55 protein-coding genes (2 of these 55 only partly in view) are annotated in these 56227 nt (G+C 59.1%); 26 read left to right on the top strand and 29 right to left on the bottom strand.

Annotated elements, in window-relative coordinates:
• Positions 1–297 carry the final stretch of an RES family NAD+ phosphorylase gene (locus tag FJU08_RS14645; protein WP_141149767.1) on the top strand. The gene continues 480 nt to the left of window position 1, outside the view, so only the last 297 of its 777 coding nucleotides appear in the window; its start codon lies off the left edge, out of view; it ends in the stop codon at positions 295–297.
• A 469-nt stretch (positions 298–766) separates the two neighbouring features.
• The gene (locus tag FJU08_RS14650) at positions 767–964 is read left to right on the top strand and encodes a hypothetical protein (RefSeq protein ID WP_141149768.1); all 198 of its coding nucleotides are present in this window, start codon (positions 767–769) and stop codon (positions 962–964) included.
• A 41-nt stretch (positions 965–1005) separates the two neighbouring features.
• Here the strand turns inward: FJU08_RS14650 and FJU08_RS14655 are convergent, their stop codons facing one another.
• Entirely contained in the window at positions 1006–2040 is a 1035-nt protein-coding gene (locus FJU08_RS14655) for a LacI family DNA-binding transcriptional regulator (protein WP_141149769.1), read from the bottom strand.
• A 254-nt stretch (positions 2041–2294) separates the two neighbouring features.
• Here FJU08_RS14655 and FJU08_RS14660 point away from each other — a divergent pair, with 254 nt between their 5' ends.
• The 6 genes from FJU08_RS14660 to FJU08_RS14685 all read left to right on the top strand — a co-directional run bounded on the left by FJU08_RS14660 (position 2295) and on the right by FJU08_RS14685 (position 9747).
• Complete coding sequence (locus FJU08_RS14660) at positions 2295–3575, top strand: extracellular solute-binding protein (RefSeq protein ID WP_141149770.1); 1281 nt, start codon at positions 2295–2297, stop codon at positions 3573–3575.
• Between the two features lie 132 nt (positions 3576–3707).
• Positions 3708–4640 carry a carbohydrate ABC transporter permease gene (locus tag FJU08_RS14665; RefSeq protein WP_181409858.1) on the top strand — a complete coding sequence of 311 codons (933 nt, stop codon included), beginning with the start codon at positions 3708–3710 and terminating at the stop codon, positions 4638–4640.
• 4 nt (positions 4641–4644) lie between these two features.
• Positions 4645–5490, top strand: a complete 846-nt coding sequence (locus FJU08_RS14670; protein ID WP_141149771.1) for a carbohydrate ABC transporter permease — start codon at positions 4645–4647, stop codon at positions 5488–5490.
• A gap of 13 nt (positions 5491–5503) precedes the next feature.
• Positions 5504–6646, top strand: coding sequence for an ABC transporter ATP-binding protein (locus FJU08_RS14675; RefSeq protein ID WP_141149772.1), 1143 nt, complete (start codon positions 5504–5506; stop codon positions 6644–6646).
• 39 nt (positions 6647–6685) lie between these two features.
• Positions 6686–9067 (top strand): glycoside hydrolase family 3 N-terminal domain-containing protein, encoded by a 2382-nt coding sequence (locus tag FJU08_RS14680; protein WP_210245237.1) that lies wholly within the window; start codon positions 6686–6688, stop codon positions 9065–9067.
• A gap of 143 nt (positions 9068–9210) precedes the next feature.
• A complete protein-coding gene (locus FJU08_RS14685) occupies positions 9211–9747 on the top strand; it encodes a hypothetical protein (RefSeq protein WP_141149774.1) in 537 nt (178 codons plus the stop codon).
• Between the two features lie 21 nt (positions 9748–9768).
• On the opposite strand, the gene FJU08_RS14690 is transcribed toward FJU08_RS14685, so the two are convergent.
• The 4 genes from FJU08_RS14690 to FJU08_RS14705 all read right to left on the bottom strand — a co-directional run bounded on the left by FJU08_RS14690 (position 9769) and on the right by FJU08_RS14705 (position 13320).
• Entirely contained in the window at positions 9769–10944 is a 1176-nt protein-coding gene (locus FJU08_RS14690; RefSeq protein WP_141149775.1) for an aminotransferase, read from the bottom strand.
• A gap of 68 nt (positions 10945–11012) precedes the next feature.
• Positions 11013–11636, bottom strand: a complete 624-nt coding sequence (locus FJU08_RS14695; RefSeq protein WP_210245238.1) for a nuclear transport factor 2 family protein — start codon at positions 11634–11636, stop codon at positions 11013–11015.
• Positions 11637–11704: 68 nt separating this feature from the next.
• The gene (locus tag FJU08_RS14700; protein WP_141149776.1) at positions 11705–12556 is read right to left on the bottom strand and encodes a bifunctional 5,10-methylenetetrahydrofolate dehydrogenase/5,10-methenyltetrahydrofolate cyclohydrolase; all 852 of its coding nucleotides are present in this window, start codon (positions 12554–12556) and stop codon (positions 11705–11707) included.
• On the bottom strand, positions 12556–13320 hold the full coding sequence (locus FJU08_RS14705) for an IclR family transcriptional regulator (protein WP_141149777.1): 765 nt from the start codon (positions 13318–13320) through the stop codon (positions 12556–12558). Before FJU08_RS14705 ends, FJU08_RS14700 begins: the two co-directional genes overlap by 1 nt.
• 122 nt (positions 13321–13442) lie before the next feature.
• Between FJU08_RS14705 and FJU08_RS14710 the strand changes: the two genes are divergently transcribed.
• From FJU08_RS14710 to FJU08_RS14745, 8 genes are read left to right on the top strand one after another with little or no spacing between them, the layout of a single operon-like run.
• Entirely contained in the window at positions 13443–14240 is a 798-nt protein-coding gene (locus tag FJU08_RS14710) for a creatininase family protein (RefSeq protein ID WP_141149778.1), read from the top strand.
• Entirely contained in the window at positions 14240–15529 is a 1290-nt protein-coding gene (locus FJU08_RS14715) for an amidohydrolase family protein (protein ID WP_141149779.1), read from the top strand. The genes FJU08_RS14710 and FJU08_RS14715 overlap by 1 nt, the downstream gene beginning before the upstream one ends.
• Complete coding sequence (locus tag FJU08_RS14720) at positions 15526–16917, top strand: FAD-binding oxidoreductase (protein WP_141149780.1); 1392 nt, start codon at positions 15526–15528, stop codon at positions 16915–16917. The genes FJU08_RS14715 and FJU08_RS14720 overlap by 4 nt, the downstream gene beginning before the upstream one ends.
• Before the next feature lie 47 nt (positions 16918–16964).
• Positions 16965–17546 (top strand): NAD(P)H-dependent oxidoreductase, encoded by a 582-nt coding sequence (locus FJU08_RS14725; protein WP_141149781.1) that lies wholly within the window; start codon positions 16965–16967, stop codon positions 17544–17546.
• Between the two features lie 28 nt (positions 17547–17574).
• Complete coding sequence (locus tag FJU08_RS14730) at positions 17575–18378, top strand: ABC transporter ATP-binding protein (protein ID WP_210245239.1); 804 nt, start codon at positions 17575–17577, stop codon at positions 18376–18378.
• Positions 18371–19228 carry an ABC transporter permease gene (locus FJU08_RS14735; protein WP_141149782.1) on the top strand — a complete coding sequence of 286 codons (858 nt, stop codon included), beginning with the start codon at positions 18371–18373 and terminating at the stop codon, positions 19226–19228. Before FJU08_RS14730 ends, FJU08_RS14735 begins: the two co-directional genes overlap by 8 nt.
• A 43-nt stretch (positions 19229–19271) precedes the next feature.
• Positions 19272–20429: a hypothetical protein gene (locus FJU08_RS14740; protein ID WP_210245240.1), complete on the top strand. Its 1158-nt coding sequence runs from the start codon at positions 19272–19274 to the stop codon at positions 20427–20429.
• Positions 20426–21304, top strand: a complete 879-nt coding sequence (locus FJU08_RS14745; protein ID WP_210245241.1) for a bifunctional 5,10-methylenetetrahydrofolate dehydrogenase/5,10-methenyltetrahydrofolate cyclohydrolase — start codon at positions 20426–20428, stop codon at positions 21302–21304. The genes FJU08_RS14740 and FJU08_RS14745 overlap by 4 nt, the downstream gene beginning before the upstream one ends.
• Here FJU08_RS14745 and FJU08_RS14750 read toward each other — a convergent pair.
• Together FJU08_RS14750 and FJU08_RS14755 are read right to left on the bottom strand one after the other, a co-directional pair.
• Positions 21280–21519, bottom strand: a complete 240-nt coding sequence (locus FJU08_RS14750) for a tautomerase family protein (protein WP_141149783.1) — start codon at positions 21517–21519, stop codon at positions 21280–21282. The two genes, FJU08_RS14745 and FJU08_RS14750, sit on opposite strands and share 25 nt — an antisense overlap.
• Before the next feature lie 91 nt (positions 21520–21610).
• Positions 21611–22354: a GntR family transcriptional regulator gene (locus FJU08_RS14755; RefSeq protein WP_141149784.1), complete on the bottom strand. Its 744-nt coding sequence runs from the start codon at positions 22352–22354 to the stop codon at positions 21611–21613.
• A gap of 790 nt (positions 22355–23144) precedes the next feature.
• Here FJU08_RS14755 and FJU08_RS14760 point away from each other — a divergent pair.
• On the top strand, positions 23145–23759 hold the full coding sequence (locus FJU08_RS14760) for a response regulator (protein ID WP_141149785.1): 615 nt from the start codon (positions 23145–23147) through the stop codon (positions 23757–23759).
• Positions 23760–23899: 140 nt separating this feature from the next.
• On the opposite strand, the gene FJU08_RS14765 is transcribed toward FJU08_RS14760, so the two are convergent.
• From FJU08_RS14765 to FJU08_RS14825, 13 genes are all read right to left on the bottom strand, one after another.
• Positions 23900–24883, bottom strand: coding sequence for a glycosyltransferase family 2 protein (locus FJU08_RS14765; protein ID WP_141149786.1), 984 nt, complete (start codon positions 24881–24883; stop codon positions 23900–23902).
• A 202-nt stretch (positions 24884–25085) separates the two neighbouring features.
• Positions 25086–27689 carry a hybrid sensor histidine kinase/response regulator gene (locus FJU08_RS14770; RefSeq protein ID WP_141149787.1) on the bottom strand — a complete coding sequence of 868 codons (2604 nt, stop codon included), beginning with the start codon at positions 27687–27689 and terminating at the stop codon, positions 25086–25088.
• A gap of 9 nt (positions 27690–27698) precedes the next feature.
• A complete protein-coding gene (locus FJU08_RS14775) occupies positions 27699–28208 on the bottom strand; it encodes a putative pterin-binding protein (protein ID WP_141149788.1) in 510 nt (169 codons plus the stop codon).
• Positions 28209–28346: 138 nt separating this feature from the next.
• The gene (locus FJU08_RS14780) at positions 28347–28763 is read right to left on the bottom strand and encodes a hypothetical protein (protein WP_141149789.1); all 417 of its coding nucleotides are present in this window, start codon (positions 28761–28763) and stop codon (positions 28347–28349) included.
• A gap of 174 nt (positions 28764–28937) precedes the next feature.
• The gene (locus FJU08_RS14785) at positions 28938–29531 is read right to left on the bottom strand and encodes a peroxidase-related enzyme (protein WP_141149790.1); all 594 of its coding nucleotides are present in this window, start codon (positions 29529–29531) and stop codon (positions 28938–28940) included.
• 1 nt (position 29532) lies between these two features.
• Complete coding sequence (locus FJU08_RS14790; RefSeq protein ID WP_141149791.1) at positions 29533–30015, bottom strand: CMD domain protein; 483 nt, start codon at positions 30013–30015, stop codon at positions 29533–29535.
• A 1-nt stretch (position 30016) separates the two neighbouring features.
• On the bottom strand, positions 30017–30607 hold the full coding sequence (locus tag FJU08_RS14795; protein WP_141149792.1) for a 2-hydroxychromene-2-carboxylate isomerase: 591 nt from the start codon (positions 30605–30607) through the stop codon (positions 30017–30019).
• A 10-nt stretch (positions 30608–30617) separates the two neighbouring features.
• Entirely contained in the window at positions 30618–32063 is a 1446-nt protein-coding gene (locus FJU08_RS14800) for an NAD(P)-binding domain-containing protein (protein ID WP_141149936.1), read from the bottom strand.
• A gap of 74 nt (positions 32064–32137) precedes the next feature.
• Positions 32138–33211 carry an ABC transporter ATP-binding protein gene (locus tag FJU08_RS14805; RefSeq protein WP_141149793.1) on the bottom strand — a complete coding sequence of 358 codons (1074 nt, stop codon included), beginning with the start codon at positions 33209–33211 and terminating at the stop codon, positions 32138–32140.
• Position 33212: 1 nt separating this feature from the next.
• On the bottom strand, positions 33213–33998 hold the full coding sequence (locus tag FJU08_RS14810; RefSeq protein WP_141149794.1) for an ABC transporter permease: 786 nt from the start codon (positions 33996–33998) through the stop codon (positions 33213–33215).
• Between the two features lie 11 nt (positions 33999–34009).
• A complete protein-coding gene (locus tag FJU08_RS14815) occupies positions 34010–34996 on the bottom strand; it encodes an ABC transporter permease (RefSeq protein WP_141149795.1) in 987 nt (328 codons plus the stop codon).
• 68 nt (positions 34997–35064) lie between these two features.
• Entirely contained in the window at positions 35065–36165 is a 1101-nt protein-coding gene (locus FJU08_RS14820) for an extracellular solute-binding protein (protein ID WP_141149796.1), read from the bottom strand.
• Positions 36166–36300: 135 nt separating this feature from the next.
• Positions 36301–37056 carry an aspartate/glutamate racemase family protein gene (locus FJU08_RS14825; protein WP_141149797.1) on the bottom strand — a complete coding sequence of 252 codons (756 nt, stop codon included), beginning with the start codon at positions 37054–37056 and terminating at the stop codon, positions 36301–36303.
• Positions 37057–37443: 387 nt separating this feature from the next.
• Between FJU08_RS14825 and FJU08_RS14830 the strand changes: the two genes are divergently transcribed.
• Entirely contained in the window at positions 37444–37905 is a 462-nt protein-coding gene (locus tag FJU08_RS14830; protein WP_141149798.1) for an Lrp/AsnC family transcriptional regulator, read from the top strand.
• A gap of 10 nt (positions 37906–37915) precedes the next feature.
• Positions 37916–38986: an NAD/NADP-dependent octopine/nopaline dehydrogenase family protein gene (locus FJU08_RS14835; protein WP_141149799.1), complete on the top strand. Its 1071-nt coding sequence runs from the start codon at positions 37916–37918 to the stop codon at positions 38984–38986.
• On the opposite strand, the gene FJU08_RS14840 is transcribed toward FJU08_RS14835, so the two are convergent.
• The 7 genes from FJU08_RS14840 to hutI form a co-directional block, all read right to left on the bottom strand.
• On the bottom strand, positions 38983–39399 hold the full coding sequence (locus FJU08_RS14840) for a type II toxin-antitoxin system VapC family toxin (RefSeq protein WP_141149800.1): 417 nt from the start codon (positions 39397–39399) through the stop codon (positions 38983–38985). The two genes, FJU08_RS14835 and FJU08_RS14840, sit on opposite strands and share 4 nt — an antisense overlap.
• The gene (locus FJU08_RS14845) at positions 39396–39644 is read right to left on the bottom strand and encodes a type II toxin-antitoxin system VapB family antitoxin (protein WP_141149801.1); all 249 of its coding nucleotides are present in this window, start codon (positions 39642–39644) and stop codon (positions 39396–39398) included. Before FJU08_RS14845 ends, FJU08_RS14840 begins: the two co-directional genes overlap by 4 nt.
• Positions 39645–39728: 84 nt before the next feature.
• Positions 39729–40286 carry a HutD/Ves family protein gene (locus tag FJU08_RS14850; protein WP_141149802.1) on the bottom strand — a complete coding sequence of 186 codons (558 nt, stop codon included), beginning with the start codon at positions 40284–40286 and terminating at the stop codon, positions 39729–39731.
• 3 nt (positions 40287–40289) lie between these two features.
• Positions 40290–41963 (bottom strand): urocanate hydratase, encoded by a 1674-nt coding sequence (gene hutU / locus FJU08_RS14855; protein ID WP_141149803.1) that lies wholly within the window; start codon positions 41961–41963, stop codon positions 40290–40292.
• 17 nt (positions 41964–41980) lie between these two features.
• On the bottom strand, positions 41981–42781 hold the full coding sequence (hutG, locus tag FJU08_RS14860; RefSeq protein WP_141149804.1) for an N-formylglutamate deformylase: 801 nt from the start codon (positions 42779–42781) through the stop codon (positions 41981–41983).
• A 10-nt stretch (positions 42782–42791) separates the two neighbouring features.
• Positions 42792–44318, bottom strand: coding sequence for a histidine ammonia-lyase (hutH, locus tag FJU08_RS14865; RefSeq protein ID WP_141149805.1), 1527 nt, complete (start codon positions 44316–44318; stop codon positions 42792–42794).
• Positions 44318–45565, bottom strand: coding sequence for an imidazolonepropionase (gene hutI / locus FJU08_RS14870; protein WP_141149806.1), 1248 nt, complete (start codon positions 45563–45565; stop codon positions 44318–44320). Before hutI ends, hutH begins: the two co-directional genes overlap by 1 nt.
• Positions 45566–46007: 442 nt before the next feature.
• On the opposite strand from hutI, the gene efeU reads away from it, so the two are divergent.
• The 4 genes from efeU (at position 46008) to FJU08_RS14890 (ending at position 52443) form a co-directional block, all read left to right on the top strand.
• Positions 46008–47618, top strand: coding sequence for an iron uptake transporter permease EfeU (gene efeU, locus FJU08_RS14875; RefSeq protein ID WP_141149807.1), 1611 nt, complete (start codon positions 46008–46010; stop codon positions 47616–47618).
• Entirely contained in the window at positions 47602–48807 is a 1206-nt protein-coding gene (efeO, locus tag FJU08_RS14880) for an iron uptake system protein EfeO (RefSeq protein WP_141149808.1), read from the top strand. The genes efeU and efeO overlap by 17 nt, the downstream gene beginning before the upstream one ends.
• A gap of 87 nt (positions 48808–48894) precedes the next feature.
• Complete coding sequence (locus tag FJU08_RS14885; protein WP_141149809.1) at positions 48895–50142, top strand: Dyp-type peroxidase; 1248 nt, start codon at positions 48895–48897, stop codon at positions 50140–50142.
• 525 nt (positions 50143–50667) lie between these two features.
• On the top strand, positions 50668–52443 hold the full coding sequence (locus FJU08_RS14890; RefSeq protein ID WP_141149810.1) for a purine-cytosine permease family protein: 1776 nt from the start codon (positions 50668–50670) through the stop codon (positions 52441–52443).
• A 27-nt stretch (positions 52444–52470) separates the two neighbouring features.
• Here FJU08_RS14890 and FJU08_RS14895 read toward each other — a convergent pair whose 3' ends face one another.
• Positions 52471–53448 carry an oxidoreductase gene (locus tag FJU08_RS14895; protein WP_141149811.1) on the bottom strand — a complete coding sequence of 326 codons (978 nt, stop codon included), beginning with the start codon at positions 53446–53448 and terminating at the stop codon, positions 52471–52473.
• Positions 53449–53522: 74 nt separating this feature from the next.
• Complete coding sequence (locus FJU08_RS14900) at positions 53523–54002, bottom strand: MarR family winged helix-turn-helix transcriptional regulator (RefSeq protein WP_141149812.1); 480 nt, start codon at positions 54000–54002, stop codon at positions 53523–53525.
• Between the two features lie 214 nt (positions 54003–54216).
• Between FJU08_RS14900 and FJU08_RS14905 the strand changes: the two genes are divergently transcribed.
• The 3 genes in view from FJU08_RS14905 to FJU08_RS14915 are tightly spaced (at most 32 nt apart) and all read left to right on the top strand, a layout consistent with a single transcriptional unit that may run on beyond the window.
• Positions 54217–55293, top strand: coding sequence for a cupin domain-containing protein (locus FJU08_RS14905; RefSeq protein ID WP_210245242.1), 1077 nt, complete (start codon positions 54217–54219; stop codon positions 55291–55293).
• Positions 55290–55874: a maleylpyruvate isomerase N-terminal domain-containing protein gene (locus FJU08_RS14910; protein ID WP_141149814.1), complete on the top strand. Its 585-nt coding sequence runs from the start codon at positions 55290–55292 to the stop codon at positions 55872–55874. Before FJU08_RS14905 ends, FJU08_RS14910 begins: the two co-directional genes overlap by 4 nt.
• A 32-nt stretch (positions 55875–55906) precedes the next feature.
• On the top strand, positions 55907–56227 hold the start of the coding sequence (locus FJU08_RS14915) for a fumarylacetoacetate hydrolase family protein (protein WP_141149815.1). It continues 381 nt past the right edge of the window; 321 of the gene's 702 nt are visible here — the first part of the coding sequence; the start codon lies at positions 55907–55909; the stop codon falls past the right edge of the window.

Raw genomic sequence — 56227 nt, forward strand, 5'->3', positions numbered from 1 at the left:
ACCGACTATGAGGCCTGTCAGCTGCTGAGCGAGACAGCGCGCGCCGCAGGGGTCGGGCTGATCCGATACTGCTCGGTGCGCGACCCTGACGGCGGCATGAATGTTGCTGTGTTGACCTGTGCGGCCTTTGCCAGCCCAGTGCCGCTCGACCGGCAGAGCTGGCGGATCCGTATTGCCGTTTCCGGTATTCAGGCCATGCGGGACTTCCCACGCCTGCGGCTGGAATTCTCACCCGCGACCTTCGCCTCTGATCCGCGTCTTGCCGCGATGGACTGGAACCGGTTCCGCGGGCACTGAAACCCTGCCATTTCACGTTGATTTTGAAAATGCTGCCCTTTTCGGAAGCGTGGACTTATGCGTAATTCCTATGGAATTATAGGCATTGAAGTATACATTGGTTCAATGATGAATAAAAGTTAATCATTGTTCGCTTTTGCTGAAGTTATTCATAAAATCGATTGTTGTATATCATTGCGATAATATAGTTATAAATCCCAAGGGCGATCCAGTTCAGCTTTGCCCGACTACAAGACCTCCAAAACTGCACACGCCTCGACTGATTTGGCACCAATAGAGGTTGTTCCAGGAATGGGTTGTGTCCTGCAGGTCTCGGTACCCGTGAACCATGCCTGCTGCGGTCGTGAACCCGAAGAATGCCGGCAATATCCTGCCGGAAATGCGGGTCCCGTCATGGGATCCGCAGAGCCCCCCCCCTGCCATCACCGTATCGGGATGGCAAATGCGAGAAACAAATAAGGAGAAGACTATGTTTGCTACCATGGCAACACTCAAGGGCGTTAAAATCGCGCATCACGCAATCGAGAGCAAACTCAACCCGGAAGGGCAGCAGCGGCGCGGCAACGTCGTTGGCACGGCTGCCAATCTGTTGGGTCAGGGATCCAAGGGCCATGGCGTTGGCGGCCTTGCGGGCAAAGTCCTCAAGGGTGCGGAACTCATACTCTAGGAATATGTCCGGCCATCCTGTCCCCCTGTGGATGGCCGGGGTCAGTCTGCTTTGCCGGAGGCACTGGCCGTGCGCGGCGGAGCAACTGACTGGCGGCTCACCAGTTCAGCAGGCAGTGTGATCTGCTTTGACGGCGCCTCAAGCCCCAGGATCAGCGCCAGCAGCATGTTAACGGCCGAGCGGCCCATCTGCTGCAATGGCTGGCGGATCGTTGTCAGCGGCGGATGCATCTGCGCCGCCAGCGGAATATCGTCAAAACCGACAATCGAAATATCACCGGGAATATCCAGCCCGGCCTCGCGCACGGCGGCATAGGCGCCAAGTGCGCTGATGTCATTGGCCGCAAAAATGGCGGTCGGTGGTGATTGCAGCTTTAGCAGCCGCTTGGCCGCGTCAAAGCCGCTCCGCTGAAGAAAATCACCCTCCGCAATCAGGCCGGGATCATCATCCAGACCAAACCGTCCCACCGCGTCGCGATAGGCGGAGAGCCGCTGGCGCGCCGACAGCAGCCGGTTGTCGCCGGTGATGAAGGCGACGCGGCGATGGCCGAACTCCGCCAGATGCTGCATGATAAGCCGCCCGCCCTGGTAGCTGTCGGCCATGACCGAGGGAAAGGGTGGCTCATCCTCCTGGGCATCGATCGTCACCACCGGCACAGCCGCACGGTCGAGCGTTTCGAGATAATGCGATTCATACGGCAGGATGGTGATCACGCCATCAGCGACCTGCTGCACCAGGCTGACAACGCTTGACGGCGGCTGGCTGTCGCTGTCGGGCAGCGAGTAGACCAGCATTTCATAGCCCGCCCCGCGCGCGGCGCGCCCAACCCCCATCACCAGATCGCTGGTGAACGGCGTGTGCAGCTGGGCGATGACGCCGATGATATGGGTTCGCCCGGAGGAGAGCTTCTGCGCCAGACGGTTTGCGACATAGCCCATCTCGTCGGCGATGCGCAGAATGTCCTCGCGCGTTTCTTCTGACACGCCGGGTTGATTGTTGAGCGCGCGCGAGGCAGTCATGCGGGAAACGCCCGCGACCTTGGCGATCTCGGCAAGTGTCGGTGTTCGCTGTTTCATCCTGTCCTCCCCGAGGCGTCTGGCCCCTGGCTTTTTCTGCAATCGCGCCCGGTCTGGCCGTGTCTGGAGCCTCTCGCCCTTCTGCATTTAAGGCGGCAGCTCTGGCCTGTCCATATTCGGGGCTGCGCTGCCTGACCTTTCGGTGCTCGCACTGCTGTTGAAATGGAACTGAAAGGCGATTGACACTTCATAACGTTACCGGTAACGTTACACCCATGGCGACATTTTCGCCACTGTTTCCATGGGAGGAAATCATGAATTCACGTCTTCTGCCGCGCGTTGCGGCCCTGTTGTGCACGGCTGCCGCCATTGCGGCCGGTCCTGTTGCTGCCCATGCTGATGATGTCATCACATCATGGGATCTGCGTTCCGATGCGGTGACGGCTGGCACCATCCGTGATGCTGCCGACCGCTTCGAAGCGGCCAATCCCGGCTATAAGGTTGAAGATTCCCATTTTGCCAATGATGCCTACAAGACCAAGCTGAAGATCGGCTTCGGTGCCAATCAGCCGCCTTGCGTCTTCGCCTCCTGGGGCGGCGGGCCGCTGAAGGAATATGTCGATGCCGGCCAGGTCATGGATATGACGCCCTATCTCGACAAGGACCCGGCCTTCAAGGACCGCTTCATTGATGCAAGCTTCGGACCTGTGACCTTTGACGGCAAGATCTATGGTATTCCGGCCGAAAATACCGGCCTTGCTGTGGTCTTCTACAACAAGGACATGTTTGCCGAATATGGTCTGACGCCGCCGAAAACCTGGGATGATCTGATGAACATCATCCAGGTGCTGAATGACCACAATGTCGCGCCCTTTGCCCTTGCCAACAAGAACAAATGGCCGGGCCTGATGTATTACGGGCTGCTGGTTGACCGTGTTGCGGGGCCTGGTGCCTATCAGGCGGCCTCCACCGGCTCGGGCTCGTTCACCGACCCTGCCTTTGTCGAGGCTGGCACGCTGTTGCAGGATCTGGTCAAGGCCAATGCCTTTGCCAAGGGCTATAACGGCCTCGATTATGACATTGGCGGTTCGCGGCGCCTGCTTTATGCCAACAAGGCGGCCATGGAAGTCATGGGCACCTGGGAGCTTTCCTCGATCATCAACGAGAACCCCTCCTTTGCTGACAAGGTCGACTTCTTCACCTTCCCGAGTGTGCCCGATGGCAAGGGGGATCCGAGTGATGTGCTCGGTACGCTGGGCGACAATTATATCTCGGTTTCCGAAGCCTGCCCCTATAAGGACAAGGCCTTCGAGCTTGCCACCTATATGACCGATGATACGGCCGCTGCCGACCGTCTTGCCAATCAGCGGATGATGCCGCTGAAGAACATTCAGACGGATGATCCTTTCCTGCAGAAGGTTGCCAATACGGTGGCGAATGCCCAGAGCGTTCAGCTCTGGTATGATCAGGATCTGCCGCCCGCCGTTGGTGAAGCCACCAAGGATGCGGTTCAGGAGCTTTTCGGTCTGTCGATCACGCCGGAACAGGCGGCTCAGCAGATCCAGGATGCGGCATCGGCCAAGGCCTCCAACTAAGGCCCTTCCCAAACTGTCTGCCGGTGCAGCGATGGTCTTTCAGATCTGTCCCGCACCGGCAATCTACCCGACGCACGCGCTTTCAAACGCGCGTGCGAATGGAAAAGGCTGGCTTCTTGAAAGGACATCATCATGTCACAGGTCGGCGACAGCACGCAGTCTGACCGGCTTCGGAAACAGCGAAAGCTGATTCTCGCCAACAAGACCGCTCCGGTGATCTTTCTCGCACCGGCAATCATTCTGCTTCTGATCTACCTACTCTACCCGCTGGTTTCCAGCTTCCACTATTCCTTCCTTGACTGGAACGGTCTTGGCGACAACGCCAAATTCGTCGGTTTCGCCAACTGGAAGCGACTGATCCATGACGGTGTCTTCTGGCATTCGGCCTGGAACAATATTCTGCTGGCACTGTTCTCGATCGTCATCCAGCTGCCGATTGCACTGGTTCTGGCTGTTGTGCTGGACGAGGCGTCCAAGGGTTCACGGATCCTGAAGATCCTCTATTTTATCCCGCTTTTGATGTCGTCGGTTGCACTCGGCGTCTTGTTCAAGAACATTTATGATCCGAATTTCGGGCCGGTAAATGCTATTCTCGATGCGATCGGCCTGCCCGGTCTCGCCCATGACTGGCTTGGTGATCCAAGCTACGCGCTTGGCTCCGTCATCGTCGTCGTGCTGTGGCAGAACATCCCCTTCTATATGGTGTTGTTCCTCGCCGGGCTTGCCTCCTTCCCGCGCGAGATCACCGAGGCCGCGCGCCTTGATGGCGCCAGCCAGACGACGATCTTCTGGCGGCTGAAACTGCCGCATCTGCAAGGCACGTTCCGCACCGCCGTGCTGCTCGCGGTGATCGGTTCGATGCGTTACTTCGACCTCATCTATGTCATGACCGAAGGTGGGCCGGAAAATGCTTCGCAGGTGATGGCGAGCTACATGTACAAGCAGGTCTTCGCCTCCTTCGAGCTCGGTTACGGCACCACGGTCGCCTCGGCCATGTTCATCATCATCACCGTGATTGCGGCCATTTCCTTCCGCCTGTCGCGGCGCTTCGAGACGGAGGTCTGAGATCATGGCAACACATGCAAGAAAATCCGGTTTTTCGGTCAAATCCGTTGTGATCCCGGTGCTCGGCCTGTTCTGGCTGGCGGTGACCACCCTGCCCTTCATCTTCGTCGTGATGATGAGCCTGAAGACCCAGAACGAAACCTATGTGAACCCGGTCTGGGCATTGCCGGAAAGCTTCAATCTTTCCAATTATATCGATGTGCTGAAGGGGTCTTTTCTGATCTATCTCAGAAACAGCCTGTTTGTCATCTCGGTCTCGGTCATCCTGATCGTGCTGATTTCGGCCATGGCTGCCTATGCGCTGGCACGGCTGAAGTTCCGGCTTTCCGGCGCTCTGTTCGGGCTGATTGTTGCCGGCATGATCGTGCCGCTTCATGTGACGCTGGTGCCGGTCTATCTGATGACCAAATCGATGGGGCTTTATGATACGCCAGCGGCCCTGATCGGCCCCTATGTGGCAATGAGCCTGCCGATCTCGATCTTCATCCTGACCGAATTCATGCGTCAGGTGCCGAAGGAACTGGAAGAGGCCGCCCTGCTGGATGGCTGCGGTCCGTTCAAGGTGTTCTGGAAGATCTTCTTCCCGCTGTCCGGGCCCGGCCTTTCCACCGTTGCGATCTATAACGGCATCATGCTGTGGAACGAGTTCGTCTTTGCCTATGTGCTGACATCCTCGCCCGACAAACGCACCCTGCCGCTCGCCGTCTGGGATTTCCAGGGCCAGTACGCATCCAACATTCCCGCCATTCTCGCCGTCGTCACCTTGAGTTCCCTGCCGCTGATCATCGTTTACGCGATCGGCCAGGAAAAGATCGTCAACGGCATGATGGCCGGCTCACTGAAGGGCTGATGGAGACAAGACCATGACCAGTATCACTCTCACAAAGGTCGAAAAGCGCTTTTCCGCCGTCACCGTTCTGCACGGTATCGACCTTCAGATCGCAGATGGCGAGTTCTGCGTCTTCCTCGGGCCGTCAGGCTGCGGCAAGTCAACGCTCTTACGCACCATTGCCGGTATCGAGACCTTGAGCGAAGGCACGCTTACCATTGGCGAGGAAGAAATGAACGACGTGCCGCCATCGGAACGCGGCGTCGCCATGGTGTTCCAGAATTATGCGCTCTATCCGCATATGAGCGTTTACGAAAATATGGCTTTCGGGCTGAAACAGGCGAAAACGCCGAAGGCCGAGATTGAGCGGCGCGTCGGCGATGCAGCCCGTATTTTGCAGATTGAAAACCTGCTGGAGCGCAAGCCGAAACAGCTTTCCGGCGGCCAGCGCCAGCGCGTTGCCATCGGTCGTGCCATCGTCCGCCAGCCAGCCGTCTTCCTGTTTGACGAGCCCTTGTCAAACCTCGACGCCGCACTCAGGGTGCACATGCGCACGGAGATTTCCAATCTTCACCGCGACTTTCCTGAAGCCAGCATGATCTATGTGACCCACGACCAGACCGAGGCCATGGCGCTGGCCGACAAGATCGTGCTTTTGCGGGCGGGACCGGATGTGCTGACCAAGGGGTCGATTGCCCAGGTCGGCGCGCCGCTGGAGCTCTACCACCGGCCGAAAAACCTGTTTGTCGCCGGTTTCCTCGGCTCACCGGCAATGAATTTCCTGCCGGCAACGCTGGCATCGGTCGGCCCGAACGGGGCATCCGTGACGCTTTCAACAGGGGAGACCATAACGGTTCCGGTGGATGCTTCAGCGCTTTCCATCGGCGCCAAACTGACGCTCGGCATCCGTCCGGAACATATGCAGCCGGCGGTACCCGGTGCCACCGAGCAGGTTTTGACCCGCAAGGTCGCCTCGGTCGAGAATTTCGGCGAATATAGCTATCTCTATCTCGATAGTGACGCGCCGATGATCGCCAAGGTCGCCGAGGACATCGTCAGCCCCGCCGAAGCCCCCACCACTTTTTCCATCAAGCCGACCTCCTGCCACCTCTTCGACGCCGCCGGCGATGCGCTCAGCTATCTGCCGAGTGTTCCCGGACCGCGCAAGCAGGCATGACGCCGTCGTATCGCTATTGGAATTCAGGACATGAACACAATGACCACGCCCCTTTACAAGGACCCTGCCCTCTCGGTCGAAACCCGCGCAGAAGATCTGATCTCGCGCATGTCGCTTGCCGAGAAGATCGGCCAGCTGCACGCTGTCTGGCTGTTTCTCGAGGAAAACGGACAGCACCGCACCCGCTCGGACCAGTTCACCGGCTCCTCGGACCCGGAAACGCTCAAAGCCATGCTGTCATCCGGCCTTGGGCAGGTGACCCGGCCGCTCGGGACGCGCAGTATCGACGCGCATGAAGGCGTTCGCGCCCTCAACTGCCTGCAGCGTTTCATGATCGAAGAAACCCGCCTTGGTATTCCCGTCATGTCGCATGAGGAATGCCTTTCCGGTCTGATGATCAAGGGGGGCACGCTGTTTCCCTCATCGCTCGCCTATGGTGCCACCTTCAACCCGGCACTGATTGAAAAGGTCGGTGAGGCGATCGGCCAGGAGGCACGCGCCATTGGCTGCCATCAGGGACTGGCGCCGGTGCTTGACGTTGCGCGTGACGCCCGCTGGGGCCGCACCGAGGAAAGCTTCGGTGAGGATCCCTACCTCGCCGGCATCATGGCGACCCATTATGTGCGCGGTCTGCAGGGCAAAAAGCGCGATCTTCTGGCGACGCTGAAACACTATGCCGGCCATTCCGCAAGCGAGGGCGGCCGCAACCATGCGCCCGTTCATATGGGCTGGCGTGAACTGAACGACATGTTCCTGCTGCCGTTTGAAATGGCGGTGAAGCTTGCCAATGCCGGTTCTGTCATGCCCGCCTATCACGATATCGACAACGAGCCGGTTCATGCCTCGCATCATCTCCTGACGCAGGTGCTGCGCGAGGACTGGGGTTTTGATGGGCTGATCGTTGCCGACTATGTCGGTGTCAGCCTGCTCTATCAACATCATGGTGTCGCCGCTGACCGGGCGGAGGCTGCAGCGCTTTCCTTTGGCGCCGGTCTCGATATCGAACTGCCGGGCGATGACTGTGCCAAGGATCTGAAGGATGCGGTCGCACGCGGCCTGATTTCGGAAGACAAGATCACCGAAATCGCCCGCCGTGTCCTGGTCGAAAAGTTCCGCATCGGTCTGTTCGAAAAGCCCTACGCCGATGACACCAGGATCGAACTGCAGTCTGAAACAAGCGTGGAGACCGCCCGCAAGGTCGCAGAACAGTCGGTAACGATCCTTGACAATACCGGGATCCTGCCGTTGAAACCCGGCGTCAAGGTCGCTCTCATCGGCCCCTGCGCCGATGATCCGCTGGCACTGCTCGGCGACTACTCATTCCCCGTCCATCTCATTCACAATGAGGCTCAGGAAGAGGTCGAAAGCGTTGTCACGCCGCTTGAAGCGTTCAAGAGGGCTCTGGGGGAGGACAATGTCGTCTATGCACGCGGCTGCAATATCCTTGATGAACGCCGGGCCGGTGCGCCGGTGTTCCCCGGTGATGTCGACGACAGTACGTCGCTGGAGCAGGCCTCGTCGCTTTCCACGCGGCTCGACATGATCCCGGACGCCATGGCGGCGGCCAAGTCGGCCGATGTTGCGGTGGTCTGTGTCGGCGATCTGTCCGGCATTTTCCAGACCGGAACCGTTGGTGAGGGCTCCGACACCGATACGCTGGAACTGCCCGGCGTGCAGCAGAAACTGATCGACAGCATCATCGCCACCGGCACGCCGGTGATCGTGGTGCTCTCCTCCGGGCGTCCCTATAATCTTGGCGGAAATGAGGACCGCATCGCAGCGCAGGTCATGACTTTCTTTGCCGGGCAGGAAGGCGGTACGGCGCTTGCCTCGGTGCTGACCGGTGCTGTCGAACCGTCCGGCCGTCTGACCCTTTCCGTGCCGAAAAGCGCTGGCGCCGGCCCCTATTTCTACAACCATAATTTCAAGTCTTCAGGCACGCCGATCGCCCGCCATTTCGGCAGCCGTTATCCCTTCGGTCATGGTCTGAGCTACACGCGTTTCGACTATTCCAACATCGTGCTGGAGCGCAATGCCGTGGATATCGAAACCGGTACGGTCGAGCTTTCCTTTACCGTCACCAATGTCGGTGGACGCAAGGGCGTGGCTGTGCCGCAGCTTTATGTGCGCGACGAACTGGCCTCGGTCGTCCGCCCGGTCAAGGAGCTGAAGGCTTTCGGCCGCGTGGAACTGGCAGCGGGAAGCTCCGCCCGAGCCCATATCCGGGTGCCAGTCGACATGCTGAATTTCACAGGTCAGGAAGGCAGGCGTGTGGTTGAGCCGGGCTTTTTCACCCTGATGATTGGCGCTTCAAGCGGTGATATCAAGCTAAAGGCGCGGGTTGAGGTCAAGGGCGCACGGCGTCTTCTGGCGAAGGACTGGCGCATGGAAAGCCGCTTTTCATACGACTATCAACTTTGAGGGTCGCGGGTGGCGCTGGGGCGAAATGCTGCCAGCGCCACAAGTTTGCCGTGTTATTGGCAAAATCGAATATAATATCTGTATATTCTAGAATATATTTGACGGAGATTTTTTCGTTAGCTGAGTGATATTGCGAGTTTGCCATGACCATCAGAACCGGCCCAGGACAATCTTCGCGCACGTCTGTCGTGCAGGAAGCATCTACACCACCCGCAAGAGACGCCGCAAGGCGTGGCCGTCCCCTCGGCAAGGCCGGTACAGCCAAGCCCTCGGCCAACGAGGGCAGCATGGCAAATGTCTATGCCCAGGCCGCCGACGGGGCGAATTTGCCCGCGAGAGCTGATCGTCAGGCAGACAAAACAGCTCACTATCTCACCGGTGGCCAGAAGGCCTTTATCGCGCGCAACGGCGATGCGATGAAAAAACTGGGCCTTGCTTCGGAAAATGGCGAAGTCTCGCGAACCATTGCCGCCTTTATCGACAAGCCGGGCGCCGAGCAGTCAATCCGTAACCTGACCGACCCGGCGAAGAAGGCAGCACTGACCACGCGCGGCTTTCTGGATGGAGATGGCAAGGTGACCAATTCTGCCCGTTCCATCATGAAGACGCCGACATTGTTCGCCGTCCTGTACGGTGACAGGGCTCTCAAGGACCTGAAGCTTCTCGGTCTCGCCGAATAGCAAAATTTTCGAGACCTGATGCTACAGTTTCACTGGCAGGCGGGTCGTAAGGGTTTTGATGACCTCGACATCCGCATTGGCGAAGGCTGCGCGAATATAACCTTCCTGCCTTGCGCCAAAGCAGCTGCCGGGCAAAACCAGAATTCCATGCTCACTGGCAAGATCGCGGGCGACCTCCATGGCATGCTTGCGATCGAAGGGGTGTCTGAGATAGGCAAAATAGGCACCGATCGAGATGATCTGCCAATGGCCCGCCGTTGCGATTGCCTGTTCGAAGGCCAGGCGTCGTCGATCGATTTCGTCACGATTCTCGTCCCGCCAGGTCTTCAGCCTTGTCATGGCGCCGACCAGGGCATGTTGGGCAGGGCGCGGGGCGCAGATCTGCAGATTGTCCATCACCTTGGCGATTTCGGTCATGATCCGGCCGCCTGCGGCGATCGCACCGACACGGTGGCCGGGGATGCAATAGGCCTTGGAAAAGCTGTAGATGTGGACAAAATGGTCGCGCCATTCCTGTCTGGTGAAAAGATCGTGCGGGGCATTGCTGCCGGCCGGGAGAAAATCGCGATAGGTCTCATCCACGACCAGCATGATGCCAGCCTTGATGCAATGATCAAGCAAGGCATCGACAAGTGCCGGCGGATAGATACCGCCGGTCGGATTATTGGGGGTGACGATGAAAATGGCCCGGGTTTTTGCATTCGTTGCAGCCTTGATCGCCGCCATGTCCGGAAGGAAACCGGCCGCGGGATCGCCATCGACGACGCGGACGGTGATGCCGAGCATGCGCAGCGTCATGTCATGGTTGAAATAATGCGGCCCGATCAGGATCACCTCATCGCCGGGCCGTGCAAGCGAAAGCGCCATGACGAAGAAGGCCTGATTGCCACCGGCCGTGATTTGCAACTCACTGGCAGCAAGATTGCCGCCATAAAGTGCGTTGATATCGGCCGCGAGCGCATTGCGCAGCACGCCTTCCCCCTGAATGTCACCATAGCCTGCAAGCGCCGCATCGCCGGCCGTTTCGGAAAGGGCCGTCAGAAGATCCGCATGCGGCGCGTAGCCGGGCACCGCCTGGCAGAGATCGAGAACCGGGCCGTGCCGGCCGTCATAGGCGGCCAGCGCCTGACGAACCGCCGGGATGGGCGGAGCGTCCATGGTTTCGACAAGCGGGTTCAGCAATGGTTTGGCAGACATGGATTTTTCCGCGAACAAGAAGGAAGGCCTTTCGGGCTTACCCCTTCTTATGCGTCAGGAAAAGGGGGTTAGCCATCGCATTCGTTGACCGGCGCTGCCTTGACGATGGGAAAGCATGAGGCCCACTTCTCGGTCCGGGCCGGCCAGGGCGAAAGCGTTTCCGGGCTCTCTTCCAGCTGCAGCACGCCAAGCGCCTGCAGATCCTTCACACGGCCGTCGAGATATTCCTTGATCACCGTGATCTTTCCATCGGTGACATGGGCCACCCAGACATCGTTGACCACCTGGCGATTGCCGCGCTGGAAGGTGCGGAACTGCAATTCGGCAGCGATCCGGCCCGTTTCGGTATCAACGAAGAAGGCATCGGCCGGCAGGTAGATCGATGTATCCTTGGCGGCGTCACAAAATGCCGCGAGATCGGCCAGCATCTTGTCCTTGCCGGTGTAGCTGGTGGTTGGATAGGAGAAAGCGACGTCCTCGGCGACCGCATTTTCCATCAGCGCCTTGTCGCAGGCCGCCCAGGATGAGGCGAGATCAAGGACAAGATTCTCCATCTCGGCGCGGGCCGGGTCGGTAGAGACCGTGCCGGCAAAGGTTACCCCTGGCCGGATTTCTTCGGCACTGGCATTGGCGGCAACAAGGCCCATGGCGAAGCTGACCGCAACAAGCGCGCGGCGAAAATTGGTGTTCATGCTGTTATCCCCTGTCCTGTTCGTTTACCGAACTTTTGATCGAATAAAGAAATTCAACCTGATTTTTATCAGATTGACAAGTCTTTCCCTTCTGTCGTTCCCGCAAGGGCGGCATCGGCGATATTGGTGAAGAGATACGCCGTCGTCAGCGGCCCGACGCCATCAGGCACATGGGTGATGATTGCCGCCTTTCCCATGACCGCCTCCAGATCCACATCACCGACAAGACCCGCAGCCGTGCGGTTAATCGCCACGTCGATCAGGATTGCGCCCTCGGCGATATCATCCGCGCCTATGAGACCGGGTTTCCCGGCGGCGGACACGATGATATCCGCTGCCCTCGTATGGGCGGCAAGATCACGGGTCGCGGCATGGGCGATGGTAACAGTTGCCTCGCGGTCAAGCAGCATCTGGGTCAATGGGCGTCCGACAATGCGTGAGGCGCCGATGAGCACGACATGCTGTCCGGCAAGCGGGCCGGCCAGATGTTCCGCGATTTCGGCAACAGCCATTGCGGTTGCCGGAAAACGCCCAGAATAGCCCAGCGCCAGCCGGCCGGCATTTTCCGGATGCAATCCATCAATGTCACGATCAGCGCCGATCAGCGTTGCCACCTTGGCCGCAGATACACCGGTGGGCAGCGGATAAAGCGGTGCGATTGCATCGATTTCGGGTTCATCCGCCAATGCCTGCAGGCGGCGGTAACAGTCGTCCGGCGTGGCTGGCCAGGGCTCAAACCGCAATCTGACCCCGGCCTCGCCCGCAAGGTCTGCGAGCCGCTGACCATAGGCTTTCATGCCCGCATCGCACGCATCAAGCAGGATGACGGCCAGAGGGGCAAGATTGTGCGCGGCAAGTCTGGTCCGGGTGGAGGCAATCCGCTCGGCGGCAAGGCGGTCGGCACGAAAAATCCCGGTCATCAGAAGGTCGATCCGATATTGTCGGCGCAGCGTTTCAGATGCCCGACGATTTCCATGCGCGCCCGCGGATCATATTGTCCCGGTTCGTGGATAATCGAAACGGAGCCAACCACACCGGCTGATCCGCTTAAAACCGGCACGGCAAGCGAACAGACCCGGTCGACATATTCTCCTTGTGTCCAGGAATATCCAAGCTCGCGGACGTCATCAAGAATCATCTTCAGGCGGCTATTGTCGGTTTCCGTGCGTTGCGTGAAGGTCGAATGATCGCTGGCCTGAAGAACGGCATCACGCTCGTCGTCTGGTAGAAAAGCTAGGATGGCGCGGCCAACGGCCGTTGGCAGAAGCGGTGCGCGGCTGCCGACGGTAATGCGGTTGAGGGTGAATTTCGAAGGAACCACTGAATGGGCGACATAAACCGCCTCAAGGCCATCGCGCATGGCGAAGGACACCGCTTCGCCGATCGCTTCGGTGGCATTGCGCAGGATTGGCTGGACGATCTGGGCAATGCCGCGCCCCTCAATAAAGCCCTGGCTCAGTGTCAGAATATGCGGGGTCAGTTCATAACGGCCACGATCGGCACTCAGATAGCCGAGCTGTTCCAGCGTGCGCACCAGGCGTCGGGCCACGGCCCGGTTCAGCTTCACCTTCTCGGCAATCTCGGAAATCGTGATGGCGCGGTCGCGGCCATCAAAGGCGCGTATAACGGCAAGTCCCTTGGCAAAAGTCAGCGAAACTTCCTTGTCGTTCTCATCGAGTTGCACGCCGTGTTCCCTCACTTTTTTTGACCTGGTCGGAGAAAATGCAGGCTCAATTGTGAAGCCACTTGACCGGTGTCAGATCTGGATTACTATTTTACGAACATTTGATCGATAAGCGAACACATATGTCATTTTCTATCTGGTCTCAACTCCGAACCACCGATTTTTCACAGATCGACCGGGAAAAGTCGATTGCGCTTCTGCCGGTTGGCGCGACCGAGCAGCATGGTCCGCATCTGCCGCTCAATACCGATAGCCTGCTGGCCGAGGCGATGGCGCTGGGTGCTGCGGCCAAGGCCGCTCAGGCCGATGTCTACGTTTTGCCGACGATCACCTATGCCAAGTCGGATGAGCATCTTTCCTTTCCAGGCACGCTGACGCTGGATGCGGCAACGCTGGAGGCCACAATCACCCAGATCGGACGCAGCGTCGCGCGCAGCGGATTTTCCAAGCTCGTTTTCCTCAATGCCCATGGCGGGAATGTCCCGGTGCTGCAGATTGTGGCGCGGCGCCTGCGCAATGAGGAAAAGCTCTTTTGCGTTACGGCGGGCTGGATGGGCATGGGCTTTCCGGAAGGCCTCGTCAGTGCAGAGGAGCGCGCAAGCGGTATCCATGGTGGATTTGTCGAGACCGCCGCCATGCTGCATTTCCGTCCCGATCTTGTGGATATGGATCAGGCGCGCAATTTCCGGCCCGCTTCCGCCGATGTTGCTGCCCGGAATGACGTTCTCCGTCTCGTTGGCCCCGTCGGGGCGGGCTGGATCGCCGAGGATCTGACGCCTGATGGGGTTGCCGGCAACGCAGCTGCGGCAACGGCTGAGGCGGGCCAGGCGCTCGCCGACCATGCAACGGCCCGTTTCGCCCGTCTTCTCGATGAGACTGCGGCCTACCATCCGCCGTTTTTGGCTCAGGGAGAGCGTTGATGCCGCTGCCGGTCCTGTTTCGCAATATTGCCGTCGTAAGCGCACTGACGCAGGGCTTTGCCCTGCGCGCGGCTGGTTCTGACGGGCTGTCCCACACCGATATCGCTTTCGTCGATGGTGTCTTTGCCGATGCCCGGGGCCTTGGTGAGGTCGAGGGCATTGATGCATCCGGCATGCTGCTGCTGCCGGGCTTTGTCGATTGCCATGTCCATCTCGACAAGGCCTATACCGCGCGGCGCACCGGTGTCTCACGTGCGGGTCTTGACGAGGCCGTCCGCCTTGCCATGGGTGATTTCAAAAACCGTAGCGAGGCCGATCTCGATCTGCGCATGGAGCGGGCGCTCGCGCGCGCCTTTGCCAATGGTACTGTGGCGCTCAGAACACATCTCGATACGCCTGACATGCCAGCCCAAAGCCCGGCCTGGCGCGTGCTTGGCGCGAAACGTCAGGCCTGGGCGGACCGGATTGTCATTCAGCCTGTTGCGCTGATGGCGCTTTCGCGCCTTGATGATGTTGATGATTTCGACCGCCGTGCCGGTGAAATTGCCGAGCGTGACGGTATTCTCGGTGCCTTTGTCAGCGCCGGCAGTGCAACGCCGGAACGGCTGGACCGGTTGTTTTCCATTGCCGAACGTCACCGTCTGGATATCGATCTCCATGTTGACGAGACGCTGGATGCCACTGCCAACGGGCTTTCGCTTCTGGCCGACGCGCGTCTGAGAAGCGATTTCTCCGGCCGGGTGGTTGCAGGGCATTGCTGCGCGCTGGCGCACAAGAGCCCGGAGGTTCTGGCTGATACGATCACCCGTGTTGAAAGTGCAGGGATCGATGTTGTCAGCCTGCCGATGACCAACGGCTATCTTCAGGATGCAGGTCCCGATCGCACACCGCGCCTGCGCGGGATCGCCCCGGTGAAGGAACTTGCCCAGGCAGGGATTTCCGTCGCCTTTGCCTCCGATAATGTTCAGGATGCTTTCTTCCCTTTCGGTGATTTTGACATGTTGCAGGTTCTGCGGCAGGCGGTCATGCTGGGCCAGCTTGAGTGTGACGCCGGTCAATGGCTTCCCGCCGTCTTTGACAAGCCTGCCGCAATGATGGGATTGAAGAAGACCGGCCGCATTGGGCCGGGCGCACGCGCCGATGCCGTGATTTTCGATGCCGGTGATCTCATTGATCTCTTCTCGAAGCCTTGTCTTTTCCGCCGCGTCTATCGCGCGGGCAGCGAAATTGCAGACCGGCATTTTCCAGATCGTGCTCAACACTCCCCAGAAAGGCTGAAACGCGCATGACAGCCGATATTGCCGCCGCCAAAGCGGCCCTTGCCCATCTCGATTGTGACGATCACCCGCAGACGGTGCGGCAGAAAAGCCGGGATTTCTACTGGTACAGCCCGATCCTGAAGCCGATGCTGGAAGACGTCGCCGCCGACTTTGTCGTTGCGCCACGCTCGGAGGCCGAGGTGATCGAGGTGCTTGCCACCTGCTATCGCTTTGACGTGCCGGTGACCGTGCGCGGGGGCGGAACCGGCAATTACGGTCAGGCCATGCCGCTTGCTGGCGGCTGCGTGCTGCATATGCGGCATATGGATCGCGTGATTGAAATCGCTGATGATCATCTCGTTTGTGAGGTGGGCGCCATCATCGCCGATATCGAACGGCAGGCGCGGCAAGAGGATCGCGAGATCCGGCTATTCCCCTCCACTACGGCAACAGCGACCATTGGCGGCTTCATCGCCGGCGGCTCCAGCGGCGTCGGTGCCATTCGCTGGGGCGGGCTCAGAACGCCAGGCAATATCCGCCGCGTCCGGCTTGTGACGATGGAGGAGCGTCCGCGCATTGTTGAATTGCAGGGCGAGGATATCTTCAAGGCGGCGCATGCCTACGGCGTGAACGGTGTGATGACCGAAATCGAAATCCCCGTAGATCCGGCCGGTGACTGGGTCGACGTTCTGATCGGCGCGGAAGATTTTGCCGCAGCAACGCGGCTGGCCTTTGCCATCGGCAAGGCGGAGACCATCAAGAAACGCATGGTCTCGACGTTTGAGCCTGAAATTCCGGCGCGCTATTTCACCCGCCATGCGCCTTTTCTCCATGAGGGCGAGGCCCTTGTCGCGGTTATGGCGGCGCGGGATGATCTTGATGCGCTGGCAATGCTTGCCGCTGACCATGGCGCAAGCCTGCGTTTTCGTGCGGATCGTGACGGCGCTGGTAAAAGACTGCCGCCAGCCTATGAGATCGCCTGGAACCACACGACGCTCAGGGCACTGAAGATCGATCCGGATACCACCACCTATCTCCAGATGATGCTGCCATCCGACGATCTTTATGCCGCGATGGAGCGGGTAAAGGCCATCTTCGGCGATGAATTGCTGCTGCATAGTGAATTTACCCGCTTTTCCGGCCGGGTCTCGGCGGTGTTTCTGCCGCTGGTGCGCTATAGCGACAATGCCCGTCTTGAGGAGATCATCCTCATCCTTGAGCGCGATCTCGGCGTCACCGTCTTCAATCCGCATCGCCTGACGCTGGAGGAAGGCGGCATGAAGCGCACCGATCTCGGCCAGCTCGCCTTCAAACGCGAAACCGATCCCAAGGGACTGATGAACCCGGGAAAAATGATCGCCTGGACGAATCCCGACTGGACAGCCGAACCGGGCAAGGCCTTTCTTTTCACTCATTGATTCTGACCTGGCCGAAAGCCGGTCAAATCCGATATTTCGAGACCATTATGAGAGTTCACGTCATCTACGCCCATCCCCTTAATGACAGCCTTGCGGCAAAGCTGCATGAGACCGTGGTCGAAAGTCTGATTGCCGCCGGTCATCAGGTCGACGATCTCGATCTTTACGCGGAGAAATTCGATCCGGTTCTGTCCGCTGACGACCGTCGTGAATACCATGATATCCCTGAAAACCGGGCCCGGATCGATCCCTATGTCGCACGGCTTCAGGCCGCCGATGCGCTGGTTCTGTGCCATCCGGTTTGGAATTTCGGCTGGCCGGCCATCCTGAAGGGCTATTTCGATCGCGTCTTTCTGCCGGATGTTTCTTTCAAGCTCACCGATGGCAAGCTTGGGCCGGGGCTGACCAATATCCGCAAGCTGGCAACGGTGACCACCTATGGATCGAAGCGCTGGCGGGCAGCCTTTCTCGGCGATGCCCCGCGCAAGAATGCGACCCGTTTCCTCCGTGTCGTCTGCGCGCCGGGGGTGAAGGTGGAATATCATGCGCTCTACGACATGAATAATGTCGGCGAACACAAAACCGCCGCTTATATCGAGAAGATCCGCCAGGCCATGCTTCGCTTCTGACCGGGGACAGCAATCAGAAAGGCGCGTCATGACGACCACGACTGCAAAAGATCCTGCGGCTGACGATGCCGCGCGGCAGGATGATCCGCCGGCAATTGCCTTCGAGCAGGTCTCGATGCGTTTTCCCGATGGCACGCTTGCGCTGCGCGATGTCAACCTGAAGGTCATGCCCGGCGAATTCATTTCGCTGATCGGCCCATCGGGCTGCGGCAAGTCCACCCTCTTGAAGATTGCCAGTGGCCTTGTCTCCCATACGCAGGGCGATGTCTGGGTCGACCGGGAAAATCTCGGCTATACGTTTCAGGATGCAACGCTGATGCCCTGGCGTAGCGTCAGGGACAATGTCGAACTGCTGATGGAACTACGCGGTTATCCGCCAGCCAGGCGCGCGCGCATAGCCCGCGAAAAGATCGAACTGGTTGGCCTTTCCGGTTTTGAGGATCACTATCCGGCACGGCTTTCCGGCGGCATGAAAATGCGTGTCTCGCTCGCTCGTTCGCTGGCGCTCAATCCCAATGTCTTCATGTTTGACGAACCCTTCGGCGCGCTCGACGAGATTACCCGCGAGCGGCTGAACGAAGAGGTTCTGACCCTTTACGGGCGCGAAAAGCTGACCGGCATTTTCGTCACCCACTCCATTGCCGAAGCCGTCTACATGTCCGGAAAAGTGGTGTTGATGTCGCCGCGGCCGGGTCGGATTGTCGAGGTGTTTGACGTGCCCTTTGGCTATCCGCGTCGGCCGGAACTCCGTTATGATCCAGCCTTCTCGGCGCTTTGCGGGACGCTTTCGGCGGCGTTGAGGCAGACGATCGAGGATAGCCAGGATGACTGAGACAGACGCGCCAAAGATCACCCGCTATCCGGCGACGCCATTGCCTGGCGCACCATCGCTTGGCAAACGCATGGCGCGCGAGCTTTTGCCGCCGGTGCTGATGGGCATTGTCATCGTCATTGCCTATCATGTGCTGCGCTCCACGCTTCCCGAACATCGCCTGTTCTTGATGCCGGATTCGCGCGGCATGTGGGAACAGGTGCTGACGAGACCCGACTTTCTCGCCGAGCTCCTTAACCGCTCGCTGAAGACGATCTCGATTGCTTTGGCCGGACTTTTGATCTCGATCCCGCTCGGCATTGTTCTCGCCATCGTCATGTTCCGCTTTTATGTGATGGAAAAGGCGGTCTTTCCCTATCTCGTGGCGCTGCAGTCCATTCCCGTTATGGCGATCATTCCGCTGATCCAGAGCGCCATAGGGTTCGGCTTTTTCCCAAAGGTTTTGATCGTCGCGCTCTTCACCTTTTTCGCCATTCCGACAACATTGCTGCTCGGTCTGAAAAGTGTCGACCGCAACATCATCAACCTCTTCAAGCTGCAAAATGCCAGCTGGTGGGTCATGTTGACAAAGGCCGGACTGCCCTCCTCCGCACCAACACTGTTTGCGGGGCTGCGCATTTCTGGCTCGCTGGCCGTGATCGCCGCCATTGTCTCGGAACTCTTCTTTCTGTCGGGGCGTGGCGGGCTGGGTCAGCTCTTGATGAATGCCAAGATCGACTTCAAATACGAACAGATGTATGCCGCACTGATCATGTCGTCATTGCTGTCGATCGCGGTCTATCTGATGTTCAATTGGCTCGGGAACCGGCTGTTTTCGAACTGGCACGAATCCGGCGGCAAACCGCAATAGCGGGCCGGCAACACAAGGCCCAAAAGGGACAAAGGGGAATTCGATGAAGATGTTTCACAAGGCCGCTCTGACCGGCGTTCTGACACTGGCAACGCTTTCCGCCGGCAACGCTGCCGCTGGTGAATTTGCCGAAAGCCACTACACGACGCCGCTCGGCGATGTCTGCCCCAATCCGCTGATCCTGCAGAAGGACTGGCTGGCCGAGGCCGAGCAGGGCATGATCTATCAGCTGATCGGATCCGGCGGCAAGATGGAGAGCGGTAAATATACCGGTCCGCTCGGCTCCACCGGCATCGACCTGGAAATCCTCGAAGGCGGCGGCGGCATTGGCCTGGGCGATGGCGAAACCGCCTATTCCGCGCTCTATATGGGTAATTCCCGCGCCGGTGTCGTGCCTGATATCGCCTATCAGGAACTCGACAATTCCTTCATCTTCTCCAAGCGCTTTCCGGTTGTCGGTGTCTTCGCACCGCTTGATGTCGCCCCGACGGCGCTCCTGTGGGACAAGGCCACTTATCCGGACGGTTTCAAGTCCATCGATGATCTCAAGGTCTTTGCTGCATCCGACAAGGGCAAGATCTATGTCTCGACCATCAAACGCACTTTCGGCCGCAATCTGGTTGACGAGGGCGTGCCGGAGGACGCCTTTATCGAAGGTTACCGCGGTGATCTGGAGAATTTCGTCACCCATAATGGCAGCTGGCTGAACCAGGGCTTCGTCACCAACGAAGTCTACAAGCTGGAAAACGGTCAGAACTGGTCCAAGCCGATCGATTATCTGCTGATCAACGATCTCGGCTATCGCAATTATACCGGCATGCTCTCGGTCGCCAAAAACCGGCTTGACGAGCTGACGCCCTGCCTCACCAAGCTGGTGCCGCTGTTCCAGCAGGCTGCCGTCGACTATGCCAATGATCCGGCCGAGGTCAACGCGGTGATCTATGAGTTCAATGAGGGAGGCAATGCCGTTGGCTGGTGGAAGACCGACAAGGATCTGCTTGCCTATGCGTCGAAGGCCATGGTCGACAACCATCTGATCGGCAACGGACCGGATGATACGATCGGTGATTTCGACATGGATCGTGTTGCCGAGATGCTCGAAATCGTCCGCCCGACGCTGGATGAGCGTTCCGATATGGATGTCAAGCCGGAGGATGTGGTCACCAACCAGTTCATCGATCCGGCGATCGGCCTGAAATGAGCGGACCGATGGCGTGTCTTCTAGACGGCGATGCCTTTGCCGCGTCTTTGCGTCAGGATATGGCGAAGCGCGTTCATGCGCTTTCGCTGGCTGGCCGGCCGCTGAAACTTGTAACCCTGCTTGTCGGTGATAATCCGGCAAGCAGTGCCTATATCGCCCGAAAACATGCCGATTGTGCCGAACTTGGCATTCTGTCGGAAGATCTGAGGCTTCCGGCGATCATTGATCAGCAGCGGCTGATGGCTGAAATCGCGCGGCTTAACGCCGATGACAGCGTCACCGGTTTTCTGGTGCAGCTGCCTTTGCCCACGCATCTGAATGAAGCGGAAGCCCTTGAAGCGGTCAGCCCGGCGAAAGATATTGACGGTCTGCACCCAATCAATCTGGGGCGGCTCCTTGCCGGCACACCCGGCCTGCTGCCCTGCACGCCCCATGCGATCTGGAAGCTTCTCACGCATCACGATATCCCGCTTGCCGGGCGCCATGTCACCATCATCGGCCGCGGTGCGCTCGTCGGCCGGCCGCTCGCCATGCTTTTGACCCTCAAGGGGATCGACGCAACGCTCACGCTGCTGAACAGTGCAACGCCGGATCTGGCCGACTTCACCCGGTCAGCCGATGTCGTCATTTCGGCGGCAGGCGTCGCCGGCCTTGTGACCGCGTCCATGATCCGGCCCGGTGCCACAGTGGTCGGCGTTGGCATCAGCTATGGTGCGGATGGTGAAATGATTTCTGACATCGCCGATGATGTTGCCGCGACAGCGCAAGCGGTGACTCCACGCCATGGCTCGGTCGGAGCCGTAACGCGGGCGATGCTGCTTGAAAATCTGATTGCGATTGCCGAGGCCGGTCAGGCCTTGTCGAAGGGGTTGTAGCCCGGTTTCTTGTAGAGCGTTTCCGCGCTTTCAAGGATATCCGGCCGGTAAACCTTTTCGGGCCATTCTTCAGGCGAGAACTCTTCAATCGCCACCGATACAGCCTTTTCAGAACAGCCTGCCCCTTCCATCACGGCTTTGGTCAGAAGATCGGCGATCTTCTGCTTCTGTTCATCGGTGCGGCCGGCAAAAAGCTTGAGCTGGACATGGGGCATGAAACGTTCCTCTTTCGGTTTTCCGCGAGACAAGCGCCGAACGCGTGCCAAGTCAACCGAAAGCAGCCTCGCTCAGGTAAAATCATCCCTGTCAGCTTGTGACCAGCCGTAAGCCTGGCACGCGCGGCACAAGCGAGCGGTCCTGTTTCATGACGAAATCGAGATTGCGGCGGGCGATCTGCGCATGTTCGCGGCCGAGTGCCTCGGCGCGCGCACCTTCGCGCCGCTCCAGCGCTTCCAGCATGTCGTGGTGCTGGCGCTGGGCAACAAAGAGCGAGCGGCGAAAGGCCATCACATCGTCCTGGGCTTCGAGAAAGGCGCTCGGCGCGGCAAAGGGCATGCGGCGCGTGCGCTCGAGTTCGCGGCGCATGGTCTGCGATCCCGGCAGCAATGCCAGCAGACTGTGAAAGGCAGCGTTGAGTGTGACATAGCGGTTGTAATCGAGATCCTCGATATGGTCGGCGAATGTCTCGTCCATGGCGAGAACCAGTTCACGCATCTGCTCAAGGAGTTCGGGATCAACGCCACGTTCGGCCGCAAGCCGCAGCGCCGTGCCTTCGAGTACGCCGCGCAACTCGATTGCATCGCAGACATCGGCCAGCGAGAAACGGCGTACGGCATAGCCGCCTGCCGGAAGGCGTTCCAGCAGGCCCTCTTCTTCCAAACGGAAAAGAGCGGCTCTCAAGGGGGTACGCGACACGCCGAGTTCAATCGACAGTGCGACCTCCGAAAGCCGCTCTCCGGGCGCGACTCCTCCTCCCAGAACAAGATTGCGCAGGCCGAGAAGCGCATTCAGCGCCTGTTGGTCCCGCACGCTCTTATGATCCGCGCCCATATTGCTTTCCTCCCGAGCAAATCATCCAGCCAGATGGTGGCCCCTTGCTCTTTTTCGATTTATCTTTCACGAAACCCGTATTGATAAATTCTTATCCCGTAACAATAGGTATTGTATACACAGGCCGTCAAGACCTTACGCCACTATCGTCTTATAATTGCATTGTCCGTGCGAATAGCTGCGAAATGCTAATTGTCGCTCGTTCAGACCAAGGGTTCACTTTCATTTTGCACCAATATTGAAAGGAACTGTATACAAACCAAAGCGCCTGCGAGAAGACGGAGCCGCCGGCCCTGAGGCTGACGACCCCTACCGGCGCACCCGGATCTTCAGAGGAGATTTGAAACGTCCAGAAGGGGCGAGGCGGAGAGCTAGCCTCTTAGGTGCTGTTCCCTCCGCCTCGGTTGCATCGCCACAGGGGGGGGCGCGGCGATGCAAGTGTGAGCAAGAAGCCTCAAATCTTTCGTCTTGGTGCTGCCTTGCGATGACTGGACAGTCGCATGAAACGGGACCTTTCATCTATCGTTCTGAAGCACATTCGCTTGCTTCCTTCGGATAGCTGCGGCCCGAATGGCGTGGTCTCCTACCTCTTACGCATCACCCGCTATCCTTTCGGATAGTCGCCAGTTACTCATGCGGTCCCATGCGCAGCAATTGAACCGATAAGTTGACCTTACCAAAGCAAAGACCGTCTGATACCTTGTCGAACACAATAGTCGCTTTGCCTTGATTGATACGCCGAATGGCGTTCGGCTCTGACAGAGCGGCGAACACGATAGGGAGGGCCCCGATGAAGCTGTTGATTGCAGACGACCATGAGCTGGTTCGCGACACGATCTGTGCCTTTCTTGCCCAGGAACCGGGTTTCGACATTTCCGTCGCCGCAGATTTCCCCGAGGCGGCCACCCGGATGGAGCGCGAGGCACCGTTTGATCTGGTTCTGCTGGACTATTCCATGCCAGGCATGAACGGGCTTGAGGGGCTGGCCAAGGCGAAGACGTTGAATTTTGGCAGTCCGGTTGCCATTATTTCCGGCACGGCATCACGTGCGGTTGCCGAAGAAGCGCTCGCCTCTGGAGCGGCCGGTTTTCTGCCAAAGACATTGCCGGCCAAGACGCTTGTTCATGCGATCCGCTTCATGGCCGCCGGGGAACAATATGCGCCCGTGCAATTTCTGACGGACAAGGAGGAAACGAAGGTCCATCCACTCGCCGAGAAGCTGACCAAGCGCGAGATGGACGTTCTGAAGGGATTGATTGAAGGACAGTCGAACAAGGAAATTGCCCGTGGTCTCGACCTGCAGGAAGTCACGGTCAAACTTCATGTAAAAACGCTTTGCCGCAAGCTGGAAGCGAAGAACCGCACCATGGCGGCGATGATCGCCAAGGAAGCGGGGCTGTTCTAGAGCGCCGTGCATCCATTCGGATGGACAAAGAACGATGCTGTGGGATAGCGGGCGTCTAGTCATTATCGCTCGATGCTCTGGCCCATAGCCGGATCATCCAGCCTGAACAGCACGGCCAAACGCCGATCGGCCGGTCGGGATTACGGCGCGTGGGTACCCTGTTGCGGCTGCCCTTGGCGTTCGCTCCGCGTGGCGAGCGCCGCAGCCTCCGTCCCGGCGATAAGAGCTTTTCTGTTCAGCATTGCCGCGCCGGTACGGCGCAGGCAAAGGCCTGGCCAGTAGAACAGCATTGTCGGTGTCAGAGTAAAGGCCTCCAGCGCCAGTTTCATGGCCGTTCCATAGCCGCCACCGCATCGAAAGGCACGGCAGGAAAGCCGGCTCAGATGGGTTGCCAGAAGCTTGTCGGCCCGTTGTCGGGGCGGAGACCATCCTCTTGCCCGCGCCTTTTCCGCGGCCATTTCCCAGCCCTTGCGCAGCGATTCCAGTTCACCGGGCTCATTACAGCGCGGGATATGCATATGGGTGAGAAACTGGTCGATCCCGCGTATCCGCGCGCCTTTCGCCTGCAGCCGCAGCAGCCAGTCGAGAAAGTTGCCGTAAAGCATGCCAGTGTCGAAGCCGCCTGCCTCCTCGTACCAGCTGCGCTTGACGACGAAATTCGATATCGTCAGAACCGGGTTCTCCCCGAGAAGATCAAGCATGTTCAGATCGTGCTCGCGAATACGGGTGACGATGAGAAGGGTCACGGGATCAAGCCTGAAGCAGCCGACCCGACCATAGACTGCAGCGGTTTCATCCGTTTCGATCATCCGCTTCAGCGACATGGCCAGCTTGTCGGGCGCCCATCTGTCGCCAGCATCAATGAAAGCAAGGTATCGGCCGGCGGCGCTGGAGACGGCAAAATTGCGGGCGTGACTGGCACTTTTTTGAACTTCGAAGAACGGTTTCACGCGCGGATCGCGAGCGCTGTATCCGGCGATGATTTCACGGCTTTCATCCACCGAACCGCCGTCAACGATCAGGATTTCAAAATCCCGGAAGGTCTGGGCCAGGACAGTTTCCAGCGTGGCTGCGATATGACGCGCCGCATTGAGACAGGGCATGATGATCGAGACGGTGGACATGGATGCCTTTCAGGAGAGCAAGCATTTATATCGCAGAGTAGCCATGTCTTAGCCGATCGGGATGAGCGCAGGAGAAACGAGGGCGGATAGTGGTGATCTCATGAGGTGTGCCAGCCTATCCATCGGTATAGAAAACGCCGGTACAATGTCAGCGAAAACAGGATGATATGCGCTGGATTGGAGAGCTGGCGCCCGAAGGGGATTAGCCTGTGCGGGGAGGCGCAGTCTTCAGTGCCTGAAGCGTTTCATTGGCCGCGCAAGACACGGCTTCACGAAGATTTTGAAGATCGGAGCGGTCGTCAGCCTTACATGCCATTTCCAGTGCCTGCAGAGCCCGGCGTAACTTGCGGGCGCCAAAAACGGCGGCTGAACCGGCGAGCTTGTGGGCAGCATCGGCCCATTGCGGCAATGTCCGCCCTTCCGCGAGTTGATCGTCAAGCACATTTGTCAGTTCCTGACGAAAGCGCTCCATCTGACGCGAAAAAAGCGCTGGCGGTAAAGCGGCGGCGAGTTCACGAAAGGTCTCGTGGTCGAAAAGCTCATGCGATTCTGCTGATATTGCGCTGCTTTCCGGCTGTGTCTTGCCGGATTTACCTGCATATTGCGCCAGAACCCCGGCCAGCCTTGCGGCGCGCAACGGCTTGAAAATGCAGTCCTGCATGCCAGCTTCCAGCATCCGCTGCCGCTCCTCCGGCAGGGCATGGGCGGTGAGGCCGATAATAACGCTTTGTTGCGATGCTCCATCGCCGGAACGGATGATCTCTGTCGCGCGGATCCCGTCCAGCCGCGGCATTGATACATCCATGAAAATAATATCGAAACGCCTGGCTGCGGCGGCTTCGACACCCTGCTGGCCATCAACAGCCTCGACGATCCGGCAGCCATGGCGGCGCAGCATTTCGCGGGCGATGAAGCGGTTGGTCTCATTGTCCTCGACCAGCAGGATATCAAGGGCGAACTGCGCCCGGTTCGGCGTCGTTTGTGCCACGATCTCATTTTCATGTTCGGCCTGAAGATCCGGCTCGGCAAGCGGCGGCAGGCTGAGGGTGAACACGCTGCCCTGCCCCAAATTGCTTTCAACGCTCAGCGTTCCCCCCATCAGCGTTGCGATCCGCCGGGCAATGCCGAGACCGAGGCCCGAACCGGCCACCTTGCGACCATAAGAGGAATCGAGCATGACGAAATCATCGAAGATACGTTGCTGATCAGCGCTGCTGATGCCAATTCCGGTATCGACAACCGAAAAATCGATCCCGTTTTCGTCTCCGCGTGCTCTGAGCGTGATCGTGCCGTTTTCGGTAAATTTCACAGCGTTTCCGATCAGATTGATCAGCACCTGGCGCAGATAGTGACGGTCCTGCACGAAATCTTCGATGCCGTCGGCGATGTCAACGACAATCTGGTTGCCCGATTTTGCCGCTTCCGGCGTACTGATCCGCTGCAATTCGTTGAGCAGGCGGGACACCGAAAAACCGGCAGGATTGAGCGTTGCCGCACCGGCTTCCAGTCGGGTGATATCCAGAACCTCGTTGATCCGCCGTTGCAGGATCTCGCCTGAGGTCAACGCCGTTTGCAGATAGGATTTCTGTTTTGCCGTCAACCGGGTTTCGCCGAGCATGTCGAGCACACCGATCACGCCATTCAACGGCGTGCGCATTTCATGGCTCATGACGGCGAGGAATTCCGACTTCGCCCGCGCCGTCGCAATGGCTTCGTCGCGGGCGGCCGTCAGCGTTTCCTGCATCTTTTTTCGATCGGAAATGTCGCGAATATAGACCGTGAAGATTGCTCCGTCGCTGCCGCGGGTGAAGCCGAAGGAGATTTCGGCGGGAAAGCGCGCGCCATCGATGCGCTGGGCTTCGATCTCAAGCCGTTCCGACACATGGGAGTGCTGTCCGTTTTCGGCGAGATATTGTGCCCGGCTGTCGAGGTGCATCCTGCGCCGTTCCGGCGGGATGATCAGGTCTTCGACCTTACGGCCGAGCACATTTTCACGGTGAAAGCCGAAGACGCGCTCGGCGGCGGCATTGCAATCGAGAATGCGTCCATCCTCCGCCGTTACCAGGATCGGATCGAGCGACACCCCGACTGCGCTGGAATACAGTTCATTGCTGACCCGCAGGGCCTCCGAACGGCGGCGTGAGATCCTTGCCTGAAACACAAGCAAAAGCAGGGCCACCACCATGGCGACAAGAACGATCGCTGTAACGATGCTTGTCTCGATCAGGAGGACGGAAAAGGACTGTCGCTGGGCGTCGGCGTTTGTGGCCAGAACACGAATCCCCTCCAGCATCAGGCGGCGCACATCAGTCTGGATAGCGCTGAACTGCCTGAACAGATCCGGTAGAGCAGCCTCCAATGTTGCATCGTCGGCATCAATCACCGGGAGTGCGGCCGCAAGCGTTGCCTGAATGTTTCCAAGCGCTTTCATAGCGCGGGGCTGATCGGTCAGGCGGACAAAAACCTCACCCTGCCGCAGCGTGGCAACACGACTGTAAAAGATATCGAAGCGCTGACGGACATCTGCCAGTGAACTGTCGGCATGGAGCACCTGTTCATGATTATAGGCATCGATGGCGCCATCGACGGTCTGGGTGAGAACGAGAAGCTCAACCTGAACCTGGGCAAGCGCCCATTGCATGCTGTCAGAAGGCGCAGCCTGCAGGCTTCTGACCTCGCGCACCAATTGCAGGCCCAGCGACAGCAACAGCAGACCGGTCGCCGTCGCCGTGATGGCGGCGGCGGCATAGCGCAGCCATCGATGCTTCCTGCCTGCTGCAGTTTCGCGCTGGTTCATATGGGCCATTGGTTAAGCTCAGTCTTCAACCTCGATTTTGGCCAATTGCCAGATGCTCTGCGAATAGGTCACTTCGCTGCGATATGCAGGGTTGTCGTCAAAGGGGAACACCAGCCATAGCGGGCCCTTGTCGCGCACCGACATCTCTTCACCATCGAGATGCGAGGCGATGATCGGGGCTTTCGGGTCTATATCGGCGACTGGAATTTCGACGGCATAGTCGTTGAGAGCCACGAGCTTCAGCATTTTGCCGTTTGCGCCGACAAGCCCAAGAAGGTCCGAAAGTGGCACGCCGGAGAAATGGTTTGTGCCTTCGGTCCAGACCGTGCCTGTGGTGAAATCTTCCTGCGGCAGGGCATCCAGCATGGCCCGGTCAAAAACGGCCTCGCCGTCCGGCGTGTTCGTGGCTGAAATCGCACCGGAAACGCGCAGGATCACCGGCCCCTCCGGCATGGCCAGATCAGCTGCGGAAACAGATGTTGCAAGTCCGCAAACAAGAACCGCGTAGCACAGCAGTCGAGGATACATGGTGATTGCCCTTGAATATTGTCTTCGATCGTTCGGGCAATTATCGACAGTTGCGGCGTGCCATGAAAGAGCGCGTCCGCATGGTTGCGCTATACCGAAGGATAGGATGGCAGCGCGAACCTATCCACTCTTTGGTGGTCAGCGTCTGGATGCAGCGCTGTCCTGCGGCTTCGCCATATCGCTTTGCGCCGGTGCTGCCGACCTCTCAGCCTGCGCTTTGGTTTCAGCGCTGAGCCGCCGGATCTCCGCAATTTTCCGGGCATTCGTTTGCTGCTGCTCGTCCCAGGCCCGAAGCTGCGCTGCCACATCGCCAAATGGGATCGTTTTTCTCTTTTCGTTCAAGGCCTTGATCCCTTCCGCATAGACCTTGTCCTCTTTTTCCTGAAGCCATTGGCCGAGCCGCGATTTCCGGGTTTCACCGGTGGTGAAGTTCGGCATGCTGGTGCCATCCTTCTGGCCTGCCGATGGTGATCGGTCGCGCGGTGGCGGGGTCATGGCGCCGCTGCGAGAAGAAGAGCTGCAGGCGGTGCGCACCTTGAGTATTCTGCCAGTCATCACTGTCTCCGGGAGTTGCAATTCGCACCGAGTATCCGAGACAGGCAACGCTATAAGTAAATCAGTTTTTCAGATAGTTTCTGAGCCGCCACGGGTAACCGGTGCGGCAACGCCCTTTTGAATTTGCAGAGCCCCGGACGAGATCGCCTGATCGTCCGGGGGCTCTGATCGGGATCACTGCTTCACATGCGGTTCACCCAGCGTATGCATCAGCCGGTTGGCCCAGCCGAAAATTGCAACGGCGTGGATGAGGTCAAGGATTTCGAGGTCATCAAGGCCGATCTCGCGCAGATGGTAGAATTGGTAGACGCCGACATGATCGGGATGCGCCGTCAGATCGACGCCGAAATTGAACAGGGCCTGCTCAAAATCGGGCAGATCGGCCTCCAGCCCTTTCTCATAAACCGCGTCGATCACGTCCGGCCGCTTTTCCAGCTGGATATAGCGATTGGCGTGAACCGCGGCACAATAGATGCATTTATTGACAAAGGAGGCAGCCAGCGCCCCGATTTCCCGCCCGCCGCGCGACAAACCGTCCGGCGCATACATGATGTCGTTGAAAAGCGGCGTGCGCTCGGCCAGCGTTTCCGGCTCCTGCGCCAGCACCAGTACATAATCGGAAACCTTGGTATTGGAGGGGGTCACCTTCAATGCGGACAACTGCTCCGGCGTTGCCTCGGAAAGCTTTACCGGCGTGACATAGGGGTGCCATTCGAGCGGCTCAAGCGTGAATTCATGGATTGGTTTGGACTGGACCGTTTCGGACATATCAGTGATCCCTCAGCATTTTCAGACCGGCAACCACCAGAACCTGGTAATTGATGAAGGCAATCAGGCTAGCCAGCGTGACGATATCCTTGTCGCTCAGCCCGACTGCATAAAGCTTTTCAATATTGGCACGGCTTGCCTGTTTCGGCTCAAGCGTGATCAGATCGACATGGGCGAGAATGGCTGCCAGGCGGGGATCGCTGCCGGGAATGAAGCCCGGCTCGCTCAGCGGCTCCAGCCCTTTTTCTCCGGTTTCAGCCAGAAGTGCGCGATAATGGACAACCAGTTCGTCTGCATGCCACAGCCCCGCCATGCGCTGGGCAAGGGCGGCGCGCAGGCCATAGGAAAAATTGCCCGGGTCCTTCGGCTTCAAAGCCGCATCATGGCTTGCCTGCGTCAGCGCCCTGATCTTTTCGCGCTTCGCACGCAGGGCCGTCAGATCGGCATCACTGCCCAGCACTTTATCGATGACGTCAACGCTCATTTCAATCCTCACTCAGAGCTTCATCCAGAAAATCGAGACGGTCCTGCCCCCAATAGAGCACGTCCTTGTATATCCATGTCGGTGTGCCGAAGACACCGCGTGCCTTCGCCTCGTCATGGCTTGCATGCCAGGCAGCAATGATATCGGCATCTTCCTCCATCGCCTGCAGCGCCGTACCATCAAGGCCGAGCCGGTTGGCAACGTCGATACGCACCTCTGGCAGGGTCACATCCAGTTCCTCGCTCCACAGCGCGTGCAAAAGTGCGTGCGACAGATCAAGTGCCGGCAGGCCTTCACGATCGGCGGCGATCACCATACGGGCGGAAAACTCATTATTGGTGGGATAGTGTTTCGGCTTCAGCACCAGCGGCATGTTGAGGCGTTTGCGCCAGCGATCAAGCTCGACCGCGTGATAAGCCTGACGCGGCTCGGGCCGGGTTCTGAGCGGCACGCCGCCATTATCCGGTACGATCCGGGTTGGGCGAACGACCACGTCAAGGTCGTGCTTTACGATCAGCGCCTTGAATTGCGGCCAGCCCAGATAGGCCCAGGGCGATGACAGGGCGTGGTAATAGTAAACTGTCTTTTTCATCTTGTCCTCATCAGGCCTCTTGAACCGCATCGGCATCACACCATTCGCTGCCGTCCAGTTCCGGCTTCTCATAGACGAGCAATTCCTGCCAATACTGGTCCAGGTCTTTGGCAAAGAAGCTTGCCGCAAGCCCCTTGGCAAGCCATGTCGCCCCTTCACTGATGGCAGGAATATCGCCCGACACCTTGCCGAGGCTGAGCGCGGAGCCATAGTTGAAGCAGTGAATATCGGAAAGGAAAGCCGCGTCGCCTTGGTTTTTCGGCGTGAAGGCGAAGTCTTCCGCCAGCCAGGGGAACCGGCCCAACCCATCGCTTTCCTCGTCTTTTGGCGGTGTGAAATGATCGTCCCAGCAGGCGATCCTGTCGGCGAAGCCGGCAAATTCCTCCCGAGCCAGCGGATCGACCAGAAAGCCGGTCGCCGTGATCAGAAAATCACAGCGGAAAACGCGGCCGGCTGTGGTCGTCACGACGATTTCATCGCCTGACTTCTCGACAGAAGCGATCGGGCAGTTGAAATGGAAGAAGGCATTGTCATGTCGGCTGACCCGAAGGGTCGACCCATGCGGGGCCGGCGTCTGCTGGCGCTCGCCATAGCTCATCAGCCGCCAGCGCCATTCGGCATCAAGCTTTGGAAATCCGGCCGTCACGCCGTAAGAGCCGATACCCATCAGCTTGTTGATCGTCGGCATGGTTTTACGTCGCGCCAGAAGACGAACCTCGCCTGCACCATGTTCCAGTGCTTCGGCTGCATTGTCCATGGCAGAGGCGCCAACGCCGATGACGACGATCCTCTTGCCTTTCAGTGCATCAAAATCGATCGCGTCTTCCGAATGCGCCCAGCATGTGCCGCGCGGCAGGCCGTCGACAAAATCCGGCACCCGTTCCTTGCCCAGCCCGTCGCGCCCGGTCGCCCAGACAAGCTTGCGGGTGATGATCGTGCTGCCATCGGCCATATCAAGGGCCAAAAGCCCGTCGGCGCGCGGTGTCACCGTCTTCACATCCATGTCGTTTTCGACCGGAATGCCCAAAACGTCGCGATACCAGATCAGATAATCCTGCCACATCGGCCGCGGAATGCGGTATAGCGCATTCCAGTCGGCTTCGGAGAACTGTGCCTTGTACCAGGCCTGAAAGGTGAGAGACGCCATGCCGAGCGCCGGGCCGGTAAGGTTGATCGGCGAACGCAGGGTCTCCATCCGGGCGAAGGTGAGCCATGGGCCCTCAAGTCCCTTTTTCGCCTTGTCGATAATGCGGATATTGCTGATGCCGGCCCTTGTCAGCGCCAGCCAGGCCACCAGACCGCACATGCCGCCGCCGACGATGACAACGTCGCTGACCGGTTTTCCATCGACATCAGCGACCGGTTTCACCCAGTTCTTCGGCGGATAGTTGAGGTAGTCGAGATCCTGCCTGACCCGCGCATTGAGCGCGTCCAGTCCCTGGCCTGTTATTGTCATGGTCATCTTCTTTTCATGTCGTTTAGCCGGGCGGCTACAGCACCGCCGTCGTTTTCGAAAGCGGGTGTGGCGCCTTAATCGGCAAGCACCACAGCATCATTCTCGCGCCAGCCGATCCAGACGGAGGAACTGTCAATCTGGCCAAGGGCGACCGGGTCGAGATCCACCGTCAGTTCACGGCCATCGGGAAGCCGAACGGTAAGCAACGAATGGCTGCCCTTGAAGATCTCGCCGACAATCTCGCCCGGCAGTACATTGCGCCGGTTGAGCTGCTGCTTGACCGCGAAGATCGCCTCGGGCCGGAGTGACACGGTCACAGTGCGGCCCGCCTCGGGAGCCGGGCCGGTCAGGCAGGCATGGATTTCGAGGCCGCCCCAGTTGAGTGTGGCGATGCCGTCTTCTGCCGAGACCATGGTGGCATCGAGGAAATTGGACTCGCCGATAAAGGTCGCGACGAAGCGGTTTTTCGGGCGCGCATAAAGCGTCTGCGGATCACCCATCTGCTCGATCCGGCCGCTATTCATCACGACGATCACATCTGACATGGTGACGGCTTCTTCCTGGTCATGGGTGACAAAGAGGAAGGTCTTGCCGGTCTGCTCCTGGATTGATTTGAGCTCGATCTGCATCTGGTGACGGAGTTTCGCATCCAGCGCCGAAAGCGGTTCGTCAAGCAGCAGGACATCCGGATCGGGCGCCAGCGCCCGGACCAGCGCCACGCGCTGGCGCTGGCCGCCGGACAGCGCGCTTGGCATGCGATCGGCATAGTCTTCCAGCCGGACAAGAGCGAGCAGTTCGTCAACCCGCTTCTTGATACCGGCCGATGACATGCCCTTCAGTTCCAGCCCGAAGGCAATATTGCGGGCGACGGTGAGATGCGGAAACAGGGCGTAATCCTGAAACACGATATTGACGTTGCGCTTGTGTGGCGGGAGATAGGTTACGTCATTGCCCGACAGCGTGATTGCGCCGGACGTCGGTGTTTCGAAACCGCCCAGCATTCTGAGCGTCGTCGATTTGCCGCAGCCAGACGGGCCGAGAAGCGTGACGAATTTGCCCTTTTCGATGGCAAGATCGAGCGCATCGACAGCCGGCGCACCACTGCCGTAAGATTTGGTGACGTTGGAAAAATGTACGATAGGCTGCATTTCAGTTCCTCGAGCGGCCGGAAAGGCGCTCCGCGTAAAGACCAACGACAGCGGTGACGATTAGCACCAGGGTCGCGATTGCGTTGATATCGGGCGACATGCCGCTGGAAAGCTTTGCAAAGATCAACATTGGAAGCGTCAGTTCGTAGCCGCCAAGGAAGAAGGTGCGGACAAAGTCATCAATGGAGGTCAGCACGCAGAAGATCATGCCGCCAACCAGCGCCGGGCCGAGATAGGGCAGCGTGACGCGGATGAAGGCGATGAAATTATCGGCGCCAAGATCACGCGCGGCGTCTGTCAGGCTCTTCGGCATTGATCGCAGCCGCGTCATCGCCATGATGACAACGAAGGGAACGGCATGGACCGTGTGGCCGAGAATGATGGCGGTCGTACCCGTCGGCATATCGATCAGACGGATGAAAATGCGCATCGAGATCGCCTGGATCATGCCCGGTACAACCACCGGAAGACAGGCCAGCGCGAAAATCGCCGCCCGGAACGGCACCTTTTCATTGGAGGCCAGAAGCGCGATCCAGACGCCGATCACGGTGGCAATCGCGGTTGTCACGAAGGCGATCATGATCGAATACATGACGGCATCCAGGAACTGCTTGCTCGCCAGCACCTCACCATACCATTTCAGCGTCCAGCTCTGGATCGGGAAGGAGATAAAATTGGCGTCCTTGAAGCTCATCGCCATCATCAGCAGCAATGGTACGAGAAGATAGGCGACAAAGGCCCAGTAAAAGCCGGTGAGCAGCCAGTTTTGCGGTTCTCTACGGGTCATGGCGTGCTCCCTCACATCAGCTTGACGTTTTTGCCGCCGCTGGCGACGCGCATGAACAGCCCGACCGTTGTCAGCGAGACAACCAGCATCAGGATAGAAAAGGCAGCACCCGCCGGCCATTTGTCATTCGATCCATGGAACAGCTGGGCGATGATTTCCGGGAAGATCACTGTGTTTGGCCCGCCAAGCAGAAGCGGTGCGGAGAACACGCCGATCGTCGTCAGAAAGACGAGGCTGCAGCCGGAAATGATGCCGTCACGCGAGAGCGGCAGGACCACCCGGCGGAAGCGGGTAAAGGGGCCGGCGCCGAGATCGGCAGCTGCGTCCACCAGCGAATTCGGGATCTTTTCGATCGACGAATAGAGCGGCAGCAACATGTAGAGAGAGATCAGATAGATGACGCCGAAACTAAGCGAGAAATAGGTGTAAAGCATCGGGATCGGCCGGTCGATGAAGCCGAATTCGCGCAGGAACATATTCACCGCACCGCGATTGGCGAGAAGCATGATCACCGAAAAGGTACGAATGATCTCGCCAGCCCAGAATGGGGTCAAAAGCAGAAGCAGCGCCCGATTGCGGAAGGAGGGTTTCACCACCTTGGCGACATAATAGGCAACCGGATAGACAACGACCAGCGTGATCGCCGTGACGCCGACCGAGAAGATGACGCTGCGGATAAAGGGTGTGAAATAGAGGCTGTCCTCGAAGAAGAGGCGATATTGCGCCAGTGAATAGCTGGCCGACTGCCCGTCCATCAGAGGATAGTTTTCCATCAGCGAGATGTTGACCATCTGCAGGATGGGGCCAATGTTGAAGAAAAGGATCCAGGCCAGCGGTACGATGACGAGAATGGTCATGCGCAGTCTGGCTGAGTCCGCCACGACCCCGATGGTCGCGCGGTAGAGAGAACTATGTATCAGGCGGCCGAACCAGCCCGCATAGCGGGGGGCACGTCCTGCCTCTTCGGAGGGTTTTCCGGCCATTGAAATCGAAGCCATGTGATTGATGCGCCTGTTGGAGAAGTGTTGCGGGCCGGAAGGGCCGCCCCGCAACCACAAATTGGCCGTCAGGCCGCTTTGACTTCGGCCGTTGCGCGGTCGATCATCTCGTTCTTCATTTCACGGTTGGTATCGCCAAAGAAGACGATCCGGGCGATCTGCTCTTCCGGCAAGGCGATTGCCGCGCGTTCCTTGTCGGTCAAAAGTGCGTCGACACCGGCAAAGGCGCTGGAAAAGCCCGACTGGCGCACCATCTGCGCGCCGACCTCCGGATTGGCCAGAAGCGCGTTGAAGAAGGTATAGGCCGCATCCGGGTTCGGAGCATTATTGACCAGATTGAAGGAGTAGAGGAAGCCGTAGGTACCTTCCTTCGGGATCGAAAGCTCGATCGGGTGACCATCCATGATCAGTTTCGAGGCCGGGCCGGACCAGGCCTGGGCGACATAGACATCCTCATTGATCAGCATCTGCTGAACCTCGGAGCCGGCATCGTAATATTTGCGCACCATGTCCTTGTGTTCGATCAGATAGTCGCGCGCCGCATCGGTTGCCTTCTGCGCTTCTTCCGGCTTGTCCATATAGGAGACGAAATCACCGTCATAGCCGAGATACTTCATCGTGATCGACAGGAAATCGGAGATGATATAGGTGGTGAAGCCCTTATATTCCGGGTCGAACATCAGTTCCCAGCTGTCGGACGGCTTGGTGTAGTCGGTGTTGCGCACCATGCCTTCAAAACCGGCAAGGAGCGGCACCCCGTAAACCTTGCCATCAAAGGTCAGCTGCTTGGCGCCTTCATAAGGCTTGGCAAGGTTCTTGAAATTCGGGATCTTGTCGACATCGAGCGGCTGCAGCAGGTTTGACGTCAGAAACTGGCTGATGCGGTGACCGGCAACAGTGACGATATCGGTCGAGGGCTGATCGCCTTCGGCGGCGACCAGATTATACTGCTTACCCTGGTCGTCGGTCAGGCGGATGCGGATCTCGATGCCGCTTTCCTTCTGGAAATCCTTGACGAAATCCTCCGGCAGGAACTTGTCATAGGTGGTGATGTTCAAAACACTGCCCTGGGCCATGGCCGGGCGGATGATCGAGGGCGCAGCCAGGATACCGGCGCCTGAAGCCATCATTTTCAGCGTCGATCGACGCGTCGGCTTGATAAGGGTCATGTCACTCTCCTTCTTTGATTATTGCTCTACCTGCACTGCCCGGCTCTCATTCCGGACAGAACAGGCACTTCCCCTTTTAATTGCCGGGCCCTTTTTCGGGCCCGGTTTGCTGACATGAGCCGCAGGCGGCGCATCTCAGCGAATTGAAGCGTTCAGCTCTGCCCTCTCAAAAACAGCGCCTGACGCGGCAAAATCTTCCGACAGCGAAAGCGCGACAGCGGCTTCGGCATGAATGAAGGTGGAATCGAAGGCCGGGATCGCAAAATCCTTCTGCTCAACCAGAAGGCCGATCTCGGTGCAGCCAAGGATGACGCTGTCGGCACCCTTTTCGGCCGCGCGGCCAACAATTTCGACATAGCGATCATGGGATGGCTTCGAGATTACACCGCAGCAGATCTCATCGAAGATCACGTCATGCACGATGGTGCGATCATCCGCTTCAGGCACGATCGGATCGAGCCCATAGGCAGAACGCAGCCGGTCGATGTAGAATTCCTTCTCCATCGTATAGCGGGTGGCCAGCAGAAGCGGCCGCTTCGCACCGGCAGAAGCGACAGCCGCACCGGTAACATCGGCGATGTGGATCAGCGGCACGGAAATGGCCGCCTGAACCTGATCGGCGAGGATGTGCATCGTATTGGTGCAGATCAGCACCATGTCGGCGCCAGCGGCTTCAAGCTCCCTTGCGACCGAAATCAGCAACTCGGCAGCCTTGTCCCAGAGCCCTGCCTTCTGCAGGGCGACGACATCAGCGAAATTGACCGAGCGCAGGGCGATATCGGCAGAGGCCAGCCCGTCGCCCTTCAGGCGCCGAACTTCCTCATTGATATGCCGATAATATACCGCCGTGCTTTCCCAGCTCATGCCGCCGATCAACCCAATCCGTTTCATGGTTATTCTCTTCATTTTGATTGCGGGAAACGATGAACTCATCCTATCAGCCCCACATGAAGAGAGTGTCCAAATATTTGCGCCCAACATCATTATTGAGCATATCCATCCTACGTAACGCGACCTAAATAGTCGAAATTTGCATCATTGACCTTCTGCTTGAAAACTGATCATAATTGCGTAACGTTTAGGCAAGCTGTCACAAAATCTAAAATTTATGCAAATCATGCGTTATTTTTGCTGTTTGACAAGTGTCTACCTTTGCATTTTTACCACGCCGAACCTTTGAGGCCCCGACCTGGAATTGGCGCAACTGCTTGAGAAAAGGAAATTATTTCCTGCCCGCATCACCTAAATTGAAATCTGCGATCACGGACAAATAAACTCATGTTTGATGAAATAGACCGCAAGATTGTCGATCTGCTGCAACGCGATTCTGACAAGACCGTCACCGAAATCGCCGACGCGGTTGGCCTATCCCATACGCCGTGCTGGCGGCGGATCAAGCGCATGGAGGAGATGGGCTTCATCCGCAATCGCGTTGCACTGATCGACCGAAAGATGGCCAATGTGCCGATGACGATCTTCATCGCCATCAAGGCGCCGCGCCACACCGCCGACTGGCTTGACGCCTTCCGCGAACAGCTGCGCGGCATTCCCGAAATCACCGAGGCCTATCGGCTGACGGGCGATACCGACTATCTCGTGCGCGTTGTCGTGCCGGATATCGAAGTCTACGACCAGGTCTACAAGACCATGATCTCGCGGCTGGAATTTTCCGACATTTCCTCCTCCATCGCCATGGAAGAGCTGAAATTCACCACCGCCCTGCCCACCAAGTACATGTAAGGACGAGCTGATGAAAATCGCCATTCTCGGCGCCGGATCAATCGCTTTCGGCATGGCCGCTTTTCTGGCTGCGGCGGGGCATGAAGCTCGGCTCTGGTCGCCTTCCGGAACCGGCTGCAAGACACTTGGTGAAAGGGCCGATCTGGTCGCCTCAGGCGCCGTGACATTCACCGGTACGGTCACCGTTGCCCAAAGCTGCGCCGAAGCGCTGGATGGCGCTGAGCTTGCCATCATTGCCATGCCCGTCAACGCGCACCGCATGGCGATTGAAGCCCTGAGTCCGGTGATCAATCCGGCCTGCCCGGTGATCATCTCATCGCATGCCTCCTTCGCCGCGCTCTATCTGTCGAAATGCCTGAAGGCTGAGGGCAAGGACAATCTGATCATCGCCTGGGGCACGACATTGCTGACCGGACGCCGGAAGGGCGAGACGGCCGTTACGGTCAACACGGTTCGCCAGAAGATCGACATGGCGACCCTGCCGCAAAGCCGGGCGGAAGAGGGGCAATTGCTTTGCACGGCGATTTTCGGCGACCGTTTCGTGCCGCGCGCCGGTCTGATGGCGATCGCGCTGTCAAACCTCAATCCGCAAAACCATCTCGGCATCGCGCTTTTGAACCTGACGCGAATGGAAAAGGGCGAGATCTGGGGCCAGGGCGAGCATGTGACGCCCGCCGTCGGCCGTTTCATCGAAGCGCTGGACCGGGAGCGCCTGTCGATTGCTGAGGCTTTCGGGCTGAAGACAAAGACCGTGCAGGAACATTTCTCGCTGTCCTTCCACGTCCCGCTTGGCTCGGTCTCGGCGATGAACCAGGAAATGCATGCCGCCGGGCGCGGCGGTCAGGGGCCATCAACAGCCGATAGCCGCTATGTCTTCGAGGACGTCCCATTTGGCCTGCATGCAACGGCTGTTCTCGGCCGCATCACCGGCAGGCCGGCTCTGCTGCACGAGGCGGGCATCGCGATTTTCTCCGCAGCTTTCGGACGGGATCTCACCGCCGATAATGATCTCCTGCCAGCCCTGTCGCTGGATCGTCTGGATCAGGCAGCACTCGAAGCCTTATGTCGGGAGGGTTATTAGCGATCGGTCCATGGCGAAAGCAGTTTGATGCCGATGGCCGAAAAATCCTTGAGATTGCGTGTGGCAAGGATCCCGCCATTCACCCGCGCAATGGCGGCAATCATGCCATCCGGCACGGACATGGGACGGCCGTTTCGGATGGACTGGCCCATGATCTCACCATAGGCAATTGCCGCATCTTCGGTAAAGGCAAAGAGCCTGTCATGGAACCGGCCACGCCATGCCGACAGCCCTTCGGCAAGCCGATGCGCGCGTTCATCCGGTCTGATCTTTTCAATACCAAAGGCAATCTCTGCGATAACAACGCTCGACAAGGCCAGTTCACCATCATGGCGGATCAGCCAGTCCTGAACGTTACGGTCAGGTTCACGGCGCAGCGATTCCGAAACAACATTGGTATCGACAAAAATCACAGGTCGGGACCCTGGTGTGGTGTGCGGCTCTCGCGGATGACAGCATCGAGATCGACGTCACTGCCATAGTCAGTGGCAAGCCTTGTGAAAAACTGACGGGCAGGCTCATGCCCGATTTCACGCTCAGCATAAGCTTCAAGCGCGCGCTCAACCACATCGGCGATGGAGCGGTTTTCACGCTGGGCAAGCCGATGTGCAAGATCACGCGCGCGCGCGCTGCGAACGGAAAGCTGTGGTTGAGGCATCGCCGAAGTCTCCATCTCAATAGCTCTCTATATGGGAGTATCGCAGTAGATGGCAAGATGGCAGCAGCCATCCAGATGGCTTGCTCAGTTCAGGTCAATGCGGATCTGCAGCACGGTGATCGCCACATCTGCCGTCAGGGCGCAGGCCTCGCTCCGGTTGAGCATCAGCGTAGCGAATGGCTGAAGCCTGATTTCGCCGGCACGGCACGGCATCAGCGGCACCAGCGCCATGGTATCGTTGTCGCAACGGATCTCCAGCCGGTTCTGAGATCGCACCGCCTTCACCTGATGGCGGATACGGCCGCGCCGGCTCATGACATTGAAGTCACGGATCGGTCCGGCCGTCAGACGGGCGAAAACCGGCTCATCGCCAGAGAATGCGAAGGGGACGCCAGGCTCAAGCATTGTTGCCGGTAATTTATCACCGCTCAGCTCCATCCCGGCGCCTTCAATGACAGTCAGCGTCCGATCAATGCCGGGAAAGGCCGAAAACGGCCCATCCCCGGCGACATCGGCCATGGAAAGCCGCCAGTCAAAATCCGCCATCGAGGCGCCGTCCGGAGAGACGGCAATCTCCGCCGTCTTTCCACCGCCATTCTTCCATGCCATCACGCGATAGGCACTGACCTTCAGAATCCGCATCAATCAGTTTCCGAGAATGCCCGGAAGCCGAAGACCATGCTCCCTCGCACATTCGACGGCGATCTCGTAGCCGGCATCGGCATGGCGCATGACGCCGGTTGCCGGGTCGTTCCACAACACGCGCGCCAGACGTTCATCGGCATCTGCCGTGCCATCACAGCAGATCACCATGCCGGCATGCTGCGAAAAGCCCATGCCGACGCCGCCGCCATGATGCAGCGACACCCATGTGGCACCCGATGCGGTATTGAGCAGCGCGTTCAGCAGCGGCCAGTCGGAAACAGCATCCGATCCGTCCTGCATTGCCTCGGTTTCGCGGTTGGGAGAGGCGACCGAACCCGAATCAAGATGATCGCGGCCGATGACGATCGGCGCTTTCAGCTCGCCATTGCGCACCATCTCGTTAAAGGCAAGGCCGAGGCGGTGGCGTTCGCCGAGGCCGACCCAGCAGATTCGCGCCGGCAGGCCCTGAAAGTGAATGCGCTCCTTGGCCATGTCGAGCCAGTTATGCAGATGCTTGTTGTCCGGCAGCAGTTCCTTGACCTTCTGGTCGGTCTTGTAAATGTCCTCCGGATCGCCGGAAAGGGCGGCCCAGCGGAAGGGGCCGATACCCCGGCAGAAGAGCGGGCGGATATAGGCCGGAACAAAGCCGGGGAAGGCGAAGGCGCGTGTCAGCCCCTCTTCCTTCGCCATCTGACGGATATTGTTGCCGTAATCGACGGTCGGAATGCCCTGATCGAAAAAGGCCAGCATGGCCTCGACATGGGTGCGCATCGAAGCGCGGGCGGCTTTTTCCACCGCTTTCGGGTCACGCTCCGCCTTCTCGCGCCATTCGCCAAGCGTCCAGCCAGCCGGCAGATAGCCATTGACCGGATCATGCGCCGAAGTCTGGTCCGTGACGATATCGGGCCGCACACCGCGCTTGACCAGTTCCGGCAACACTTCGGCGGTGTTGCCGACGAGACCGACCGATTTGGTCAGCCCCGCCTTCGTCCATTCATCGATCATCGCCAGCGCCTCATCGAGGCTGTCAGTCTTCTCGTCCACATAACCGGTCCGCAAACGAAAATCGATGCGGGAGGGATCGCACTCAACCGCAAGGCATGAGGCGCCCGCCATGACGGCTGCAAGCGGCTGGGCGCCGCCCATGCCGCCAAGCCCGCCGGTGAGGATCCACTTGCCCTTGAGATCGCCGCCGAAATGCTGGCGACCGGCCTCGACGAAGGTTTCATAGGTCCCCTGAACGATGCCCTGTGCGCCGATATAGATCCAGGAGCCGGCCGTCATCTGGCCATACATCATCAGGCCCTTCTTATCGAGCTCGTGGAAGTGATCCCAGTTGGCCCAGTGCGGCACGAGGTTCGAATTGGCAATCAGCACCCGCGGTGCATGCTTATGAGTACGGAACACGCCGACGGGCTTGCCGGACTGGACCAGCAACGTCTCGTCATCTTCCAGCGTCTTCAGCGTCTCGACAATCTTGTCAAAGTCGCCCCAGGTGCGGGCCGCGCGGCCGATACCGCCATAGACGACCAGCTCATGCGGCTTTTCGGCGACATCGGGATCGAGATTGTTCATCAGCATGCGCAGCGGCGCTTCGGTGAGCCAGCTCTTGGCGTTGAGCTCTGTGCCGGTCGGCGCGTGGATCACGCGTGAATTCAGACGCGGATTGGTCATTGTCTCGTTCCCTCTTCTTAAATGCGGGCGGAAAGCGCGATGCGCTCGATCCGCTCCAGAATATCTCTCAGATGCATCCGCAACCGCTCCGCCTTTTCCTCATCATAGGCAAAGGGCGGCTCTTCTGTTGCCAGATGGGTGGATTGCGCCAGTTCCATCTGTATGGCGTGAACGCCCGCCGCCGGATGGCCGTAATGCCGCGTCGTCCAGCCGCCTTTGAAACGTCCGTTCAGCGCATAATCATAGCCTCTTGTGCCTGAAACCAGACTGGCGACAGCGGCTTCGAATTCCGGCGCGCAGGTGATGCCGAGATTGGTGCCAATGTTGAAATCCGGCAGCTTGCCTTCAAAGAGAAAGGGGATGTGCGAACGGATCGAGTGGCAGTCATAGAGCACGGCAATGCCGTGAATGGCCTTCACCCGGGCAATCTCGGCGGCAAGGGCTGCATGATAGGGCCGGTGAAAGGCTTCAAGGCGGGCGGCAATATCGTCTGCATCCGGCGTCTCGCCATCCTTCCAGATCGGCGCGCCATCGAAATCGGTTTCCGGCACCAGCCCGGTCGTGTTCTGGCCGGGATAGAGGCTCACGCCTTCAGGATCGCGATTGGCGTCAATCACATAGCGGTGGAACGTCGCCTGAACCATGGTGGCATCATCGAGAAGACCGTCATAGAGCCGCTCCACATGCCAGTCGGTATCGGCGAGGATTTTGCCATTGTCGTTCAGCCGCGCGGCGATCGCTTCCGGCACGTTCGTCCCGACATGGGGAAAGCCCAGAATGACGGGCGATGTGCCCTGACGAATGATGACGGGTTCCATCTTTCTCTCCTCAAAGGACCGGCAGAACGGCGGCGTCGACCGCGCCGACCAGCATACCATCCCCGATCAGCCGGGTGGCTTTCTCAAGATCATCGGCCATGTAGCGATCCTCTTCCAGCGCGGGCACGGCGGCGCGGATGGCGGCGAGCGCCTTCAGCAAAGCTGGCGAGGTGACGAGCGGTCCGCGCAGTTCCACGCCCTGCCCGCCGCACAGCGCCTCGATGCCGATGATCGCAAAAAGGTTCTCGGTCATGGCAAGCAGGCGGCGCGCTCCATGACAGGCCATCGAAACATGGTCTTCCTGATTGGCCGAGGTGGGGGTGGAATCCACCGATGCCGGATGCGACATCTGCTTGTTCTCGCTCATCAGCGCCGCAGAGGTCACTTCCGCAATCATCAGACCGGAATTCAAACCCGGCTTTTTCGACAGAAAGGCCGGTAGGCCATAGGACAGCGCTGGATCGACCAGCAGTGCCACGCGGCGCTGGGCAATCGCACCAAGCTCGCAAACTGCGATCGCAATCTGATCTGCGGCAAAGGCGACCGGCTCGGCGTGGAAATTGCCACCGGATACGACGCTGTCATCGCCAAGCACCAGCGGGTTGTCAGTCGCCGCATTGGCTTCGACTGCCAGCGTCCGGCCAGCCTGGCGCAGTAGATCGAGACAGGCGCCATCGACCTGTGGCTGGCAGCGGATGCAATAGGGATCCTGCACGCGTTCATCGCCTTCGATATGGGAATGGCGGATTTCCGATCCGTCCAGCAGGCCACGCAATGCCGCCGCGGCATCAATCTGCCCTTGATGGCCCCGAAGGGTGTGAATATCGGGGTGAAATGGCGCGGACGAGCCCATGGCCGCATCGGTGGAAAGCGCGCCAGTGATGAGAGCGGCTTTTGCGGCGCGGAAGGCCCTGAACAGACCCGCAAGGGCAAGCGCGGTTGACACCTGCGTCCCGTTGATCAGCGCCAACCCTTCCTTGGCGGCGAGCGCGATGGGCTGGAGCCCGGCAGCCGTGAGAGCATCCGCACCGGCAAGGCGCCTGCCATTATAAAAGGCTTCGCCCTCCCCCATGATCACGGCAGCCATATGGGCAAGCGGCGCCAGATCACCGGAGGCGCCAACCGAGCCCTTTTCCGGGATCATCGGGATCACGCCCTTTTCAAGCATCGCCTCGATCAGCAGGACGATGGTGCGCCTTACACCGGATGCACCCCGGCCGAGCGAGATCAGCTTCAGCGTCATGATCAGCCGTACGATGGCCTCGTCCAGCGGCTGGCCGACACCGCAGCAATGCGACAGGATCAGATTGCGCTGCAGCGTCGCGGTATCGGCGGCGTCGATCTTGATCGAGGCAAGCTTGCCGAAGCCGGTATTGATGCCATAGACGGGCGCATTACCACGGGCGATCTCGGCGATACGGGCAGCTGCCTTGTCAATCCCGCCATCGAAAGCGCGATCAAGCCGGGCAGCAGTCTTGTTCCAGTAGAGGCTTTCAAGTTCGGCAAGGGTGACAGATCCGGGTTTCAGCGTCAGCATCAGATAATCCTCCGGCCTCTGGCATAAAGACTGTTCAGCGGGTTAAAGCCGATCCGGTAGACCAGCTCGGCGGGTTCTTCGACATCCCAGATAGCGATATCGGCGGCCTTGCCCGGCTCCAGCGCGCCGGTCTCATGCTGAAGGCCGAGCGCCCGGGCGGCATTGATCGTCACGCCTGCGAGGCATTCCCCGACCGTCAGCCGGAACAGGGTCGCGCCCATATTCATCGTCAGAAGCAGCGATGTCAGCGGCGAGGTGCCGGGATTGCAGTCCGTCGCCAGCGCGATCTTTGTTCCGGCCGCCCTGAGGGCGGCAACCGGCGGCGCCTGCGGCTCACGCAGCGTATAATAGGCGCCCGGCAGAAGCACAGCCACGGACCCGGCCTCGGCCATCGCCTCCGCGCCTGCCGCATCGAGATATTCAAGGTGATCGGACGAAAGCGCGCCGTAAGATGCGGCCATTGCCGCACCGCCGAGATTGGAAAGCTGCTCGGCATGCAGCTTGACCGGAAGACCGAGCGCTTTCGCCTTTTCGAAGACCGGTTTCAGTTCGTCCGGCGAAAAGGCAATGCCCTCGCAAAACCCATCCACCGCATCAACGAGCCCCTCGCGATGCGCAGCCTCAAGTCCCGGCAGTACGACCTCGGCAATATAGGCGGCGTTCCGCCCCTTATATTCCGGCGGTGTCGCATGGGCTGCAAGATAGGTGGTAACGATCCGCACCGGGCGGAGATCTGCCAGACGGCGCGCCGCGCGCAGCATCTTCAGTTCGGTCGCGATATTGAGCCCGTAGCCGGATTTGACTTCAACCGTGGCAACACCTTCGGAAATCAGTGTGTCGAGCCGCGGCAGTGCCGCTTCGACAAGCGCTGCTTCGCTCAGGGCATTGGTGGCGGAAACGGTTGAAACAATGCCTCCGCCAGCCCGCGCGATCTCTTCATAGGAGGCGCCATCAAGGCGCATCTCGAATTCACGGGCGCGATTTCCGCCAAAGACGAGATGCGTATGGCAATCGATCAATGCAGGGGTCACAAGCCGGTTGGCGCAGTCAATAATCTCGGTTTCACCGGGGATCTCGAAAGCGAGGTCGGCCCGCCTGCCGGAAAAGCTGATCCGGCCATCCTGTACGAAAAGTGCGGCATCCTCAATGACCGTGAAATGCGTATCCGCCAGCTCCAGGAGCCGGGCATTCTTGAAGAGAATGGTCCCGTCGGCGCCTGATTGGGCCGAAGGCTTCAATCCGTTCATGGCAATCCCCGTTGTTGTTTTTTATAATGTATATACATAATAATGATGATGACAAGCGGAAAACGAAACAGTCACCGCGACAAAAATGCAAACATCCCGCGCTCAAACTGCCTGACGACCATCAAATCGCGAAACCACTTTTCCACGTCGTTGCCAGCAGTGTTTCAGGCGAAGTTACTGGAATCGCGACATAAACATGACTGCATTATTCCTATTTTAGGAGTCGACTATATCGCTTTCTGGAATCACTCTAAACAATTGGTATTGCAATATGATTTCTTCTTGCCTAAGGGTGACGATCGTTAAGTCGATTATTCGTCTCCGGTTTTAATCATGCTGATCTGAGGCGATAGCGCTTTCATGCCGCCCGAACTGCCCGGAGGCAAACAAGCGCCGGCTTCAGACTCGGACGGGCAGAAGACGCAAGGATACGATTTCAACAATGCTGGCGACATTCATCATCGGATTGCGTGAGGGACTGGAAGCCGCACTGATCGTCGGGATCATCGCCGCCTTTCTTGCCAGGAACGGCAAGAGCCTTGCCCCGATGTGGATCGGCGTCACCGTCGCCGTCATTTTGTCGATTGCCGTCGGCGTTGCGCTGGCGCTTGTCGAAAAGGCCCTGCCCCAGGCGGCGCAGGAAGCGATGGAGACTGTTATCGGCGCCATTGCCGTGATCTTCGTCACCGGCATGGTGTTCTGGATGAACAATCATGCGCGCGACCTGAAGCGTTCACTCGAGGCCGAGGCCGCCGAGGCTATCGGCCAGACCGGCGCGGTCGCGCTCGCCAGTATGGCATTCCTTGCAGTTCTGCGCGAAGGGTTTGAAACCAGCGTCTTTTTGCTGGCGACTTTCTCCGCAGCCCAGTCTACCGCCTATGCCGCCATCGGCGCCGTGTCCGGCATCGTGCTCGCCGTTCTTATCGGCTGGGGCATTTATATCGGCGGCGTGAAGCTTAACCTGTCTCGCTTTTTCCGCATCACCGGCGCTTTTCTGATTCTGGTTGCCGCAGGCCTTGTCTTGAGTTCGCTGCGCACGGCGCATGAGGCCGGATGGCTCAATGCCGGCCAGCAGGCGACCGTGAACCTCACCTGGCTGGTCGCCCCCGGCACCATCCGTTCCGCTTTGATGACCGGCGTGCTTGGCATCCCCGCCGATCCGCGCCTCATTGAGGTCATCGGCTGGCTCGCCTATCTGCTCCCCGTCAGCCTCATCGTCTACTGGCCTGCCGCCCATCGCCCCGGTCTGCGTCTTGCTGCACAGATCAAATGCGTGATCGCAGCCTGCCTGCTGCTGATCGCCGCCATACTGGTGGTCGGCACGCCCTATCTGCCGCTTCAGACCCCGGCAACGGCGGCGCTCATCGCGCAGGACAGCAAGGCACCGGCTGGCAGTCTGGCGCTCAAGTCAACGCCGTCCGGCCAGCCTGACAGCCTGGTGCTGTCGCTTGCCGGCGAGGACGAGGAGCGCTTTGCCATCGATCCGGCATCAGCGATGCAGGAAAGCTATGACGGCCTCGATACCCTTGCCTATGCGCTCACCGATACGTTTTCGCCACCGGCCCGTCCTGATACGCTTGATCTTAACGATCTTGTTGCACTGGGCGGCGGACATCTGCCGACCGGCATTTCCCCCGGCCGCAACCCTGGCCCCTTCACGGCTGAGTGGTCGATCCACCGGGCTTTGAAAATCTGGACCGTTGACGGAAGACTTCTGGATGCAAGCGGCCGCGATGCCGTGATCGTGACCCTTTCAGGCGGCGGCTTGCAAACGCCGCGCAGCTTCACCGCCCGCGATGCGGGGGCGGCCTATTCTGTAGATCCAGCCTATCGCGAGGCCGTCAAGTCCGCTGTTTTGCGCCATGCCGCCGCTTTGCATGAATATCGTTTCTGGGCTCGTTTCATGCCCGCCATCCTGCTGCTTGCTGCGGCTTTCCTTGCGCTTTCGGGCCTTGCCGGTTTTTCGCGCAGCCGCAGGAACACACTTCTCGGACAGGACTGTCCCACCAACACCCATCGTGCGAAAGGAACACCCTATGTCACGCATTCATGATCCGAAGTTTCACCTCAGGGCCACCGTAGCCGCTGCGACCCTGCTTGCAGCTGGCTCGGCCTTTGCCGATGAGGCTCCGGTTGAAAACGGCGCCTCGCAGGTTGCCATTACCATGACAGGTGACGATGGCGGCACCTGCGCCATCGACTTCGACAGCGCCAAGGCCGGTCCGGTCACCTTCAGCGTGACGAACAAGACTGCAACCGCCCTGACCGAGGTTGAGCTTCTGAGCGAAAACCGCATCCTTGGCGAAAAGGAAAATCTCGCTCCCGGCCTGCCCAAGGTGTCCTTCACGGTGACGCTTGGCGGCGGCGACTATCAGATCTATTGCCCGGGTGCTGCCAATGAGCAGGTCGCCTTCACGGTCACCGGCGCACCGACGCCGAAGCCAACCGGCGGCGTCTCCGCCATTCTGCAGCAGGGCGCGGACGGTTATGCCAATTATGCCGCCGGCATTGCCGACGCCATGCTGACGGCCGTCGACAAGCTGAAGACCGATATCGATGCTGGCAATCTGGAAGCTGCCAAGCAGGACTATGCCAAGGCCCGTCCCTTCTACGAACGCATCGAATCCGATGTCGACGGCTTCATCATGCCGGGCTTTGACGTGACCGACAATCACGGCAATCTCGACTATCTGATCGACATGCGCGCGTCCAATCTTGACCCGGACGTGGGCTGGCACGGTTTCCACGCCATCGAGCGCGATCTGTTCGAAAAAGGTGAGATCACCGATGAAACCAAGACACAGGCGGCTGAGCTGCAAACCAATGTCGCCATGCTGATCGACGTTGCCAAGGGCCTGCAATATATGCCGGAAGACCTTGCCAATGGCGCCGCCGGCCTGCTTGAGGAAGTCCAGAGCAACAAGATCACTGGTGAAGAAGAAGCCTATAGCCATATCGACCTGGTTGATTTCGCCGGCAATGTTGAAGGCGCGCAGCAGGCCTTTGCCTTCCTTCAGCCAGGCATGGAAGAGATCGATCCTGAACTGACGGTTCAGATCAACGACCAGTTTGCCAAGGTCAACGCTCTTCTGGAAACCTATCGTGACCCCGACGCACTCGGCGGCTATGTTGTCTACACCGAAGAGCTGCGGGCATCCGACGCCGCCAAGCTTTCCAAGGCGATCCAGTCGCTGCAGGAGCCGCTGTCGACGATCGCCGAGAAGGTTGCGACCGCACAGTAATTTCTGACATCGTGGCATCCGGTTCCGCCGGGTGCCACTCAAAGCCGGGCGATGAACCGGAAAACCTTATTTTGACGTGATGCTGCCATGACCCAGTCTTCAGACAAGCCGAACCTTTCCCGCCGCAATCTCCTGATCGGCGCTGCTGCAAGTCCCATTGGTGCGCTGGCCGTTGCCGCCCCCGCCGCAGCCGAAACACCGCCGGCGCCTGAAGACATGATCAACCTGTCGGGCGAGGTTCCCTTTTACGGTGATGCGGGCCAAGCCGGGATTGACACCCCGCCGCAGCGTTACGTCCACTACATGACCTTCGATCTGACCACCGAAAATCCGCGCGACCTGCAAATGCTGCTGGCGCGCTGGTCCGCGGCCATCGCCCAGATGGCCAAGGGTGGCACGATCGGCCAGGTGGAGCCCAAGCGGCCAAATGGAATCGGTTTCGACACCGGCGAAGCACTCGATCTCGGCCCCGCCTCGCTTACGGTCACCGTCGGCCTCGGCCCCGGCGTCTTCGACGAGCGGCTTGGCCTTGCCGACAAGAAGCCCGCCTTGCTGCGCGAATTGAAGCACTTGCCGAGCGACGCCTTCCTGCCGCAATTTACCGGTGGGGATCTGTCATTGCAGGCCTGTGCCGATGATCCGCAGGTCGCCTATCATGCCATTCGCGATCTCGCCCGCATCGCCAAGGATACAGGTGCGGCCTCGACACGCTGGACAGTGATGGGCTTTGGCCGGGCGTCCGCCGGCAAGAACCAGAAGACCCCGCGCAACCTGCTCGGCTACAAGGACGGTACCCGCAATATCACCGAGCGCGAGGATTTCGACCGCTTCGTCTGGGTCGAGAATGATCCAATCTGGGGTCCGAACGGCAGCTATCAGGTGGCCCGCAAGATCAAGATGCATATCGAGAACTGGGATGTGGACCGCGTCAGCGACCAGAATGCCATTTTCGGCCGTTTCAAGGTTTCCGGCGCACCGCTTTCCGGCACCCATGAATTCGATACGCCCGACTTCCACAAGAAGGACGCGGCAGGCGATTACGTCATCCCGCAGACGTCACATATCAGTCTCGCGGCACACGAAAACAATGATGGGCTGAAGATCCTGCGCCGGTCCTATAATTATACCGAAGGCATCAACGAGGTCGGGCTCTTGTCGGCCGGCCTGCTGTTTATCTCCTATCAGAACGACCCGGCCCATTTCGAACAGCTGCAGCAGCGCCTGGGGGCGGCCGATGCGCTTAACGAATATATCGCCCATATCGGCTCGGCGATCTTCTTTGTTCCGCCTGCGCCGGCTGAAGGCAGCTATATCGGTCAGCTCCTCTTCGATTGACAGAAGTCTTCAGGGCTCAATTCAGGTCCTGAAGAACCCGCCGGTCAAACCGACCTCGTAGTCCGACGCGTCAAAAAGGAAACGAGAGATTCGGACTAATCGCCACAGATATTGCGATTTCAAGTGTTAAATCGAACTTTTTAAGCTATTGATTTATTTATCAATATGTCGATTTATGCGCCAATTTCTCTATGTTAGGCTTTACTTCCAAAGCGTTTTGAGCATAATTGCTCTTGTCATGGATCTTTCGGATTGATCCCTATCTGCCTGACCGTAATGGTCATATTCAGGGATCGGCGGACTGTCACTTTCAGTCCGTGGGCTGTTCTTTGATGCGCAATGCGCATGCTTGCTGCAACGAGCAGTGAGCGCGACCTGTGTGAATAGCCGTCATCCGCAAAGCAAATTCAACCCAAGGCATTTGCCAGCTGGAAAGCATTCCAGCTGCCGGGCCCCCATGACCTTCAGCCTGGCGCATTGTGCCCTGCTTCGCGCGGGGCCGAAAACCAACGACCAGAGGTATTGATGTCGATCGCAGACAGTTCCAGCCCTTCCCTAGAACGTTCATTGCCGAATTCCCATGAAAGACAACGCCATCTCAAAGATGCCATCCCGGCAGCAGCCCGCCATGTCAGAGGCTGGCGCTATTTTGCCGGCCTGTTTGGCGGTGAACATATCGCCGCGACGGAGTTCATCATCGGCGTGACCTTCGTCACCATGGGCGTTGGAACCAAGGAAGTGCTTCTGGGGCTTCTGATCGGCAATCTTCTGGCGGTGCTCAGCTGGACACTGGTGACGGCGCCGCTTGCCGTCGAGACGAGACGATCGCTGTTCTTCTATCTCGAACAGATCACCGGGCCTTATTTCAGCAAGATCTATAATTTTGCGATCCTGTTATTCTACGGCTCGCTGGCAGCGGCGATGATTACGGTCTCGGCCTATGCTCTGCGCTTCGCTTTCGGTCTTCCCGTCCAGCTTGAATGGTATCCGACCTCAGGCATGTTCATCTTGATCACATTGCTTCTGGCCGTCGTCGTTGTCGTCGTGGCGGCAAACGGCTTCGAAGCGATGGCGAACTTCGCAACGATCTGCTCGCCCTGGATGCTGGTCTGCTTCATTTGCGGCGCGGCCATTGCCCTTCCTGCTCTGGCGCTTCAAACCCACGGAACGACGAGTTTTGGCAGTTTTTCCGGCTTTCTGGAAACAGCCCACAACACGATCTGGACGGGTACGACGCCGGAAGGCGAAAAGGGTATTTCGGTTTGGGAAGTGGCCGCCTTTGCCTGGGCCAATGGCGCCATGGTGCATCTCGGTCTGATCGACATGGCGATCTTCCGCTTCGCCCGGCGCAAATCCTATGGCCTGTTTTCAAGTGTGGGCATGTTTCTCGGCCATTATGTCGGCTGGATCTCCGCCGGCCTGATGGGCGCGGGTGCCGCCTTTCTCATCGGCAAGCCGCTGACCGGACTTGATTCCGCCGATGTTGCCTTTGCCACGCTTGGATTTGTCGGCATTTTCGTCGTCATCTGCGCCGGCTGGACCACGGCGAATGCCTGCCTCTACCGCGCGGGTCTTGCGGCCAGTACGCTTCTGCCCAACATGTCCCGCCGCAATGTCACCGCCCTTGTCGGGCTCGTGATTGCAATCGCCGCCTGCTTCCCCTTTGTTGCCCGTTCCGTCATGCCACTGACGGTTTATGGTGCCATGCTGCTCTCGCCGATTGGCGCGATCGTCATCGCCGAGCATTATCTTCTGCCGCGTCTCGGCATGACCCGCTACTGGTCAAACTATCATCGTCACAGCATGAATACAGCAGCACTTCTGACATGGCTGGTGGCTCTTGCCTTCGCCGTCACGATGCTGATGACCAAAGCGGTGAGCTTCTACTTCATCTTCATCCCGGAATATCTGATTTGCCTCGCACTCTATCCTCTGGCTGCCGCCTGGCTTGGCGCTCGCGAGAAGTGGCCGAAGCAGGAAGCCCAGCAGGCCAGGCGGGAAGAAGCCCTGTCTGCCTATGAAGAAAAGCGGGAAATTCGCGAAGAACTGGCCAGTGACGAAGACGACCCGTCCAACGAGCGGACGGCCCGGCTTGCCAAATGGCTGCTCGCCGGCGCTGGCATTACGCTGCTGGCCATGCTCGCCGCATCGTTCAGCATTGCGGGCACCGACACGGATGGCAGCGCACTGACGGCCATGCGCTCCAGCTTCCAGACCATCGCGATCGTATGCACCATCTGCTACTTCATCCTTGCCTTCCTCGCCATGCGCGTCACGGATGGCAATGAAAGCGGCGGCTGAACCCGACGCGGTCTCTTAAGGCAGCGATCACGCCTCAGACAGACGTTTCTCGCTGATCGCCCAGAGCCGCTCTGCTGCATCGTCATCCGTCGCGTGGGCATTGACGCCGCGATAGCGCGCATAGGGACTGTCAGGATCGGTTGGCAAGGCGATGTCGCAATCCTCGCAATAGACGCCGGGCTTGCCGTCCAGCAGTGGAGAGGTCGCCGCAAAGGCCGTTGTCGCCGCACCCTGCTCGGGTGATTTAAACCCCTGGCGGGCGAGTTCCGAGGGCTTGCCATCGGGACCGAGCCACCCAAGCGCAATCATCTCTTCCTTGGGCAGGTGGCGCTGGAGCGGCGTGAAAATGCCACCCGGATGAACGGCAAAGGCCAGTCCCCCGGTATCGCGAAGCCGCCGCGACAGGGCATTGGCGAAAAGCGCATTGGCCGTTTTCGCCTGGCCATAGGCCACCCATTTGTCATAGGGCGTGTCACGAAAATCCATATCATCCCAATGGATGCCGGATATCTTGTGGCCGGTGGAAGACAGCGCCACGACCCGCACGCCCGGCGAGCGCTTCAGCAATGGCCAGAGCCCTTTGCTGAGCGCAAAATGACCCATGTGATTGACACCGAACTGCATTTCCCAGCCCGGCCCGGTCCGCATTTCCGGACAGGCCATAATACCCGCATTGTTAATCAGAAAATCAAGCTTTGGCGTCGCCGCTTCGACCTTTTCGGCAAAGCGGCGTACCGAGGCCAGATCCCCCAGATCCATCGGCATTGTCACCACATCGCCGATAATATCGCCAAGGGCGCCTGCTGCCTTTTCAGGCGAACGCACTGGAATGATGACGTGGACACCCTTGGCGGCGAGCGCGCGGACCAGTTCAAGCCCGATACCGCTATAGCCGCCGGTGACAATTGCCGTGCGGCCACCAAGGTCTGCACCCGCCAGCACCTCAACAGCCGTGCTCTTTGCCGAAAATCCGGAGCCAACCGGAACCTGATCTGATGCACTCATCGAAACCTCCCGAAACAGACGCGCAGTGTTGCCAAGAGATGAGACCCTGTCAACGCCCGCCGGGCCGGGCAGGCTCAGCCGCGCGCGATATCGTCCGGCACCCGGCGCAAGGGCGCTCGTGACAATTCGTTATTGGCATCCGTCAGCTTGCGCAAGAGCACCAGAAAGGTTTCGAGCTCGTCATCCGAAAGCTCCTTCAGGATGGTCTTCTGCGTCTTGAACACGGACGGCCGGACCGCATCAAGAAAGCGCTGACCCTCATCGGAGAGCTTCAGACTGCGCGCCCGCCGGTCAGAGGGGCTGACGCGCCGTTCGATCAGGCCGCGCCCTTCGAGCCGTGAAATCACGCCGCCTATGGTCACCCGGTCATAGGCAATCAGGCCGGCCAGCGTTGCCTGGTCGATGCCAGGATGATTTTCCAGCATGGCCAATACGGCAAATTGCACCGGCGTCAGCTCAAAACCTGCCGTGCCCGTCTCCGTGATGAAGGCCGACACCGCGATCTGCTGCAAACGGCGGATCAGGTGGCCCGGTAAGTCGTCCAGATTGGTCATGTTTTCCCCTCTAGCCTATCCCCGATCAAAACGAAATCATTTTCCCGGCGCAACGCTTCTCATCGCTGCAATCCGCCCGTTCTTTCGCGCTGGCTAGCGCAAGCGGCGGCATCACGGCTCTCCGTCATATTAGTAAGCATACATATTAAATATTGACATTGGTCAAGATAGTAAGTATACGACGCATAATATCGAGCTAAGGAGGAGATGTTCGATGGATATGTCGCAGCCCGAAGACAGCGCCGAGCTCAAGGCGCTCTACGAGGCCTTTCGCCAGAACCACCTCAATCCGCTCTGGACCCAGATCGGCGATCTGATGCCGGTCCATCCCAAGCCCAAAGCTGTGGCGCATGTATGGAAATGGTCGGAGCTTTATCCGCTGGCACAGCAATCCGGTGAACTTGTACCCGTCGGACGCGGCGGGGAACGCCGTGCGATCGGCCTTGCCAATCCCGGCCTCGGTGGCGAGGCCTATATCTCACCGACGCTCTGGTGCGCCATTCAGTATCTTGGCGCCAAGGAAACGGCGCCGGAACATCGCCATTCGCAAAATGCCTTCCGCTTTGTCGTAGAAGGCGAAGGCGTGTGGACGGTCGTCAACGGCGATCCGGTGCGCATGAGCCGCGGTGATTTTCTACTCACGCCCGGCTGGAATTTCCACGGCCATCACAATGAGACCGATCAGCCTATGGCCTGGATCGATGGTCTCGACATCCCCTTCTCCTATCAGAATGATGTCGGCTTTTTCGAATATGGCTCCGACCGGGTGACCGATTATGCGACGCCGGACTTTTCGCGCGGCGAAAGGCTCTGGTGCCATCCCGGCCTGCGGCCGCTGTCGGGGCTGGAAAACACGGTCAGTTCGCCGATCGGTGCCTATCGCTGGGAGTTTACCGACCGGGCGCTCACCGAACAGCTACTGCTGGAAGAAGAGGGCCAGCCCGCGACCTATGGCCAGGGTCATGCCGCCATCCGCTATGTCAATCCGACCACCGGCGGCGATGTCATGCCGACAATCAGGGCCGAATTCCACCGCCTGCGTGAAGGCGTTGAAACGGCAACCCGGCGCGAGGTCGGCTCCACCGTGTTCCAGGTCTTCGAAGGCCGTGGCGCTGTTGTCATGAACGGCGAACGCAAAATCATCGAGAAGGGCGACATCTTCGTCATCCCATCCTGGGTGGCCTGGTCGCTGGAGGCGGAAACGCCATTCGACCTCTTCCGCTTCTCCGATGCGCCGATCATGGAGCGGCTCAATTTCGCCCGCACCCTGGTTGAAGAAGCTGCAGCATGACGAGCCTTGATGACGCCCGCCGCGCGCTGATGGCACGGCAGGGCTCTGGCGCACGCTATGATGCGCCGGAAGCCCCTGCCGATATGCTTCATCTCGCCCGCACCGGCACAGCCTATTTCGCCCGCTTTTTGAACCGGCTTCCGGATCGGGCGCTCTATGAACCGCTGCGTGCCGATGGCCTGACGCCTGCTCATGTGATCTCGGCCATCTCCTATCAGGCGCGCGCCATTGCCCGACAGGCCGAAGCCATCACGGCGGGGGATACCATCCCGCCGCTTTATGACAGTCAGGCCGCTCTGAAGGCGATGATCGATCTCGGCGCCACGTTGCCGGCACGGGCGCTCAGGCATCTGTTCGACCATGCGAGTGTTCACCTGAACGTGGTCTGGCGCGATCTGCCGGGCGATGGCTGGCAGGTTCTGGTCCCCGGCATTGACGGGACCATGCATGCCTTTGCCGACACAGTCCGCACCAGAGCCTGCAGTATTTGGGCAGCAGCTTTCGATCTCGGCAACGGTGCGCGAAAGCGCGATCTGCCGGTAGCACTTCTTGCCGCCGGTTGCAGTGAATTTACCGCATAAATGCGGCAAGACGACGTGAAAGGACATTACCGATGACCAAAGAGGCACTCTTTCCCTCCCCCGCCTGGCCGACCATTCCGGTTGAAGGCGAGACCCGTGAATATCCGGTCCATCGCATCTTCTGCGTTGGCCGCAATTACGCCGCCCATGCCGCAGAGATGGGCGTTGAGGTTGACCGTGAAGCACCCTTCTACTTCACCAAATCGGCGCTGATGACCGAGGCCACCGGCACTACGGTCGCCTATCCGCCGGGCACGGAGAATTTCCACTACGAGATGGAACTGGTCATCGTCATCGGTGCGAAAATCTTCCGGGCAGACCGCGATAGCGCACGCGCCGCGATCTATGGCTAT

Origin of the sequence: Martelella alba, assembly GCF_006516955.1 — a bacterium.
GTDB classification, from domain to species: domain Bacteria; phylum Pseudomonadota; class Alphaproteobacteria; order Rhizobiales; family Rhizobiaceae; genus Martelella; species Martelella alba.

Excerpts from the sequence above, each read along its gene's own strand:
- FJU08_RS14710 (WP_141149778.1), top strand. The coding sequence starts at position 13,443 with ATGTCATTTTCTATCTGGTCTCAACTCCGAACCACCGATTTTTCACAG.
- FJU08_RS14885 (WP_141149809.1), top strand. The coding sequence starts at position 48,895 with ATGACCCAGTCTTCAGACAAGCCGAACCTTTCCCGCCGCAATCTCCTG.
- FJU08_RS14750 (WP_141149783.1), bottom strand. The coding sequence starts at position 21,519 with ATGCCCCATGTCCAGCTCAAGCTTTTTGCCGGCCGCACCGATGAACAG.
- FJU08_RS14900 (WP_141149812.1), bottom strand. The coding sequence starts at position 54,002 with ATGACCAATCTGGACGACTTACCGGGCCACCTGATCCGCCGTTTGCAG.
- FJU08_RS14755 (WP_141149784.1), bottom strand. The coding sequence starts at position 22,354 with ATGGGCGCGGATCATAAGAGCGTGCGGGACCAACAGGCGCTGAATGCG.
- FJU08_RS14810 (WP_141149794.1), bottom strand. The coding sequence starts at position 33,998 with ATGACCCGTAGAGAACCGCAAAACTGGCTGCTCACCGGCTTTTACTGG.
- FJU08_RS14665 (WP_181409858.1), top strand. The coding sequence starts at position 3,708 with ATGTCACAGGTCGGCGACAGCACGCAGTCTGACCGGCTTCGGAAACAG.
- FJU08_RS14690 (WP_141149775.1), bottom strand. The coding sequence starts at position 10,944 with ATGTCTGCCAAACCATTGCTGAACCCGCTTGTCGAAACCATGGACGCT.
- FJU08_RS14700 (WP_141149776.1), bottom strand. The coding sequence starts at position 12,556 with ATGACCGGGATTTTTCGTGCCGACCGCCTTGCCGCCGAGCGGATTGCC.
- FJU08_RS14675 (WP_141149772.1), top strand. The coding sequence starts at position 5,504 with ATGACCAGTATCACTCTCACAAAGGTCGAAAAGCGCTTTTCCGCCGTC.
- FJU08_RS14905 (WP_210245242.1), top strand. The coding sequence starts at position 54,217 with ATGGATATGTCGCAGCCCGAAGACAGCGCCGAGCTCAAGGCGCTCTAC.
- FJU08_RS14660 (WP_141149770.1), top strand. The coding sequence starts at position 2,295 with ATGAATTCACGTCTTCTGCCGCGCGTTGCGGCCCTGTTGTGCACGGCT.
- efeU (WP_141149807.1), top strand. The coding sequence starts at position 46,008 with ATGCTGGCGACATTCATCATCGGATTGCGTGAGGGACTGGAAGCCGCA.
- FJU08_RS14830 (WP_141149798.1), top strand. The coding sequence starts at position 37,444 with ATGTTTGATGAAATAGACCGCAAGATTGTCGATCTGCTGCAACGCGAT.
- FJU08_RS14825 (WP_141149797.1), bottom strand. The coding sequence starts at position 37,056 with ATGAAACGGATTGGGTTGATCGGCGGCATGAGCTGGGAAAGCACGGCG.
- FJU08_RS14780 (WP_141149789.1), bottom strand. The coding sequence starts at position 28,763 with ATGACTGGCAGAATACTCAAGGTGCGCACCGCCTGCAGCTCTTCTTCT.
- FJU08_RS14845 (WP_141149801.1), bottom strand. The coding sequence starts at position 39,644 with ATGCCTCAACCACAGCTTTCCGTTCGCAGCGCGCGCGCGCGTGATCTT.
- FJU08_RS14715 (WP_141149779.1), top strand. The coding sequence starts at position 14,240 with ATGCCGCTGCCGGTCCTGTTTCGCAATATTGCCGTCGTAAGCGCACTG.
- FJU08_RS14790 (WP_141149791.1), bottom strand. The coding sequence starts at position 30,015 with ATGAGCGTTGACGTCATCGATAAAGTGCTGGGCAGTGATGCCGATCTG.
- FJU08_RS14785 (WP_141149790.1), bottom strand. The coding sequence starts at position 29,531 with ATGTCCGAAACGGTCCAGTCCAAACCAATCCATGAATTCACGCTTGAG.
- FJU08_RS14815 (WP_141149795.1), bottom strand. The coding sequence starts at position 34,996 with ATGGCTTCGATTTCAATGGCCGGAAAACCCTCCGAAGAGGCAGGACGT.
- FJU08_RS14895 (WP_141149811.1), bottom strand. The coding sequence starts at position 53,448 with ATGAGTGCATCAGATCAGGTTCCGGTTGGCTCCGGATTTTCGGCAAAG.
- FJU08_RS14820 (WP_141149796.1), bottom strand. The coding sequence starts at position 36,165 with ATGACCCTTATCAAGCCGACGCGTCGATCGACGCTGAAAATGATGGCT.
- FJU08_RS14835 (WP_141149799.1), top strand. The coding sequence starts at position 37,916 with ATGAAAATCGCCATTCTCGGCGCCGGATCAATCGCTTTCGGCATGGCC.
- FJU08_RS14725 (WP_141149781.1), top strand. The coding sequence starts at position 16,965 with ATGAGAGTTCACGTCATCTACGCCCATCCCCTTAATGACAGCCTTGCG.
- FJU08_RS14765 (WP_141149786.1), bottom strand. The coding sequence starts at position 24,883 with ATGTCCACCGTCTCGATCATCATGCCCTGTCTCAATGCGGCGCGTCAT.
- FJU08_RS14650 (WP_141149768.1), top strand. The coding sequence starts at position 767 with ATGTTTGCTACCATGGCAACACTCAAGGGCGTTAAAATCGCGCATCAC.
- FJU08_RS14685 (WP_141149774.1), top strand. The coding sequence starts at position 9,211 with ATGACCATCAGAACCGGCCCAGGACAATCTTCGCGCACGTCTGTCGTG.
- FJU08_RS14890 (WP_141149810.1), top strand. The coding sequence starts at position 50,668 with ATGTCGATCGCAGACAGTTCCAGCCCTTCCCTAGAACGTTCATTGCCG.
- efeO (WP_141149808.1), top strand. The coding sequence starts at position 47,602 with ATGTCACGCATTCATGATCCGAAGTTTCACCTCAGGGCCACCGTAGCC.
- FJU08_RS14735 (WP_141149782.1), top strand. The coding sequence starts at position 18,371 with ATGACTGAGACAGACGCGCCAAAGATCACCCGCTATCCGGCGACGCCA.
- hutU (WP_141149803.1), bottom strand. The coding sequence starts at position 41,963 with ATGACCAATCCGCGTCTGAATTCACGCGTGATCCACGCGCCGACCGGC.
- FJU08_RS14695 (WP_210245238.1), bottom strand. The coding sequence starts at position 11,636 with ATGAACACCAATTTTCGCCGCGCGCTTGTTGCGGTCAGCTTCGCCATG.
- FJU08_RS14730 (WP_210245239.1), top strand. The coding sequence starts at position 17,575 with ATGACGACCACGACTGCAAAAGATCCTGCGGCTGACGATGCCGCGCGG.
- FJU08_RS14670 (WP_141149771.1), top strand. The coding sequence starts at position 4,645 with ATGGCAACACATGCAAGAAAATCCGGTTTTTCGGTCAAATCCGTTGTG.
- FJU08_RS14850 (WP_141149802.1), bottom strand. The coding sequence starts at position 40,286 with ATGCGGATTCTGAAGGTCAGTGCCTATCGCGTGATGGCATGGAAGAAT.
- FJU08_RS14805 (WP_141149793.1), bottom strand. The coding sequence starts at position 33,211 with ATGCAGCCTATCGTACATTTTTCCAACGTCACCAAATCTTACGGCAGT.
- FJU08_RS14795 (WP_141149792.1), bottom strand. The coding sequence starts at position 30,607 with ATGAAAAAGACAGTTTACTATTACCACGCCCTGTCATCGCCCTGGGCC.
- FJU08_RS14775 (WP_141149788.1), bottom strand. The coding sequence starts at position 28,208 with ATGTATCCTCGACTGCTGTGCTACGCGGTTCTTGTTTGCGGACTTGCA.
- FJU08_RS14720 (WP_141149780.1), top strand. The coding sequence starts at position 15,526 with ATGACAGCCGATATTGCCGCCGCCAAAGCGGCCCTTGCCCATCTCGAT.
- FJU08_RS14770 (WP_141149787.1), bottom strand. The coding sequence starts at position 27,689 with ATGGCCCATATGAACCAGCGCGAAACTGCAGCAGGCAGGAAGCATCGA.
- FJU08_RS14910 (WP_141149814.1), top strand. The coding sequence starts at position 55,290 with ATGACGAGCCTTGATGACGCCCGCCGCGCGCTGATGGCACGGCAGGGC.
- hutH (WP_141149805.1), bottom strand. The coding sequence starts at position 44,318 with ATGCTGACGCTGAAACCCGGATCTGTCACCCTTGCCGAACTTGAAAGC.
- hutG (WP_141149804.1), bottom strand. The coding sequence starts at position 42,781 with ATGGAACCCGTCATCATTCGTCAGGGCACATCGCCCGTCATTCTGGGC.
- FJU08_RS14760 (WP_141149785.1), top strand. The coding sequence starts at position 23,145 with ATGAAGCTGTTGATTGCAGACGACCATGAGCTGGTTCGCGACACGATC.
- FJU08_RS14680 (WP_210245237.1), top strand. The coding sequence starts at position 6,686 with ATGACCACGCCCCTTTACAAGGACCCTGCCCTCTCGGTCGAAACCCGC.
- FJU08_RS14745 (WP_210245241.1), top strand. The coding sequence starts at position 20,426 with ATGAGCGGACCGATGGCGTGTCTTCTAGACGGCGATGCCTTTGCCGCG.
- FJU08_RS14655 (WP_141149769.1), bottom strand. The coding sequence starts at position 2,040 with ATGAAACAGCGAACACCGACACTTGCCGAGATCGCCAAGGTCGCGGGC.
- FJU08_RS14740 (WP_210245240.1), top strand. The coding sequence starts at position 19,272 with ATGAAGATGTTTCACAAGGCCGCTCTGACCGGCGTTCTGACACTGGCA.
- hutI (WP_141149806.1), bottom strand. The coding sequence starts at position 45,565 with ATGAACGGATTGAAGCCTTCGGCCCAATCAGGCGCCGACGGGACCATT.
- FJU08_RS14800 (WP_141149936.1), bottom strand. The coding sequence starts at position 32,063 with ATGACAATAACAGGCCAGGGACTGGACGCGCTCAATGCGCGGGTCAGG.